The following is a 57,671-nucleotide window of genomic DNA, read 5'->3' on the forward strand; positions in this document are numbered from 1 at the left end:
GCGTTATTACAAAGTTACGAGTTGCAGTACAACTGTTTGCATCTGTTACCGTTACGGTATAAGTTCCTGCAGAAAGTCCAGTTGCAGTAGCAGCTGTTCCTCCAGAAGGCGACCAAGAATAAGTATAGCTAGGAGTTCCTCCAGAAGGTGAAACTGTAGCCGTACCGTTAGAACCACCATTACAAGATACGTTTGTTTGAGAACCAGTTGCTACAGAAATAGCAGTTGGTTGTGTGATTGTAAAGTTACGAGTTGCAGTACAACTGTTAGCATCAGTAACTGTTACAGTATAAGTTCCTGCAGAAAGTCCAGTTGCAGTAGCAGCTGTTCCTCCAGAAGGCGACCAAGAATAAGTATATCCGCCAGCTCCGCCAGAAGGAGTAACTGAAGCCGAACCATTCGAACCACCATTACAAGATACGTTTGTTTGAGAACCAGTTGCTACAGAAATAGCCGTTGGTTGCGTTATTACAAAGTTACGAGTTGCAGTACAACTGTTTGCATCAGTAACTGTTACGGTATAAGTTCCTGCAGAAAGTCCAGTTGCAGTAGCAGCTGTTCCTCCAGAAGGCGACCAAGAATAAGTATAGCTAGGAGTTCCTCCAGAAGGTGAAACTGTAGCCGTACCGTTAGAACCACCATTACAAGAAACATTAGTTTGCGCAGCAGTTGCCGTACTGATAGACGTTGGTTGTGTGATTGTAAAGTTACGAGTTGCAGTACAACTGTTTGCATCAGTAACGGTTACAGTATAAGTTCCTACAGAAAGTCCAGTTGCTGTAGCAGCTGTTCCTCCAGAAGGTGACCAAGAGTAAGTATATCCGCCAGCTCCGCCAGAAGGAGTAACTGAAGCCGAACCATTCGAACCACCATTACAAGAAACATTGGTTTGTGCAGCAGTTGCCGTACTGATAGACGTTGGTTGTGTAATTGTAAAGTTACGAGTTGTAATACAACTGTTAGCATCAGTAACTGTTACAGTATAAGTTCCTGCAGAAAGTCCAGTTGCTGTTGCAGCCGTTCCTCCAGAAGGTGACCAAGAATAAGTATAACCAGGAGTTCCTCCAGAAGGAGTTACCGAAGCGGAACCATTCGAACCACCATTACAAGATACGTTTGTTTGAGAACCAGTTGCTACAGAAATAGACGTTGGTTGCGTTATTACAAAGTTACGAGTTGCAGTACAACTGTTAGCATCAGTAACTGTTACCGTATAAGTTCCTACAGAAAGTCCAGTTGCTGTAGCAGCCGTTCCTCCAGAAGGTGACCAAGAGTAAGTATATCCGCCAGCTCCGCCAGAAGGAGTAACTGAAGCCGAACCATTCGAACCACCATTACAAGAAACATTGGTTTGTGCAGCAGTTGCCGTACTGATAGACGTTGGTTGTGTAATTGTAAAGTTACGAGTTGTAATACAACTGTTAGCATCAGTAACTGTTACAGTATAAGTTCCTGCAGAAAGTCCAGTTGCTGTTGCAGCCGTTCCTCCAGAAGGTGACCAAGAATAAGTATAACCAGGAGTTCCTCCAGAAGGAGTTACCGAAGCGGAACCATTCGAACCACCATTACAAGATACGTTTGTTTGAGAACCAGTTGCTACAGAAATAGACGTTGGTTGCGTTATTACAAAGTTACGAGTTGCAGTACAACTGTTAGCATCAGTAACTGTTACCGTATAAGTTCCTACAGAAAGTCCAGTTGCTGTAGCAGCCGTTCCTCCAGAAGGTGACCAAGAGTAAGTATATCCGCCAGCTCCGCCAGAAGGAGTAACTGAAGCCGAACCATTCGAACCACCATTACAAGAAACATTGGTTTGTGCAGCAGTTGCCGTACTGATAGACGTTGGTTGTGTAATTGTAAAGTTACGAGTTGTAATACAACTGTTAGCATCAGTAACTGTTACAGTATAAGTTCCTGCAGAAAGTCCAGTTGCTGTTGCAGCCGTTCCTCCAGAAGGTGACCAAGAATAAGTATAACCAGGAGTTCCTCCAGAAGGAGTCACCGAAGCGGAACCATTCGAACCACCATTACAAGATACGTTTGTTTGAGAACCAGTTGCTACAGAAATAGCCGTTGGTTGTGTAATAGTAAAATTAGAAGTTGAAATTTGACTAACTGCATCAGTTATTGTACAAACATAGGCGCCAGCACTTAAGCCTGTGGCCGTTGCTCCTGTTCCGCCACTTGGAGACCAAGAATAAGTATAAGGAGCTGTTCCTCCTGTAGGACTTGCTGTTGCTGATCCGTTTGAGCCTCCAAAACAAGAAACATTAATTTGAGGTTTAGCTGGATTAAATGTATATGATCTTCCGCTTCCAGGCCAAGTAGTATTATTGTCATTTGCGGTAACTATACTACTAGTATTAGTATTAACACTAACACTTATAAAATCTGTTGTCCCGTTCGTTAATATTCCTACAGAAAAACCGCCGTTTAAATTATTTCCTGCTCCGTAAACAAATTTTATGATATTTGATGTCTCATACAGCCAAATTTGAAATTTCTTGTCTGCTGTACCTGTATTGCCTAAGTATGAAAGGTTATATTCAACAACTAACTTTCTTGAACCAACAGCCCCAGTAAGGCGATATTGAACATTTCCGTTTGCATCAGTATAATTATCATCCCAGTAAGGAAGTAGGTAAGGCCCGGTTAGATTGCTAAATAGATTGTTATAATCTGTAGCAGCAGCTCCGCCTAGTCTCATGATTCCATTCGATGTAACAGAAAAATTGGTGTAGTTAACTCCATTGTACATAAAGTTAAAGCCAATGTTGGTATTTGCTGAACTATCGTCATCAAAAAAAGTACCTAATAGATTTGTAAAAGCTCCTGTTTCTAAAACTTCACCTGTTGTCGTTGAATAAGAGTAACTGTTTACTTGTCCTTGGGTATTTAATGAAAAGACAAAAAGTAACCACATTAAAGTTAAAGTAAGATTTTTTTTCATAGTTTTTTTTTTAGATTTTTTTTGAAAATGACGTTTTATAATAAGCGACATTTTTGTAATTATTTTATAGTTAATTTAATGATTAACAAGATGTTAAAATATCTATTTTTATCGTTACGGCTTAGTCGTAAGCTTTGTTAATTTTTTATAGAGGCGTAAAGTTGTGTGTTTGTTTAAGTTCTTAGTTAGTCAATATACTTTTGATCCTGCTTTTTGTAATTAGTGGTTAAAAATGTATGACTTGTGTAATGAACTATTAAATCGATAATTATATTCTTCTCTATATCGGGAAATATTTTGTTCCCATTATTTCGTCCATAATTTCAGTTTTTAGTTTTAATTAATTTTTATTACAAAAATATATATTCATTGGTTGGTCTGGCTAATTAATGTCATAAAGTAGATTTTTTATGTCATGAAAATTAATTAAAGAAAAACTTATTACGACTAAGTACATGTGGTTTTTTGAGTACTAATATGTTTGTTTTAAAATAATCAAATCACAATCTTATTTTAAAAAAATGAATCAGAATTAGAAATCTTCAGTTTTTTATAAGAACTTTGCATACTTTTTTCGGTAATATCCGAAGGATTAAAGTTTTAAAAATGAAGAAGAAGATTGAAATTTTAGCTCCGGCAAAAGATTTAATTCAAGGAATTGCTGCCATTAATTCTGGTGCAGATGCCGTTTATATTGGTGCGCCTCTATATGGTGCAAGATCAAATGCTACTAATTCTATTGAAGATGTAGCCGAATTGGTAAAATATGCACATTTATTTAACGCACAGGTTTTTGTCGTTATCAATACGATTTTGTATGATAATGAATTAGAATCGTGTCGTCAAATGATTTGGAAATTGTATCACATTGGTGTGGATGCCTTGATTATTCAAGACATGGCCATCATGGAAATGGAATTGCCTCCAATCGTTTTACACGCGAGTACGCAAGCTAACAATCGTGATGCTGATAAAATTAAATTCTTAGCAGATGCTGGAATGAAACGTGTGGTTTTAGCTCGTGAATTAAACTTACACCAAATTAAAGAAATCAGCGAAGCTTCAGATGTTGAATTAGAATTCTTCGTAACGGGTGCTTTATGTGTTTCGTTCAGTGGAAACTGTTATATGAGTGTGGCAAATGGAGAGCGTTCGGCAAATCGTGGTTCTTGTGCACAAAACTGTCGTTTACCTTACAACTTAATTGATGGAAATGGTGAAACGTTAATCAAAAATAGTCACTTACTTTCGATAAAAGATTTCGATGTTTCAAACCAAATTCCAAATTTAGTAGAAGCTGGAATTGTTTCATTCAAAATTGAAGGCCGTTTAAAAGATATCGTTTACGTAAAAAATAACGTGTCGTATTTACGTCAGAAATTAGATGCTTTCTTAGCTGAAAATCCTGAAAAATACAAAAAAGCTTCTTCTGGAACTTGTACATTTTTGTTTGATTCTTCTTTAGATAGAAGTTTTAATCGTGGTTACACGGATTATTTCGTAAACGAAAGACATCAAGCCATCGGTTCTTGGGAAAGTCCAAAATCGAAAGGTCAATATATTGGAAAACTAATCAAAACGGTTGGAAATTCGTATCATATTGAAAATGGAGAATTACTAAATAATGGTGATGGACTTTGTTTTATTAATTCTGAAAATGAAGCAGAAGGAATTTACGTGAACAAGGCGGAGAACGGAATTGTCTATCCAAATGTGTTGAAAGAAATTGCAGACGGAACTTTTATTTACAGAAATAACGATGCGGCTTTCATTAAAATTGTAGAAAGAGAAGATAGTGCGGTTCGAAAAATTAGTACGACTTTATTACTTAAAGAAAGTGAAAATGGTTTCGAATTAATCGCTACAGATGAAGATGGAAACGTAAGTTCTGTAAATTTAATTCATCCAAAAGAACAAACAAAAAATAACGAATCTATTGAAGAAAACTTCAAAGTAAACTTAGCAAAAACAGGTTTTACACCTTATACGGCTGACGAAATTACAATTGAGTTTTCTCAAAATTGGTTTTTACCTATTTCTAAAATTAACGAAATGCGCAGAACGGTTTTCGAACAATTATCAGAAATTCGTTTACAAAATTATGTTCGTAAAGAACACCAAATGGTGAAAACATCGCATCCTTATCCAGAAACAAAACTGGATTTCATGTACAATGTAGCCAACAAAACAGCTCGTAAATTTTACGAACGTCATGGTGTAACCGAAATTGAAAAAGCTTTCGAATTACAATGGGATCCAGGAAAATCTCGTGTAATGACTACCAAATATTGTATCAAATACGAATTGGAACGTTGCCCAAAATACCATCGTGAAAACATGGACAAAAAACTCAAAGAACCTTTAGTACTAAAACAAGGTGAATTGGAGTACAAACTAAAATTCAATTGTAAACCTTGTGAAATGGAAATTTGGGAAAAAGATGCCGAATTTGAAATTGAAGAAGATCATATTCATTAAATATAAAAACCGATGCTTTGCTAAAAAGACATCGGTTTTTTATTACTAAATTCTGTCAATCTGAACTTGTTTCAGATTCTACGTTTCCGAGATTTATTGTCTTTTGAGATTCTGAAATAAATTCAGAATGACAAATGTCTTTATTTTTAAAATGTAGGGTTTTATTTCTTAATCTAGGTTAAGTGTTTTTCTTTTGATAGCATTGTAAATTTGTATCATAATAATCACTAAATTTATATATGATGAAAAATACAGTTTTACACAAAGCCAATACAAGAGGTCATGCCAATCACGGTTGGTTAAATGCCTACCATAGTTTTAGTTTCGCAAGTTGGTACAATCCAGAAAGAGTACAATTTGGAACGTTACGCGTTTTAAATGATGATACGGTTGCAGCTGGAATGGGTTTCGGAACGCATCCACACGACAATATGGAAATTATCACGATTCCTTTAGAAGGTGATTTGGCGCATAAAGACAGTATGGGAAATGAATCTACTATCAAAACTGGAGATGTGCAAGTAATGAGCGCTGGAACAGGAATTCAACACAGTGAGTTCAACCCAAATGCTGATTTACAAACCAAACTATTCCAAATTTGGTTATTCCCAAAAACTAGAAATGTGGAACCTCGTTACCAACAAATTACTTTAGACGTAACGGAACAAAAAAATAACTTCGAACAAATTTTATCTCCAAATGCTGAGGATGCTGGAGTTTGGATTCACCAAGATGCGTGGTTTCATTTAGCAGATTTCGAAAAAGATTTTTCTAAAACCTACGAATTAAAAAAAGAAGGAAACGGAATGTATGTTTTTGTAATTTCTGGAACAATTACCGTTGACGGACAAGAATTAGAAACGCGTGATGGTTTAGGAATTACCGATTTTAAAACCTTAGAGTTTAAAGCGACTTCCGATGCGAAATTTTTGCTAATGGAAATTCCAATGGAACATTAATTTGTTATGATGAACGAAGAAGTACAACTAAAAAGCAATGATAAAAATGGAGCTTTTTTCATTGAAATAGACGGAAAACAAGAAGCATTAATGACATTCGTTTTTGCTGGCGATGATAAAATAATTATTGATCATACGGAAGTCAATTCAGGTAATAACGGAAAAGGTTTTGGTAAAAAAATGGTTGCAAAAGCTGTTGAATTTGCCAGAGAAAAAGGAATTAAAATCATTCCACTTTGTCCGTTTGCGAAAAGTGTTTTTGATAAAACGCCAGAGTTTAAAGATGTTTTATAAACATGGAAAATCTTTTAGAAAATAACATAACTGGAAAAATTGGTACGCAGAAATATTTGTGTACCATTTCTTGGCGTAACGGAACTTTTGTAATGGATGAACCCGAAAGTATTGAAGGAAAAGATTTAGGTCCAGATCCATATTCTACACTTTTGTCATCATTAGCAGGTTGTACTTTGTCTACGTTACGAATGTATATCGATAGAAAAGGTTGGGATATTCCGGAAATAAACATTTCACTGAATTTAGCTCAAGAAAATAATCCCGAATTAACTACAACGATATCAAGAATCATTACTTTTTCAAACACAATTGAAGAAGATATAAAAAACAGGTTATTAGTAATTGCCGAAAAATGTCCTGTTTCTAAAATTCTAAAAAACAACATTTTAATCAACACAACTATATAGTCATGGATCCGAAGAACATTAAAAAAGAATATACAAATGGCGAAGTAACCATTGTATGGCAATCTGGAAAGTGTACACATTCTGGAAATTGTGTAAAAAATAATCCTGATGTGTTTAAACCAAAAGAACAACCTTGGATTACGCCAGAAAATTCAACTACTGATAAAATTATTGAAACTGTGAAAAAGTGTCCATCTGGCGCTTTGTCATTTTATTTAAACGATAAATAATGGTTCAATTCACAACAATTGTAAACGCTTCTTTGGAAAAAGTATGGCGACATTTAATTTTAAAAATTGAAAAGCCAGAAAACTTTGTTCCAGGTGTGAGCGATGTGATTATTTTAGAGAAAAAGGAAGACTTCGTAACCAGAAAAATGACAATCACTACAGCTGAAAATGCTACAAATTTGGTAGAGAAAATTACTTTTGTGCCTTATAAAGTAAGATTTTTGTTGTTAGAGCATCCGAAATTTGAAGGTTATGTAGATAATGATATTAAGTCCATTTCAGAAAATGAAACAGAAATAACTTTCTCTATAAATTGGAAAGATAAATCGACACAATTAGAATTTGACAATCAAGAAATGGTGAAAAACGCCGTATTGAAAACGAAAACTTTTATAGAAAATAACTAATGAGAAAAATCATTGCTTTTGCGGGTTCTTCAAGTAAGACATCCATAAACAAACAATTGGTAACTTATGCTGCCAACCAATTTGAAAATGCTTCTGTGGAAGTGTTAGATTTAAACGATTATGAAATGCCTGTTTATTCTGTAGACAAAGAAAAAGAAAACGGAATTCATAAATTAGCAACCGATTTCTATGCGAAAATTGGAAGCGCCGATTTACTTGTTGTTTCATTTGCAGAACACAACGGAAATTTTTCTGCAGCTTTCAAAAATGTATTAGATTGGACGTCAAGAATCAATGCAAAAACGTTTCAGGAAAAAGAAATGTTATTATTAGCTACTTCTCCTGGTGCTCGTGGTGGAAGTTCGGTGTTAGATATTGCCGCCAAACGATTTCCATTTCAAGGCGGCATTGTAAAAGGCAGTTTTTCTTTGCCAAGTTTCAACGATAATTTTGATGCCGAAAAAGGAATAACAAACGAAGACTTGAAAAAGCAATTATTAGAAATTATAAAAGCGATTTAGTTTTTTAATTATAAAAGAAAAGGGAAGTTCTGATGTAGAAACTTCCCTTTTTTTATTTTACTTTTTCAAACTAACATTCTCAAATGTCGAAACATCAATAATTTCTTCATTATCCAAATCGAAAGAAATTTTCACATTGTCACCAACAGCCGTAATTGGCAATTGATTAGAAATTTGTGAAGAACCTACAAAAATATTTGGATAATCTTTCACCGTAAAGTAATAAAAACTATTTCCGTTTTTCACATCATTCTGAATTCTTACAATAACGGATTCAACAACTTTTTTTGCAGATTTACTATCTGCATTTATTTTATTTCCAGAAGAATTTAATACGGTTTTATATGCTGTTAAGGCTTCGCGCATGGTGTTTCCTGTTCCAACAATCGTGTAATCTGAAATGGAAACCATCGCGTACATTTTCACCAAACCACCATTGTCTTTTAAGGTCATTACATATGTTGGAATGTTGTTAATATTGTATGGAATTGGTAAGGAAGCCACAAATCCTTTTTCCTGAACTTTTCCTTGTGCAGAACTTTGTGCCGCATATTCTGTTGCACCACTTTGCTTGTAAAAAGTAGTTTCTTTCGTTCTCGTATCTACCAAAACAAATCCAACAGCCGATTCGTCTTTTCCTACAGATGTAATCCCAGTATACCAATACGATTTATTGTTTTCGCCATACACTAAAGTCAAATCTTCTGTAATTTGAAGTTTGTTTTCGTTAGAAAAATTCCAATATCCTTTTACATATTCACCCCAATCGTTCAATTGATTTTTAATAAATGAAATCGGTTGAATTCTATCTACCCAAGTTGGCGTATTTTTAATGTTATATTCTTTTATTTCGCCACTTTGTGCATTTACAACCACAACTCCAGTAGCATCATTACCTGAAAAACCAATTTGTTTTTTGTATTTAGTAACTACCCAATATGGCGTTCCAGCATCGTCAATTTCAAAAGAAAAATCGGTTAAACCAACGGTGTTAAATCCATTAAAATATAAATATCTATGTAAATTACTTCCAAAATACGCTTCTCTTTGGTATTTTAAAAATATAGGTTTTCCATTCACTTCTTGAACCAATTTCACATCTCGTTCATTAGTGGCAGAAACCATTACATAACCTGTTGTTCCTTGTTTGTTATTCAACCATTTAAAAAATCCAGAATGTTCTAAAGGCGCAATCCAATATAATTTTCCGTTGACTTTCTGAATAAAAAACTCACCTAATTGTGCCTGACTTCCCAATGCTGGTTGCGAACCTAATATTTTTTCACCTAATAAATACGCTAAATTTTCATCCACAACTCTAATTTCATTCATTGAAATCGGCGCAATATGATTAGTTAATTTATCACCATTAGCTACTTTTCCAATTAAATTTTTATAATCTTGATTTCTAAAAATAGGATGCGAAGTGAAAAACGGCAATACAAATGCATATAAAATAGCAATTCCAATTAATAAAGCTGGAAGTTTCCAAAATACTTGAACGGGTTTGTAACTTTTCCCATCTGAACTAATCGTAAATTTAGAAAAAGAGAAAAATAATAAAGCGGCAATAATTAGTAGTAAAACGGTTATGCCCGAAAAACCATAACTTATTACAGGTAACGAAACATAGAAAAAGAATACTGTTACAAGAATAACAAGTAGAATGGGTACTAATTTTTTCATTTAAATTTAGTTTAGATTTTGAAATATTAGTCATTAATTTGACAAGATTGTTACAAAATAAGTACTTTTGTTTTTCAAAAAGTCGAAACAATAATCTTGAAACAAAATACTATGAAAGCATACGTTTTTCCTGGACAAGGCGCTCAATTTACCGGAATGGGTAAAGATTTATATGAAAATTCAGCATTAGCTAAAGAACTATTCGAAAAAGCTAATGAGATTTTAGGTTTCCGAATTACAGATATTATGTTTGAAGGAACTGCAGAAGAATTAAAAGAAACAAAAGTAACACAACCAGCGGTTTTTTTACATTCTGTAATTTTAGCTAAAACTTTAGAAAACTTTAAACCAGAAATGGTAGCTGGACATTCTTTAGGAGAATTTTCCGCTTTAGTAGCAAATGGCGCTTTATCTTTCGAAGATGCTTTATTGTTGGTTTCTAAAAGAGCTTTAGCGATGCAAAAAGCGTGTGAAATTACACCTTCAACAATGGCTGCCGTTTTAAATTTAGACGATAAAATTGTGGAAGACATTTGTGCTTCTATTGATGGAGTAGTAGTAGCTGCGAATTACAACTGTCCTGGACAATTAGTAATTTCTGGAGAATACAAAGCGGTGGAATTAGCTTGTGAAAAAATGAAAGAAGCTGGTGCAAAACGTGCTTTAATTTTACCAGTTGGTGGTGCTTTCCACTCACCAATGATGGAACCCGCTCGTGAAGAATTAGCAGCTGCTATTGAAGCTACAACTTTCTCACAACCAATTTGCCCAGTATATCAAAATGTAACGGCAAGTGCAGTTTCTGATGCAAATGAAATTAAGAAAAACTTAATTATCCAATTAACCGCTCCAGTAAGATGGACACAATCTGTAAATCAAATGATTGCGGATGGTGCGACAAGTTTTACAGAAGTTGGACCAGGAAAAGTATTGGTCGGATTGGTAAATAAAATTAATAAAGAAGTCGAAACGATTTCGGCATAAGAATACAATTTCACAAAAAAGGTTGTCTAAAAAGTAATTATTAAGAATCTGAACTTGTTTCAGATTCTTAATAATATTGAAAACTAATTGTTTTTAGATTCTGAAATAAATTCAGAATGACAAGTTTTCAGGCTTTTTCGACTACCTTTTTTTGCTATCTTTGGTAAAAGAATTCCAAAATATATGAATTTAAACTTACGAACGGTAAACGTTACTCGATATATTACGCCACTTCGCGAAGGTGGTTCTTTACCAGCTTTAGCGGAAGCAGATGACGATTTTAAATATGTTTTGAAATTTCGTGGCGCTGGTCATGGAGTGAAAGCCTTAATTTCCGAATTTTTAGGCGGTCAAATTGCCAGATATTTAGGATTGCCCATTCCAGAATTGGTATTAGCAAATCTAGATGAAGCTTTCGGAAGAACAGAAGGCGATGAAGAAATTCAGGATTTATTAAAATTTAGTCAAGGTTTAAATTTAGGCTTGCATTATTTATCGGGTTCCATAACCTATGATGCTGCGGTTAATGATTGTGAACCTTTGCTGGCTTCTAAAATAGTTTGGTTTGATGCTTTTATTACGAATGTAGACAGAACGTTTAAAAACACCAATTTATTAATTTGGAAGAAAGAATTATGGCTAATTGATAACGGTGCTTCCTTCTATTTTCATCATTCTTGGACGAATTGGGAAAAAAGTGCGGTTACTCCATTTTCCTTAATAAAAGATCACGTTTTATTACCAAAAGCTAGTCATTTACAAGAAGCACATCAAGAATTTACGGCAAAATTAAACAATACGATTTTAAGAGAAATTGTCAACCAAATTCCAGAAGATTGGTTACTTTGGGAAGATGGTGCCATTACTCCAAATGAAATTAAAGAAGTTTATTTTCAGTTTTTATCGATTCGATTAGCGAACTCAGAATTATTTTTAAAAGAAGCGCAAGATGCACGAAAAACACTTATATGATTATGCTGTACTTCGTGTCGTACCAAAGGTTGAGCGCGAAGAATTTGTCAATGTGGGTTTGATGCTTTTATGCAAGCGTCAGAAATATTTGCGAATTGAATATCAAATTCCAACAGAAAAAATAATGGCTTTTTGTTCCGAATTTGATATCGAACAAGTACAAATAAATGTTGAGGCTTTCGTAAAAATTTGCAAAGGAAAATCGGATGGCGGACCTATTGGTCAATTTCCAATTGAAGAACGTTTCAGATGGTTAACGGCTGTAAAAAGTTCAAGTATTCAAACGTCTCGACCACATTCTGGATTTAGTTCCGATTTGGATGCGACCTTTGAAAAATTATATGCAGAATTAGTTTTATAAATTTATAGTGAAAATGGAACACTTTTTTAAAAATATCGAAGCTGCTAAAGTCATTTCTCCTGAAATTGAGTATTCAAAATATGTAGCCTTAGATTTATCAATTACAAATACAGAATTACAAAATCATAAATTAGAAACCGCTCAAGATTACGAAGTTTTTATTCAAAATCAATTGGATAAAAAGGATGGGAAAATCATGTTTGGTGGCTATATAGAAAATCGAAATTTATATAAAAGAAGTTCAGTTTTTAAAAATTCGAACACAGAAGAAAGAAACATTCATATTGGTTTAGATTTGTGGATTAACGAACAAGCGCCAATTTTCGCAGCTTTAGAAGGAAAAATTCATAGTTTTCAAAACAATATAGCTTTAGGCGATTATGGTCCGACTATAATTTTAGAACATCAAATAGCTGATGTTAAATTCCATACGTTATACGGTCATTTGAGTGAAGCAAGTTTAGAAGGCAAAAAAGTAGGTGATTTAGTTCAAAAAGGACAACAAATTGCAACATTAGGTTTGCCGCCAATTAACGGCGATTATGCATCACATTTACACTTTCAAATTATTATCGATATAGAAGGAAAATTTGGCGATTATCCTGGAGTTTGTAGTGAAAATAAACTTCCGTTTTATAAAGAAAATTGTCCTGATCCAAATTGGCTGTTGAAAATAAAATAAATAAACTAAATAATTTTAAAGATGAAAAAAATACTATTTTCAGTTTTAGTAGTAGCAACTTTAATTTCTTGCAAAGAAGAAACACGTGCAAAAGTAAAAGACGCAAGTAAAGCAGTTGGCGCAGAAGTAAAAACTGCGGCTCAAAAAACAAAAGCCAAAGTGGGTAAATATATCGACACAGCAAAAGTGAAACAAAAAGCAAATAAAATTATCGTAAAAGGTGCTGAAGCGATTGAAAAAGGTGCGAAAAAAGTAAAAGAATCAGCAGATAAGAAATAGTTTAAAAAAAGAAATCTCGTCAAGATAACAAGACGAGATTTCAAACTAAAAAAAACAACAACAATTATAATAAATTAAAAAGTATACGTTATTTTTCCTTTTATAAAAAAGGGGGTTCCAGGTGTAAAGTGTATTTCTTCAACGGATTGGGTTTCGTTTTGCAATTGTGATTCGGTTGCAAATTGCGTTTCATTCCATTTGGTGTTGAAAAGGTTTTCGATGATTATTCCGTAATTTATTTTTTTGTATTGGTAATTCATGTTAAAATCGGAAATACAATATCCTTTGGCTACAATTGTATTGTCTTCATTTGCTGGTCGCGATTTCAAATATCTGTAATTTAAGCTTGACGAAAATCCTTTGTAATTCGTAACGCTAATTCCACCTGTTGAAGTTAAATCTGGTGCTAATGGAATGTAATTTTGTCCTTTAGGTTCTTCCGTACTTCTGGCATAGGTGTAATTAATATCAGAATTCAAATTAATGAATTTTGAAAGTTGGTATCTAAATCCAAAATCAATTCCCATTCTTCTTGTTTTTCCGCTTGGTTCAACAATTCCAGCATCGCCAACATAAACAAATTCTTGTTCTAGTTGTAAAAACCACAACGCACTATTAATAATTAGGTTGTCCATAGGTTTAAAAATGGTTCCTAAATCTGCTCCAGCTGAGGTTGGCAACGTTTTCTTGTCTGTTTGTGAAACAATAACTCTGGTGTCGTTCGAGTGAAAGCCTAAACCAGATTTTAAAAAATACTGCACTTTATTGTTTGGAGCATATATGAAATTTAATTTTGGCGAAATTTTCACTTTTTCTTCATTGTCAATTTGAAATGTTTGCGCTAATTTATCTAAGTACGAAAACTGAAAATAATCGAATCTAACCGCTGGATTAATAGTGAAATTACCCAATTCAATATCCGTATTAATATAACTGAAATAATTTTTCTGGTTAATGTTTCCCAACTTTAATTGGTTGATTGTTATAGTTCTGTTTTTCGTATTTGATAATTCTGAATCTTTGGTTTCATCTGTTCTTAATCCGAATCCAACTTGATAACTGCTCTTAGAATTATTTATTTTTTTATTGAATTCACCATTGAAACCATAAATAGTTCGGTTTTCTTTTTGTTTGATTTGATCACCATCAATTGGGTTTTCTAAGAAAAATGTAAAATTCGAATACAACTCAAATTGGTAGTTGTTATAATAGGTATTTCCTTTAAAAAAAAAGTTTTCAGAAATTGGTTTATAATATTCAAAATTCAAATTACTTCTTGAGGTTTTTCCACCTTCGGTATCATCTACAGCCCCAAATCTTGAAATAATTCCAGCATCAACAAGTCGTTGCGGAATTTGTCCAGATGCCGTCCATTCACTTGTAAATTGTGAACCTGTAATAGAGAATTTACTATTATCTTCTAAAATATTCGTAAATTTTCCAAACAAATTCAATCTTCTAAAATTCTGACTTGAAACATAAGGTCCATCAAAAGTGATGTATTCACTCGCAATAAAAGCGCTTTGTTTATTGTTTTTTGGTAATAAATTAAACATGCCAAGCGTTCTGATTGTGTTGAATTTACCAACTTCTAAACTGATGGAATTGTTATCTATTTTTTCTTTGGTTTTGAAAACTACGTAACCTGCTGTGGCAAAATCGCCTTTGTTCGCATAATAACTTCCTTTGCCAAAATCAATTTTATCTAAGGTTTCTGGAATTACAAAATGCAAATCGGCATAACCTTGTCCGTGAGCGTGAGAAACCATGTTGACTGGCATTCCGTCTACAGAAAGTGCAATATCAGTTCCGTGGTCAATATCAAATCCACGTAAAAATATTTGCTCTGCTTTTCCGCCACCAGCATGTTGTCCTATGAATAAACCTGGTACTTTTCGTAATATTTCTTGCGAAGAATTTACAGGTGAATTTTGCAAATCCAACTTCATAATTTGAGAAATGGCATTATTTTTTTTCGAAATAACTATTTCTTCAATATTAAAAGAAGAACTGGTTAAAACGATAGTTTTTTCTGAACCATTTACCAATTGCGTTTTCTTCTTAAAACCTAAAGCAGTAATAGTTAATACGTCATTATCAGATGTTTTATCTAAAATAAATTGACCGTTTTCGTTAGTATGTGCGTGCGATTTTGTGGTTTCGTTATATAAGTATGCATTTTCAATTGTGTTTCCCAATGTATCCTTAACAACGCCTTCTTTCTGCTGTGAAAAAACGATGGTGCTCAATAATAAAACGTAGATTTGAAATAGTTTTTTCATTATAGTTTTTCTATTTTTTCTTTCATATTTGGACCTAATTCATAAATGCTTGATAATAAATCTTCCTTAATTGGTTTAATTTTATCAGTCATTTTATTGGCTTTGTAAATTTCGGCCAAATGGTAATTTATTTCTGGTTCAAAGGATTTGTTTACGATATGTTTTTCGCAAATATCTAACGCTTTTTTGGTATTTCCTAAGTTATAATTCGCCCAAGCCAGTAAATCATACGATTCTGGTGTTGGTCGGTTTTTAATTTCTTGGTAGGCAATTTCTAATGCTTTTACGGCATCTTTCTTATTATCAGCAAATAAGATGGCGTTGTATTTGTTATACATTACACCATAATTTCTCTGCTGTAATGCGGCAAAATACTCTTGAATATATTTGTTTTTTTCTTGTTCGTTTTTGTTGAATTCTGCTAGTTCTGCTTTAAATAATTTAAAATCTGGTGAATTGTGTTTTTTAGCAATGATGTCGATAATTCGGCTGGCTTCTTTCGTGTTTTTCTCGTGTGAAAAGGCAATCCAAGCAATTCCTTTTAAAGCGTAATAATTGTTTTCGTCTTCTTTAAGTGTTTTTAAATAAAATGTATAGCTGTCGGAAATTCTTCCAGCATGACCATACATATCTCCTAAATTAGAATAAGACCAAATTTTTAAATGTTTATTTTCATTTAATTCTGCTTTTTTGGTTGCTTTTTCCATCAAAGTAATCGCAGTTGGTAAATCACCAATGTGATCGTTCCATTTTGCCATTCTGATTAAATAATCGAAATCTTCTGTGTTGTAAAATTTGGATAAGTTTTTCTTCGCTTCAGCATAATTTCCTAATTCCATATTTACATCAAAAAGAAGTTTTTGAGTTTCTTTAAAGCCTTCACCAATTTTTAAAGCTTTGTTTGCTAAAATTAATGCTTCTTTAAAACGATGTTGTGTGATGTAATTTTTTGCCAATGAACGAATTGGTCCAACTTCAGTATATTTTAAATCGGAATTAACTTTTACTAATAATTCTTCTGCTTTGTATAGATGATTGACTTCAAAAGTAGTTTCAAATAAGGAAGTGTAATATCCTGCAAGTTGACTTAAATAACTTGTTTGATTAGGAGCTGTATCATATTTTTTCTGCCAAAAATCAATTTCTGTTTTGGCTAGTTGTATGTTTTTATTTTCAGATATTTTTAAGTAAGAATCATAATCTGATGCATTCGTTACTTTAGTTTTTTCGTTTGTACAACTAGATATGCTAATTGTAAAAACTATAATTTTTAGAAGATTAGATATTTTCATTGTTGTGGTTTTTAGTTTAGTTTTTTGAAAAAATAGCGTGCACAATATTACTTATGCACGCTTTTAAATATTTTACCAAGCAGTTGCTAAGTATGGGAATGAAGTTAAAAATGCTTTGTCGTTCGCACCAACGTGATCTGAAGTCAAACCTGGATTTGATCCGCCAGTTGGTCCGCCAAAAATTAATAATAATTCCGTATCAATAACATCATCTGCTAAAGCTCTTCCTGTTAGTACATTAGTTCCATCAAAAAATGTTGTTGTTCCAGTTTTAGATACGCCTAATACGTCAGTAGCTAGTAAAGTTGTTAATTGAGTTGCAGTTTGTCCTAAAGCGTTAGTAGTATAACCAGAATTCAAAGCTAATAATCTCGATTGAAATACCGATTGATAATTGGCTCCCATAGCTGATGGAGTAGTCGTGTTGAAAGCATCTTTTGGAGCACCTGAAGCAATAAAAACTGTGTTAATTGCAGGACGAGCCATTTGATCTTTTTGTACGTAAGTTCCTGAGAAATCTGTTTGTTCTTCGGCAATTACGGTGTCATCATTATTACAACTTACAAATGTAGTAGCTGTAAGAATTGATAAAGTCAGAAATTTTATAGCATTTATTTTCATTTTATTTCGATTTAAAAATTAATTATTGTTTTTCTTTTGTTTCAGCCCAAACGTTAATTGAACTACTTGATCCTAACATTGATTTTGGAACTTCAATAACAGTTGATAATACATTAGTTCCTGCGAAAGTATCTGTTCCTGGGTTGTTAAATCCTGAAGCTGTTCCTGCAATTACTAATTTGTATTGATTTAAATCAAAGAAGAAAGGATCATCTCTTGGTCCAGCGAAAAATTTCATTCCACCAGAAGTTGAAGTCATTGCTGCGCTTCCGTATTGAGAAATTTCTACAGAACCTGCTGCATTTGAAGTTTTAATTGTGCTGCTTGTGCCTGTTGTTCCTGGAGCAATTGGTCCGAAAAAGTGCATTTTATTTCCTCTTCTAATTGCTTGAATTACTAAGTCTTCTACATTATCTCCATTGTTGTCAATGTTGATTTCTGTTAAAACGTTTTCTTTAAATGTTGCTGCACCTGTTGTTCCTGGTGTAAGTAATCCTTGCGTATTTACTACAAATACTAAGTTGTTGGTGTCTGCACCTTGAAACGCATATACATCTGTAATGTCGTTTCCTGTGTTTGAAACACCTGGCGAATCAATGTGATCTGCCGCTACTAATAATAAACCTGTTATCGCTACTAACGAAAGGCTTATGTACAATTTTGATTTTTTCATTTTGTTTAAGTTTAATGATTATATATACACTTACGGAAAAAGTTTGTTCTTGGATTTAAAAAATGTGAATTATTTTTTGAAGTATTGTTTTTAAAGGCTTTATGATGTTTTTTTTAACTTGATGAAATAAAACAATCCCAACTATTTGCATAATTGGGATTGTTTTTTGGATTGAAATATGCAATTATTTTTGATTGTTAATTTCGTATTTTCTTTCCACTTGTTTTTCCGTATTTAATTTGTTTGGTCCAATTGGGAAACGAACATCAACATGTTTAGATTCTAATTTTCCGTTATTATCTAATACATCTGCTCTGTTTGCAACTAAATTCCATGAAAAAGATACGTTTGATTTTCCTTTGCCTAATTCTTTTACTTTAAATCCGTTTGTTGTTTTTTCCGTTACAAATACGCCATTGCAATCTCCTTCTAATTGAATAAAAACTTTCATGGGGTGTTTTTCATCAATATAAATGTGTTTGCTTAATAACTTGTCTATAGAAATATAGGCTTCACCATTTACTAATTTTCCAGTTCCAAAATCTTCAAATAATATTTCTGGCGTTTCTGTTGCGTGTAAAATTCTGTTATTTCCTTCGTCATCTTTCACCATAGTTGATACAGATCCGCCACCTAAAACTTTATAAGAAGTTCCATTATTTTTTGCTCCAACAAAAACAAAATCTGTTGTAGAAGTATTGGCGTCAAAATAACCTCCATAAGTTACATCTCTTCTTGCCGTAGTTGTACCAGTAAAATAATCAACATCTTTACCTGCAATTCTGGCAAAAGGACCATTGCTTGTAGTTAAATTGTCATCTTGATCGTATTCAAAATATCCTGTAGTATAATCTACTCCTGCACCTTTACCAACGCCTCTGGCAAAAATACCTGTTGTTCCTTGTCCAGATGTTCCAATTGATTCACCTGGTAATTCTGTAAATGTGGTTCTTCCACCTACGCCAAGCACACCCATTACCGTTGAAGTTGCATTTGCTGCTGGATTAGCACTAATACCAATTACTCCTCTTCCTCCGTTTGCATCTAAATTTCCTCCGTCAATTACGAATTGAGTACCTGTAGCATTTAAAGCACGTATTGTTCTTGCTGAATTAGAACTATTTACAAATAATCCAATTTGTGCGGCTCCAGCATTTATAGTTGTTAGTGTATTAGTTTGTGACGTTCCTGCTCCAACAATTACTTGGCCGTCATTTTCTACTGTCATTCTTAATGCGGAATTAGTTCTGATTTGTAAATTCTGATTGTCAGAAGTTCCTAAGTATTGTGTACCTGGAGAAGTTCCTGCATTTCCTGTCAAACTCCAGTTTTGTCCTGCAGTAGATTTTAAAGCCGTCCATTCTGTACCCGACCAATAATAAAAACCAGGAGTAACACCAGTAATTCCAATTCCGGAAGTAGCAGTATTGTATACTAAAATTCCTGTTGCAATTGGTGCTGGGCCAACAGGCGCCGCAAGTAAAGTTGTTGTTAAAGCTACTCTTGGTATAAGTAAACCTCTGTTGTTACTTTCAATTTGTAATTCAACACCATTTTGAATAACAGTTGTGCCGATTCCAACTTGCGCACTCATAAAATTCATGGTTATTAGGGTGATTGTAAATAGTAAATTTTTCATATCGCTTTTTATTTTTAAGATTTCATTTTACTCATGTACGAGAAAAAGAATTACTTGGATTTAAAATCTTTTATTTTTTTCGGATACTTAAAAATTATTATATTTATCAAGGTTAAACAGAATACAAAATTTGTTAATATTTAAAACTGGAGTTTATTTAGAATAATTTTATATAGATTTGTAAAAACATAAAATATAATCTAATGAGTCAAGAAGAAGTTTTAAGTCTTATTGAAAAGAAAGATGGCAAAGCCTACACTTATTTATACAATATGTATTCAAAAAGTTTGTTTGCTGTTATTTCTAATTTAATAAAAAATAGAGAAGAAGCAGAAGACGTTTTACAAGATGTATTTGTGAAAATTTGGTCGAATATTGATTCTTATAATACAGATAAAGGAAGATTGTATACTTGGATGTTAAACATCACACGAAACACAACCATAGATAAAATGCGGTCTAAGGGATATAATAAATCTTTGAAAAACCAAGAGTTAGATAATTTCGTAGGTATAATAGATAACGAGAATAAGTTTATGAATAAAATTGATATAATTGGTGTAAGTGAGTTTATTAAAAAACTAAAACCAAAATGTATTCAAATTATAGATTTGTTATTTTTTAAAGGATACACTCAGGCGGAAACTTCGGAGGAACTGGAAATGCCATTAGGTACTGTAAAAACTTTAAATAGAACTTGTATCAACGATTTAAGAACTTATTTACAAGTATAGTTATGAAAAATAAAGAATTAATAGAGTCTGGTAATTTAGAGTTGTATGTATTCGGATTATTGTCTGAATCAGAAACGGCTGAAATTGCTAAAATTGCTGCTCAAGATGTTGCTGTTCAAAACGAAATTATTTCTATAGAGAAATCTGTTATTGCTTTGTCGTCTAGTTTTGCGCCAACATTATCTGCTGAAAATTATAATAAAATTAAGCAGAAATTAGATATTGATACGAAAGTTGTTCCGTTGAAACCAAAATCAAATTTAAGTCAATATGTTGGTTGGACAGCTGCTGCAGTTTTCTTATTGAGTTGTGGCTATTTATTTAATTTACAACAAAATAACGTAAGCGAAATTGACAATTTGTTAAACGAAAAAAACACGTTAGAGCAAACAGTTTCAGCAAAGGAAAAATTAAACAATCAAATTAATACTTCCTATTCAGTGCTAAAAGATGAAAATAATGTGGTTGTAAAATTAGCGGGTCAAGCTATTTCTCCAACTTCATCTGCAAAAGTGTATTGGAACAATAAAACGAATAAAGTTTTTATTGACGCATCTAGTTTGCCAACACCGCCAGACGGAATGGTATACCAAGTTTGGTCACTAAAATTAGCACCTACATTAACGCCAACAAGTATTGGTTTAATTGACAATGCGGAAGATAAAATGAAATATTTAATTGAAGTTGATGGAACAGTTGGAGCGGAAGCTTTCGGGATTACTTTAGAGCCAGCAGGCGGAAGTAAAACACCAACAATGGAACAATTATATACTTTAGGAAAAGTTTAAATTTTTTGGCACGCAATTTGAATATCGATTTATAAGTTCAAAAAATAATAACTTATTAAATCACAACCAAAATGAAAAAAGCAATTTTAGGTTTTGCATTCGTTGCTGCAGTTTTAGTTTCTTGCGAGGACAAAAACAAAAAAGAATTAGAAAACAAAGTAGACTCTTTGGAAGTTAAAACGGAAGAAGTGATTGACACGGCTGCCGCAAAATTAGACAAAGCTGTTGATTCTACTCAAGCAAAAGCTGGAGAAGCTCTTGAGAAAGGTGCTGAGAAGTTAGATGAAGCTGCAGAAAAATTGAAAGAAGCTTCTAAAAAGTAATTCTTTGAAAGGAATCCCAATGAAAGTTGGGATTTTTTTGTTCGTGTAAATTAGCTTTTTTACTTTTTGCCTTTATAATTAATCACGAAAACGCCAATAATTATTAAAATTACCGCAATAATAAAATCTTTTGTAACTACCTCGTTGTTTAAATACCAACCTAAGAAAACAGCAATAACTGTATTTACATATGTTAAGATAGAAACCTGAATTGGAGTAACTTTCTGCAAAGCATATTGGTAACTAAACATTGCAACTACAGAACCAAAAACGGCCAAATAGATTACAGCTGCAATACTTTTTATCGACCAAGTTTCAATTTCAGAATTAGGATAAAGTATAAGTGATATCACAATTTGAATGGCAGCAGCTAGTATAAATTGATAAAATAAATTGAGCATCAAATTATTGGGTTGACTGCTAATTTTTTTAGAATAAATAGTACCAAAACCCCAACTCAATATGGCAATACTTAAAAATAAAACACCGGTTTTATAATTTGGATTTAAAATATCGCCCAAGCCATCTTTAAAAATAAAAAGCACACCTGAAAAACCTAATAAAACACCTAGAATACCTTTCCATGTTGGTTTTTGGAGTTGAAATCCAATACTTAATAAAAAGATGACTACTGGATTTACAGCGCTAATGATAGAGGTTAATCCGGAAGGTAAAGTTTGTTCGGCCACTGTGGTAAAACCATTAGCAAAAACTAACATTAAAACAGACAAAATAAGTTGTTGTTTTAAAGATTTCCAACCAATCCATTTGAATTCTTTTTGAAAAAGAAGGATGATAAAAATAATAGAAGCGGCTATAAAATTCCTAATAGTTGTAGAATACCATGGTGGAATAGTTTCAACTGCAATTGAAATACCTAAAAAGGTGGTTCCCCAAACTAATCCCACAATAATCATGGAAAGTATTAGTTTGACATCTAAATTTTTAGGCATTTTTTATTTTTTTAAGTATTTTTTTTGAAAACTGAAAACTGAGACTGAGAACTAATTCCTAATCTTCTGTTCCCATTTCCAAGCACTAGCTAAACTTTCGTCTAAACTTAAAGCGGCTTTCCAACCTAAAACGTTGTTGGCTTTGTCGGTGTTCGCGTAAGCTTCAGTAATGTCGCCTTCACGTCTTCCCACAATTTTATAATTTAATTTTTGTCCAGAAACTTTTTCAAAAGAGTTAATTACTTCTAAAACCGAACTTCCTGTTCCTGTTCCTAAATTGAAAGTTTCAACTTTGTTGATATTTTTTTTATTCAATAAACGTTGCATAGCAATTACATGTGCTTTTGCTAAATCAACCACGTGAATATAATCACGAATCGCAGTTCCATCTGGTGTTGGATAATCATCTCCGTAAACAGAAAGTTCTTTTCGTAAACCAAAAGCAGTTTGCGTAATAAACGGTACTAAATTTTGAGGAACTCCCAACGGTAATTCGCCAATTTCAGCCGATTCATGTGCGCCAATTGGATTGAAATATCGTAAAAGTATGGAATTCATATTCGTTACTTTTGCTACATCAGTAATGATTTCTTCACCAATTTGTTTCGTATTTCCGTAAGGCGACATAGCTGGTTGTACAGAAGCGTTTTCTGTAATCGGCATCACTTCGGCTTGACCGTAAACTGTACAAGATGAACTAAAAATAAAATTAGCCTTTTCTAATTTAGTGATTTCTTGCAATACATAGACCAACGCGTTAATGTTGTTTTCGTAATATAATAACGGATTTTCAACACTTTCCCCAACTGCTTTACTTGCTGCGAAATGAATCACACCAGAAATATCCGAATGTGTTGCAAAGAAACTTTGAACAGCAGCTTTATTTCGTAAATCAATGTTTTCGAAAATTGGTTTTTTGCCAGTAATGCGCTCAATTCCATCTAAAACTTCAAGGGAAGAATTTGATAAATTATCTATGGCAATTACTTCAAATCCTTCATTTTGTAATTCTACTACGGTATGCGAACCAATAAAACCTAAACCTCCTGTTACTAGTATTTTCATTATTTTTTTATAATTGTTTTATTTATAATTGAATCAGTTGTTTTGATTTTCATATTATAAATTCCTGTTTCCAATTTACTTAGGTCGATATTTTGAGAAGAATTTAATTTAGAAACTTTCATAATTTCTTTTCCATCTATTGAAAATAAACTTATATCAAATTCATTTTCTAAACCTTCAATTTTAATGTAATTTGTAAATGGATTTGGATATATTTTTAAGTTATCCATTTCAAATGTTTCATTTTCTAAAACGCCAGTGAAGTCAATTTTTTTAATATATGCAGCGTCGTTTACACCTCCGCTTGAAAAGCCAGTATCTTTTCCACTATGTTGTAATTCAATTGTTAATATATTACCAACATAGGAAGATAAATCAAAACTTCTTAATTGAAAAGGATCAGAATTAACTGTAGTTGCAGTATAACTTGAGCCAACTTGATTACCATTTACTAATACTCTAAACCAAGATGAATTTGTTCCTAATCTTGCTAATTTTAAATTAATGTTTAATATTAATGAAGTAAAATTAGTTGCATTGACAATCATTTTGTTTGAAAAAATAAAATTACTATTGTCTATCCATGCTTGACTTTCAGTTGGTGAAGTTCCTCCAACCCATAAATCACTACCATGTTTTTGTAACATGGCAATACTTGTTGGTGAATTAAATATGACATAGGAACTGCTATTTCTGTAATTAGGAGAAATGTAGCTATTTAAAGTTGAATTTTGATTGTATACAACGAAAGGTAAGGTATTTATTGTTTCGGGATTTATAGAAGGTGTTAATTCAATAAAATTACTGTCTTCTGTATTGCATTTTTTTCTTAGATATATTTTATACGCTTTTGCTGCAGTTAGATTTGTAATTGTATAAGGTAAGCTAATACTTGTCCATTGTCTGTCGGCTAAAGAACTGTTGTAAGGAATAATTGCAAAATCAAAATTAGAATTTGCATCTGTGTAATCTAAAGTTAATGAATTTTGAGTTGGAGTTACATTAATTTCATTTTTTGTTAAATAGCAAACTCCTGATTTTAATTCAATATTGTCTATATAGCCAACACGAATATCAGTTGCTCCAGAATACAAACTTAAATGCTCAATGTTAAAAGTAATTGTTCTTCCGTTGAATTGACTTAAATCTATTGTTATTTTTCTGAAATCAGTGTCGTTAACATTTACTGCATTATAAGTATATGGTAATACAAATCCATCAACTAAAATCCTCATAGAGGTGTCTAATTTCTGTTTTAAATCAAAAGTAAGAATAGGGTTGGCAGGATTGTTTGTTAAATTTATTTTTAAAGAAATTCGGCTAATAAATTCTGTGTTATTTACCCAAACATTATTTGAATCCCACGGAGTTGTTGATCCAGTGCTTCCCATAAATTTAAGTCCATTGCTATTGTTGTTTCCAATGTTAGGTTGAACTATTGCGTTTGCTAAATATCCAGAACTTAAAAGATAATCTCTTGAAAAATCTCCTTCAAAAGTTATTGTATGAGGTACAGAAATTGTTTGTTGCAAAGTTGTGAAATTTGAAACACTATATATTAATCCTGGTGGATTTGTGCAATTAGTTGAAGCTTTTATGTAATATTTCTGAGCAGCTAATAAATTTGTTAAATTTGTAGTAGCTTGAGTTGTGAAAGTGTAATTTATTGGTTCTGGAGTGTTTTCAGGATAAATAATGTAATTATATCCTGTAATATTGGCATTGTTACTAAAGTTAAGTGTTGCTGAATTTTCTGTTATATTACTTATATTTCCACCAGGAGCCATACATTGTTGTAAGTTACCAAAAAACTCCGTTTCTGGATAAGAATTTTCATAAACTGTAGATGTAGCTGAGCTAGTTCCCCACATTTGAACCATTGTTCTTTTTGGTGGATTTGCAAAATCTTCTGATCCTTGAAATCCAGTAGAGCCACTTGATGTTAATCCAGGACTTGTTTCTTCAACTTCTATTAATATATTACTTAATCCATCATAATAAAATGGTGTGTTAAAAATAATATTAATGTTATAGGAAGTGTCTAATGTTAAAACACCACTAAAAACCTCAGTAAAAGTACTAGTGTCAACAAAATTATCCCCATTTGAAAACGCTTGTTTATTTGTTAATCCAATTTTTACTTTCCAATTGTTAGAATTAGCCATACTTTGAGTACCAAATGCCTTAAAGTATCTTATTGAATTTATAGTTCCGGTAAATTTTAATTGATCTGGATAATATATTGTTTGCGATTTAGAAAATTCAGATTGAGCACTAATTGGAGGTAAGGTATAACTACCTCCGCCAACACTTATAGATGCTATATTTTGAGTTTGTGAAAAAACAGAATAAGTAAAAAGAATTAATACTAATCCAAGTGACTTTTTAAACATAATTTAAGATGTTTTCGGTAATAAATTTAATTTGTTCGTCGTCTAATTCCGTATGCATTGGCAACGCAATTACTTCTTTACACAATTGATTGGTTACTGGAAAATCTTCTTCTTTGTAACGAACATCCGCATAGGCTTTCTGACTATGTAATGGAATTGGGTAATAAATCGCACATGGAATTCCTTTTTCTTGTAAATGTGCTAATAAAGCATCACGTTTTCCATTCGTAATTCTGATTACATATTGATGAAATACGTGACAATCACAATTTTCACAAATGGTTGGCGCCACAATGTTTGGATTTACACCTAATGCTAAAGTATATTTTCTTGCCGCATCTTGTCGAGCTCTGTTATAGCTATCTAAATGTGGTAATTTTGCTTTTAAAACGCCAGCTTGAATACTGTCTAAACGTGAATTTACTCCAACTACATCATGATGATATCTTTCGTACATTCCGTGATTTACAATTCCTCTAATAATATGAGCTAAATCGTCATCATTCGTATAAATAGCTCCACCATCACCATAACAACCTAAGTTTTTAGATGGAAAAAATGAAGTTGCTGCAACATGTCCAATAGTCCCAACTTTCTTTTTAACGCCGTCTTTATTCGTATAATCTGCACCAATGGCTTGAGCGTTATCTTCAATTACATATAAATTATGTTCATTGGCAATTTCCATAATCGCATCCATATTCGCCGCACGACCAAATAAATGTACTGGAACAATCGCTTTTGTTTTTGGAGTAATCGCTTTTCTAATTCCGTCTAAAGAAATGTTCATATTATTCATATCAACATCCACTAAAACGGGTGTCAATTGCAATAAAGCAATTACTTCAACTGTTGCTGCGAATGTGAAATCGGCAGTAATCACTTCATCTCCTGGCTGTAAACCTAATCCCATCATCGCAATTTGAAGCGCATCCGTTCCGTTAGCACAAGGAATAACATGTTTGGCACCTAAATAAGTTTCTAAATCAGCTTGAAACTGGTGAACTAAAGGTCCATTTATATAAGTATTGTTTTCTAAAACGTCTTGAATAGAAGCATTAACTTCTTCTTTTATTTTTTCGTATTGACTTTTTAAGTCAACCATTTGTAATTTTTTCATATCTCAAATTTTCTGTTCGCAAAATTACTAATTATCATTCGAAGATTGCTTTTTTCTTTGTAAAAAATAAATTATCAAACAAGCTAATAAAGAACTTAAAAAAGATCTAAATAAAATTTTTAAAATAGATTCGTTTTCAAACAAAAAATAACTTGAAATTATAGAATATACTGTAAATCCTATAAAGAAAAATAAAAGTTTTTTATGAAATGGTTTCATTAAGTCATTATTTAATTAAACATTTGTATTTTTATTATGTAAAAATAAAATATGTACCAAATATATAATTTAAATATTCTTTTAGCTACTCAAATTTTGAAACTTTTGGCTCTTTTTAGTCCGAAAATGAAATTATTTGTAGAAGGTAGAAAATCGGTTTTTTCAACTTTAAAAGATAAAATTCATCCAGAAGATAAAGTCTTTTGGTTTCACGCTGCATCTTTAGGTGAATACGAACAAGGTTTGCCTGTGATTGAAAAAGTAAAAGAACAATTTCCACATCATAAAATTGTAGTTACCTTTTTTTCGCCTTCAGGTTATGAGGTTCGAAAAAATAATGCAATTGCTGATGCTACAGTATATTTACCTTTAGATTCAAAAGCCAATGCGAAGCAATTTTTAGATGTAGTTCATCCAGAAAAAGTATTTTTTATCAAGTACGAATTTTGGCCTAATTATTTGTGCGAATTAAAACAAAGAAATATTTCTACTTATTTAATTTCAGGAATTTTCCGAGAAAAACAAGTCTTTTTTAAATGGTATGGCGGATTTTACAAAAAAGCTTTGCGAACTTTCGATTACTTTTTTGTACAGAATGAAAAATCGAAAATTTTATTGCAATCTATTGGTTTTACGAATGTAAAAGTTTCTGGCGATACGCGTTTTGATAGAGTAGTGGCGATTTTAGAAAAAGACAATACTTTAGATTTTATCGAACAATTTAAAAATAACCAAACCACAATTGTAATAGGAAGCAGCTGGCCGAAGGATGAAGAGTTATTGGTGAATTTCATTAATCAATCGGCGGATAATGTGAAGTTTATTATTGCGCCGCATAATATCAAATCGGAACAAATTCAGAATTTGCAACAATCCATTACAAAAAAAGCAATTTTATTTTCGGAATATAATGAACGGACAAGTCGCGACTTGTCCTTACGTGAATACAACGTATTCATTATCGACACCATCGGAATTTTAACCAAAATCTACAGTTATGCTGATATTGCTTATGTTGGTGGAGGTTATGGAAATCCAGGCGTACATAATATTTTAGAACCCGCGACTTTCGGAATTTCAATAGTAATTGGTCCAAATTATTCGCATTTTGCAGAAGCTACTGCTTTGGTTGGTTTAGAAGGTTGTATTTCTGTAAAAAACCAATCGGAATTAAATGAAGCGTTCGATTTATTACTTCAAAATGAAGACGAACGTTACGAAAAAGGTCATATTTGTAGCACTTTTGTTCAAATGAATAAAGGCGCGACAAATAGTATTTTAAAATCGGTTTTATGATGAGGTTTCTAGTTTTATTATGTGTTTTTAGTATGCAATTTTCTTTTTCACAAGAAAGTAAAATTGTTATTGATAATAAATTAAAAGGAAAAGAATTAGCTAAAAAAATGAATCGAGTTCGCGATAGTTTGCTTTTAAAATATGATTCAATTGCTAATGATTCTTCAATAAAAGAAGCTTTCGATTTAGATAAAACTAATGTAAATCTTGGGTCTTATTTTTTCAGAATAAATAAGAAATATTCTTATGGGAATTATATCTATTTGAAAGGTATTTTACAATCATTAGGTTATGATTTTCTTCATACTAGTATTGATGAAAAAATCAAAGATGATTTGTTGTATGTTTTTTATAAAGGAAATCTGCTAGATAATCAAGAAAGAATCATTTTTGAAAAAAAACTTCTCAATAAATTGAAGTTGGAAAAAGTATCAAAACTTGAAAACTTTAAGACTTATAATGTTTCAATTATAAATTCTTTATTAATTAAATCTTTCGAAAGAGATTATAAAAATGTTTTTGATCAGCAAGAAAATCGCTTGTATTTTTCAGGCAAAATCAAACAATTTATAAATGCTTTAAATGGTTTCTTTCCAAGCAAGATATTTTTAGTTGAAAACAGTGATGATGAAAATTTGTATGATATCAATGTTGAGGTTTCTTCTGTGGAAAAATGTTTGGAAGAAATGAAATTTTTAGGTTTTGTGATTGAAGAAAATAACGAGATGTTAAATCATACTTATTTCAAACTAAAATCAAAATGATAACTTTTCAAAATTTACAAAAAAGTCAAATTGATTCCATCGTTTCTATGATGCAGGATTTTTATGCCATTGATAATTATCCTATTCATATTGAGGAATCGAAACAACTTTTCGAAACCTTTATTGCAAATCCTAATTTAGGAAAAGCATGGCTGATTTATAAAGGTGAAGAAGTAATTGGTTATGTTATTCTAACATTTATTTTTAGCTTCGAATACAAAGGAATATTGGCTTTTTTAGACGAATTATATATTAAAAAGGAATATCAAGGAAAAGGATTCGGAAAGCTAGCAGTTCAGTTTATTCAACAAGAAAGTTCACAATTAAATGTTAAAATGCTCTACTTGGAAGTAGAACAACATAATGAAAATGCACAAAAATTGTATCTTGCCCACGATTTTGAAGTTCATAATCGAAAAATATTAAAATATAAATTATAATTGCTCATCTAATAACAATAAATATTTACACATGAAATTTTTAAAATTATTTTTACTACTATTTATCGTTCAAGTCAATGCCCAACAAGGCGGAATGTGGATTCCATCTTTATTAAAAGGGATGAATGAAAACGAAATGAAAGCTTTAGGTTCCAAACTTACAGCAGAACAAATTTATTCGATTAATACATCGTCATTAAAAGATGCTGTTCCTCAATTTGATGGTGGTTGTACAGCGGAAATGATTTCTTCAAAAGGATTGTTATTGACTAATCACCACTGTGGTTATGATAATATTCAAAGTCACTCAACGGTAGAACACGATTATTTAGCTAACGGGTTTTGGGCTTATAAAATGGAAGAAGAATTACCAAACCCAGGTGTGGTAGTGACTTTTATTGTAAGTATTAATGATGTTACAACTGCAATTTTAGCAGGAACAGAAGCGTTAACTGAAGCAGATAAACAAAAGAAAATTCAACAAAACATTGCGGAAATTTCTAAAACGTTTAAAAAAGAAGCTTGGCAAGATATTTTAGTACGTTCTTTTTACGATGGAAATCAGTATTTATTATTCGTAACTGAAAACTTTAAAGACATTCGTTTGGTTGGAGCGCCACCAAGTTCAATTGGAAAATTTGGTTCAGATACAGACAACTGGGTTTGGCCTCGTCACACAGGAGATTTTTCTTTGTTTAGAGTTTATGCGGATAAAAACAACCGTCCTGCTGAATATTCGAAAGATAATGTGCCTTATACGCCTAAACACTTTTTCACAGTTTCTGCAAAAGGAATTAAGGAAAATGATTTTACAATGGTTTTAGGTTATCCTGGAAGAACTACAGAATATTTACCTTCTTATGCTGTAGAACAAATGGTCAACGATTTAAATCCTGCTCGAATTGAAGTGCGTGATGCGGCTTTGAAAGTACAAGATGGTTTCATGAGAAAAGATCAAGCGATTAAAATTCAATACGCTTCAAAATATGCTGGTGTAGCTAATTATTGGAAAAAATGGATTGGAGAACGCAAAGGTTTAATAAAAGCGAATGCAGTAGGAGCAAAGCAAAAATTCGAAAAAGATCTAACGACTAAAATTACCAATGCTGGAAAACAAGTAGAGTATGGAAATTTATTATCCGATTTTGCTAAAAACTATGCTGAAATTAAAGAATATGCTATTGCAAGAGATTATTATACAGAAGTGGTTTTAAGAAATACAGAAATTTTATCTTTTGGGTACAGGTTGTTTCAATTGGAGCAAGTTTATAATTCAAAAGGAGAACAAGCTTTCAATGATAGAAAAAAGAATTTAATGGAGAGTTTTGAACCTTTGTATAAAGATTTCAATGCGCAAGTAGATGAAAAAGTGTTCGAAAAACTAATTGATATTTACAGTAAAAAATCGCCACAACAATTTTTACCAAGCAATTTAAAAGGAATCAATGCGACTCAAGTTGCTACTGATATTTTTAAATCTTCAAAACTAACGTCGTATAATGGATTAAAAGAATTGTTATCTGGCGATACAAAAACAGTTTTAGAAAAATTAAATCAAGATAAAGGTTTTGCTTTTGTGAAAACAATTGCAGAAGCTTATAATAAAAATGTAGCACCAAAATATGATGAAATCAACTTAAAAAATATTGCTACACAACGTACGTATATGAAAGCGATTTTAGAATTAAGTCCGAAATCAGCTAGAATTTTCCCTGATGCGAATTCTACTTTACGTGTTACTTACGGAAAAGTGAAAGGTTACAAACCAAGTGATGCAGTAGTTTATACGCCGTTTACTTATTTAGATGGTGTAATGGAAAAATACGTTCCTGGTGATTATGAGTTTGATGTTCCACAAAAGTTAATTGATCTATACAATGCGAAAGATTATGGTAAATATGCTGAAAACGGTAAGATGCCAGTAGCTTTCATTGCGACGAATCATACTACTGGTGGAAACTCTGGAAGTCCGGCTTTAGATGCTAACGGAAATCTGATAGGTTTAAACTTTGATAGAGTGTGGGAAGGCACGATGAGTGATGTGTATTATTCTCCAGATATTTGTAGGAATATTATGGTTGATTCACGCTATATTTTATTTATCATTGATAAATTTGCTGGTGCAAAAAACTTAATTGATGAAATGAAAATCATTTATAATCAGCCAAATACGCCTAAAAAAGCAAAAAAATAAAGTTTGGCACGGTAGTTGTAAATTGCAATCCGGACAACAAAGAAAAAATAATTTAAAAAAAAGTCAAAAAAGTATTTGTCATTTAAATTTTTTTATATCTTTGCTCCATAAATAATTAACCTTTATAATAAAATTAAGATGAAAAAAGTTGTTTTAAGCATTGCATTCGTTGCTGCAGTATTAGTTTCTTGTAACAAAAAAGCTGATGAGGCTGTAAACGCTGATTCTACTGCTGCTGTAGTTGATTCTGCTGCTGCTGTAGTTGATTCTGCTGCTGCTGTTGTTGATTCTGCTGCTACTGTAGTTGATTCTGCTGCTGCTAAAGTTGAAGAAGTTAAAGAAGAAGTTAAAAAATAATATTTGACCTTCTTTTCGAAAAGAAATCAATCCCGATGTAAATCGGGATTTTTTTTGCTCTAAACTCAACGAAAGAAAGCGCAAACTTGTCATTTCTTTGATCGGTTTGAAATAAAAGTTTTGTGAATCTTTGCGAGACTTTGTGTGTCTTTGTGAAACAACTCTCAGTTATCCAAAAACATCTTCTGCTGGCGGAAAAATATCTTCAGATTTAGAGAAATCTAAATATTCGGCTTTAGCGCCATACTTTAAAATTTCGGTTATTCCTTTTTCTAACATTAATTGTGTAGAGTATTTTCGGCTAACGGCTAATTCCTTGTCATTTAAAAGGATTTTAAAGTAAAATTTCCCTGCTGGTGAGCGAAAACGCATAAAAAACAATTTGTCAATGGATTTCTTAAGTAATTCAATTTCATCTTCGCATTCAAAACGCAATTCAAAAGCGTTGCTAATAAAAATAGTTTTTCCTCTACGAGTATTTAATTCGTATTTGTAATGTCCGCTAAGTTTTTTGCTAATTACAAAAGTTGCCATTTGTTGTGATTGTATTTTGATGCAATATAGTATTTTAATTGCGAAATTTTGAGAAGAAGATCTCGTACATATATAAACAAAAAAAGCTCCAAACAAAGTTTGAAGCTTTTAGTACTCAAGGCGGGACTTGAACCCGCACGGGCATTACTACCCACTGGATTTTAAGTCCAGCGTGTCTACCAATTCCACCACTCAAGCAACTTATTGGTAATATATTTAAAATTTTGATGTACTTTCCTTAGAAAGTATTAGTACTCAAGGCGGGACTTGAACCCGCACGAGCATTACTGCTCACTGGATTTTAAGTCCAGCGTGTCTACCAATTCCACCACTCAAGCAAAATTTTATTTATAGAGCGAAAAACGGGGCTCGAACCCGCGACCTCGACCTTGGCAAGGTCGCGCTCTACCAGCTGAGCTATTTTCGCGTTTCTTTATTTGTATGAACATTTGCAATAGTTTCTTATTGCGAGTGCAAATATAGAATATATTTTTATTATCACAAGTGCTTTTTTTAAAAAAAAATATAATCTTTTTTTAACCTTTTCTTTAATCTTTTGAAATTGAAAATGTTATCACAAATTATTTTTTGCTAATCATTCTTTTAATTTCATTTAATTTCATCAAAGCTTCCACTGGAGTCAAAGTATTGATGTCAATATTCATAATTTCTTGCTTAATATCTTCCAATAAAGGATCATCTAAATTGAAAAAACTCAATTGCATCTCATCTTTTTCGGCCTTAATTCCGTTTAAAGCTTCTCCAGAATGGTCTTTTTCTAACTTTTTTAATATTTTTTCTGCTTTTTGAATTACCAATTGTGGCATTCCAGCCATTTTCGCTACGTGAATACCAAAACTATGCTCACTTCCGCCTTTGACTAATTTTCTAATGAATAAAACGGTGTCTTTTAATTCTTTTACCGAAACATTAAAATTCTGAACTCTATTAAAAATAGCTTCCATTTCATTTAATTCATGGTAATGTGTCGCGAAAAGCGTTTTGGCTTTACTCGGATGCTCGTGTAAATATTCGGCAATAGCCCAAGCGATTGAAATTCCGTCGTAGGTTGAGGTTCCTCTTCCAATTTCATCTAACAACACTAAACTTCTATCAGAAATATTATTCAAAATCGAAGCTGTTTCGTTCATTTCTACCATAAATGTCGATTCACCCATAGAAATGTTATCACTAGCACCAACTCGAGTGAAAATTTTATCTACAACGCCCATTCTTACATTTTCAGCAGGAACAAAACTTCCCATTTGCGCTAATAATACAATTAAAGCCGTTTGTCGCAAAATCGCCGATTTACCAGACATGTTTGGACCAGTAATCATAATTAATTGTTGGGTTTCTCTATCTAAAAAAACATCGTTAGAAATATATGGAGTTCCAACTGGTAATTGTTTTTCAATAACTGGGTGTCGGCCTTCTTTTATCTCTAAATCGAAAGTGTCATCAATTTCGGGTTGTACATATTTATTTTCGATGGCCATTTGTGCAAAACTTTGCAAGCAATCGATTTGTGCTATTAAATTGGCATTTAATTGAACCGGTTTGATATAAGTTGCCATCCAGTTTACCAATTGTTCGTACAACATGCTTTCTAGTTGCGAAATTTTATCTTCTGCTCCTAAAATTTTCGATTCGTATTCTTTTAATTCTTCTGTAATATATCTTTCCGCGTTGACTAAAGTCTGCTTTCTAATCCATTCCGTTGGAACTTTGTCTTTATGTGTGTTTCGAATTTCAATATAATATCCGAAAACATTATTGAATGATATTTTCAACGATGGAATCCCTGTGTTTTCACTTTCACGTTTTTCCATTTCCGCCAGAAATCCTTTTCCAGTAGAAGAAATAGTTCTTAAATCATCCAATTCTGCATTCACGCCAACTGCAATTGCATTTCCTTTGTTTATTGCGACTGGAGCATCCGGATTTAAGGTCGAACCAATTTTTTCTCGTAACAATTCGCAAGCATGTAAACTATCACCAATGGTTTTTAGAGCTTCGTTTTTAGATTGTAAAGCCAATGTTTTAATTGGAATAATCGCATCTAAAGAATCTTTTAAATGAATGACTTCTCTTGGAGAAACTTTCCCAGTCGCGACTTTCGAAATCAAACGTTCCAAATCGGAGATTTGTTTAATTTGATATTGAATTTGGTTTAATTCTTCCGAATTTTCCTTTAAATAAGCCACCACTTCATGACGACCTTTAATTTTATTGATATCTTTCAAAGGCAAAGCCAACCAACGTTTCAATAAACGCGAACCCATTGGTGAAAGCGTTTTGTCAATCACATCGATTAAAGTCACCGCATTCGGATTGTAGCTGTGATATAATTCTAAGTTACGAATCGTGAATCGGTCCATCCAAACATAAGCATCTTCTGCAATACGTTGAATGTTGGTAATGTGTTGAATTTTATTATGTTGTGTTTCTGATAAATAATATAAAATCGCACCAGAAGAAATTACCGCTTCATTGAAATCATCAATTCCATAACCTTTTAACGAATTAGTTTGAAAATGTTTGGTTAGACTTTCAAAAGCATAATCTTCTTTGTAAATCCAATCTTCCAAATAGAAAACATGAAAATCTTCTCCAAAATGCTGTTTGAAATCGGCTTTTTGTTGTTTCGAAACCAAAACTTCACTTGGTCTGAAATTTTGCAACAACTTATCAATATATTCTTCGTTTCCTTCGGCGGTTAAAAATTCACCAGTTGAAACATCTAAAAACGTAATTCCGTTGGTTTTTTTACCTAAAAATACAGCCGCTAAAAAGTTATTCGATTTCGATTGTAAAATGTCATCGTTAAAAGAAACTCCAGGAGTCACTAATTCGGTAACACCGCGTTTGACAATAGTTTTTGTCATTTTCGGATCTTCTAATTGATCGCAAATGGCTACTCGAAGTCCAGCTTTGACTAATTTTGGTAAATACGTATTGATAGAATGATGTGGAAATCCTGCCAAAGCAGTTTCGCTTTCACTTCCATTACCACGTTTGGTTAAAGTAATGCCTAAAATTCTGGAAGCACGAATGGCATCTTCCCCGAAAGTTTCGTAAAAATCTCCTACTCGAAACAATAAACACGCATCAGGATATTTCGCCTTAATGGTATTATATTGCTGCATTAACGGCGATACTTTTGGAGTCGATTCTTTGATTTCGGATGCTGATTTTTTAGCCACAATGTAAAATTTTAGTGCTGGCGAAGTTAGTAATTTCAAAATTCAATACCAATTACAATGTCAAAATTCAATTTTAAGTTAAAAAAGTTGGGAACACAGATTGGAGAAATTTTAAAAATTATAGAAATTTCTTAAATCTTCGTTTTAAAATATTTACATATTTATCTTACTTTTGCAGCATGAGAAAATTAGCCAACGCAGAATTAAATCGTATAAGTAAAGAAGAATTTGCAGATGCAAAAAAAACACCTATTATTATTGTGTTAGACGATATTAGAAGTTTGCATAATATAGGTTCTGTTTTTAGAACTTCAGATGCGTTTTTGATTGAAAAAATCTATTTATGTGGTATTACGGCTGTTCCGCCAAATAAGGAAATTCATAAAACAGCTTTAGGAGCAACGGAAACCGTGACTTGGGAATACGCGAAAGAAGTTTTAGAAGTTGTAGAAAAATTGAAAGCGGAAAACGTAAAAATTTATTCAATCGAACAAACGGAAAATGCCATTATGTTAGATGATTTTCAACCAGAACCAGAAACTAAATATGCTTTAATTTTTGGTAACGAAGTCAAAGGTGTTTCTCAAGAAGCGATTAATTTATCGGATGGTGTGATTGAAATTCCACAATTAGGCAGCAAACATTCCTTGAATATTTCTGTGAGTGCTGGAATTGTTATTTGGGATTTGTTTCAGAAATTGAAATAGGTACACAGATTTTACAGATTTTTTTGTCATGCTGAACTTGATTCAGCATCTAATCTGATTTTTAGAAACTGAAATAAGTTCAGTTTGACAATTCAAGTACTAATTTTCTATTTTCTTGTGAATCTCATTCAATATAAAAACATAATCTTGTTGTTTTTTAACGAAATCTAAATCGGAAATATCAATAATTAATACGTTTAAATCGGTTTGAGATTTGATATAATCTAAATAACCACGATTGATTTTTTCTAAATATTCTGCCGGAATTTCTTGTTCGTAGGTTCTGCCACGTTTTTTGATATTCGCTAATAAACGCTCGGTGTTTTGATACAAATACACGTATAAATCAGGTTTCGGCATGTCTTTGTACATGATGTCAAACATGGTTTTGTATAAACGAAATTCATCTTCTTGTAACGTAACTTTTGCGAAAATGATCGATTTAAAAATATGATAATCGGCTACTACAAAATCTTTAAATAAATCAAATTGCGCCAAATCATCCGATAATTGTTGGTAGCGATCTGCTAAAAAAGACATTTCTAAAGGAAACGCATATCGACTTTGGTCTTTATAAAATTTAGGTAAAAACGGATTATCTGCAAAACGTTCTAAAACGGTTTTAGCATTACAATCTTCAGCTATTTTTGTTGCTAAAGTGGTTTTTCCAGCGCCAATATTTCCTTCAATGGCGATATAATTCAGTTGTTGGAAATCTAAATTTTCTATCGGGTTTTTTAAGTGTCCGATTTCTGTAATTTCAGAAGTGTCTTCACAAGAAATAATTAGTTCAGAAACAGATTTGTTTAATTTTGGATGATTCCATTTTGGAGCCACATCTCGTAAAGGAAACAAAACAAATTTTCTGTTGTGTAAATGAATATGTGGAATAGTTAGATTTTCCGTTTCAATACTTTCATCGTTAAAAGAAATAATATCAATATCAATTTTTCTCGATTCGTAATTTTCAGAATGGCTTCTAATTCGACCTAATTCTTTTTCTAATTTTAAAATCTGACTCAATATTTTTGGCGCGGATTTGTGCGTATGAATCGTAACTACACAATTATAAAAAGCTTCACCTTCAAAACCCCAAGCAGGTGTTTCATATACTTTTGAAACCTGAATTATGGTAGCAATAGTATGGTGAATAGCATCAATACAGGTTATCAAATTTTCCAATTTGTGCCCCATGTTTGTGCCTAAAGAAAGTGTAATTGTATTTTGTGTCTTCATCTGCCAACAAATTAACAAACAATTTTAGACTTATACTTTACAAAAAATATTTTTTTATGAACATGTAACAAATTCGTTCAAAAGGCTACTTATCAGTATATAAAATGATAATTATGAATTTTTTTAAGAGTGTATTTGCTACTGTTGTAGGAATATTTTTATTTATGTTGCTTAGTTTTTTCTTATTGATTGGACTTGGAGCATTATTAGGAAGTGGAGAGGATAAAGTAAAATTGAAAGATAATTCGGTTATTCAGCTAGATTTAGCGAAAATTAATTTCGATTATGCAGGGAAATATGAATCGGATAGTCCGTTCAGTTCTTTAATGATGTCGAAAGATAAAGTAGGTTTTATTGAAGTTTTAAAAGCGATTGATGCCGCAAAAACAGATGATAAAATTAAAGGAATTACGATAGTTAACAACCAATCTGGTTTAGGATTAGCACAAAGTAAAGAATTAAGAGACAAATTAGAAGATTTTAAAAAATCGAAAAAGTTTGTTTATGCGTATGCGAATATTTTTTCTCAAAAAGAATATTATATCAGTTCTATTGCAGATAAAGTATATTTAAATCCAGCTGGAGAAGTTGATTTTAAAGGTTTAGGAACAGAAATGTTATTCTTTAAAAATTTCCAAGATCAAACGGGTTTAAAGATGGAAATTATCCGTCACGGAAAATTTAAAAGTGCGGTGGAACCTTATTTAGCGCAAGAAATTAGTCCAGAAAATAGAGAACAAGTTACGGTTTTATTACAATCAGTATGGAAAACCATAGTAACAGATATTGCTAAAAACAGAAATATTTCTGTAGCACAATTAAATACAATTGCTGATGGTTTATTAGCAAGAACTCCGCAAATGGCTTTACAACAAAAATTGGTGGATAAAGTGGCTTATGAAGATGAATTCAATGACATGTTGAAATCAAAATTAAAAGTTGAAAAAGACGAAGATGTTGAGTCAATTTCTATTACTGATTATGTAAATAATGCTTCAGAAAAATCAGAGGATTACACAAAAGATGATATCATTGCTGTGATTTATGCACAAGGTCAAATTAATGGTGGTGAAGGTGATGTAGATTATATTGGTGAAGGTTCTATTAATCGTTCACTAAAAGAAGCGAGAGAAGATGAAGATGTGAAAGCTATCGTACTTCGTGTAGATAGTCCAGGTGGAAGTGCTTTGGTTTCTGAATTAATTTGGAGAGAAATTGAATTGACTAAAAAAGTAAAACCAGTTGTCGTTTCAATGGGTAATTTAGCCGCTTCTGGTGGTTATTATATAGCTTGTAATGCGAATACCATTTTTGCTGAACCAACAACTATTACAGGTTCAATTGGTGTGTTCGGAATGTTGCCTAATGCGCACGGATTTGCTACTAAATATGGAGTAAATGCAGAACAAGTTCAAACGCATAAAAACGCCATTGGTTATAGTGTTTTCGAACCTATTTCTGAAGAATACAAAACACTAGCTTTGGAAGGTGTGGATCAAATTTATAAAACATTTGTGAATAGAGTAGCAGTAGGAAGAAAAATGACTTTCGACCAAGTTGACGCGATTGCACAAGGTAGAGTTTGGACAGGTTCTGACGCAATTAAAAATGGTTTAGTTGATAAATTAGGAAATTTAGACGCTGCCATTACTCATGCTGCAGGTTTAGGAAAAACAAAAAGCTACAGAACTGAAAATTACCCAGAATACAAGAAAAATTTCAATGAGTTTTTAGAAGGATTAGCAGGTGCGAGTATCTACAAATCTAAAGAAACAATGATGAAAGAAGAATTAGGGGAAGAAAATTATAATTTGCTTAAAAAATTAAAAGTAATGCAAAATAGAAAAGGAGTGCAAATGCTTATGCCTTTCGATTTGAGTTTGTAATACAAATAAAAAAGACGCCATTCTTACAAGTTTGGCGTTTTTTTTAACAATAATTTAGTTAAAATTTATACTTTGGTATTAACTTTGTAGTCTATTAAAAAAATCTTCAAAAAATCAGTCTTATGTTGAAAAAAGTTTTAAAATGGTCGGGAATTTCAGTGCTTTTACTTGTAATTGTTTTAGCTGCTGTGCCTTTTTTGTTTAAAGATAAAATTAAAGCAAAGATTTTAACAACGATTAATGAAAGTGTAAACGCTAAGGTTGCATTAGAAGATGTAAGTTTAAATTTATTTAAAAGTTTTCCGAAAGCGAATGTAACACTTGACAAAATGAGTGTAATTAACAACGCGCCTTTTGCTGGTGATACGTTAGTATATTCCGATAAAATCAACTTAAAAATGAGTATGATGGAATTGTTCAACGGTGAAGATGAGCCGATGAAGATTGAATCTATCAGTACAGAAAATACAAAATTAAATATCCTTTTCAATAAAGATGGAATTGGTAATTATGATATCGCTTTAAAGAAAGACGAAAAAGAATCTGCAAAAGAAGAAAAGCCATTCGCGTTAAGCATTCAGAATTATGAAGTGGAAAATTTAAGATTCACTTATAAAGATGAAGCTTCTAAAATGAAAATGGTTTTAGACAGTATCAACCATGAAGGAACTGGTAATTTTGAACAAGATGTTTTAGATCTAGATACCAAAACAACGGCCAATTTAACTTTCGATATGGATAAAAGTAATTTTATGCGTAACGTAAAAATTTCATTAGATGCTGTTTTAGGAATCGATTTAAAAAACAGTAAATACACGTTCAAAGAAAATAAAGCGTTAATCAATCAATTGCCTTTAAATTTCAATGGATTTATTCAAATGGTGGAAAAAGGCCAAGTGTACGATCTGTCTTTCAATACACCATCATCAGATTTTAAAAACTTTTTAGGTTTAATTCCTGCTGCATATGCTGGAAGTTTAGCAGATGTAGAAACGACAGGAAAATTTGAAGTAAAAGGAAAAGTAAAAGGTGATTTAACAGATACAACAGTTCCAACTTTTAATATTGAAATGTTGTCTAATAACGCATCTTTCAAATATAAAGACTTACCGAAATCGGTAAAAAACATTTCAATTGACACGCATATCGTAAACGAAACGGGTTTAATGAACGATACTTTCGTAGATTTAGATAAGTTATCTTTCGCTATTGACCAAGATGTTTTTAATGCGAGTGCTCATATTAAAAACCTGACTGAAAACCCAAATATTGATGCCGCTTTAAAAGGTGTAATTAATTTGGCGAATGTTTCAAAAGCGTATCCAGTTAAATTAGAAAAACCATTAAATGGAATTTTAAGAGCAGATGTAAAAGCAGCTTTCGATATGAAATCGGTAGAAACGAGTCAATATCAAAACATTAAAAATTCAGGAAATATTAATTTAACAGGTTTCAATTATGCTGGTCCAGAAATGGCAAAACCAGTAAGTGTAGCCGTTGCCGATGTGTCATTTAATTCAACCAAAATTAACTTGAATAAATTGCAAGCTAAAACTGGTAAATCGGATATTAATGTTTCTGGAAGTTTAGAAAATTTCTACGGATTTTTGTTTAAAAATCAAATCTTAAAAGGAAATTTCAACTTAAATTCTTCTCTTTTTGCGGTTTCCGATTTTATGGCGCCAACTACAACAACGAATGATGAAGGGAAGAAAACAACAGAACAAGTAAAAATTCCAAGTTTCTTAGATTGTACTTTAAATGCGAAAGCAACAACAGTTATTTACGACAATTTAAATCTTAAAAATGTCGCTGGAACGTTAATCATTCGTGACCAAGCGGTAAATTTGAAAGGTTTAACTATGGATGTTTTTGGCGGAAAAATTGGTTTAAATGGTTTGGTTTCAACAAAAAATAAGGTTCCAACTTTCGATATGGATTTAGGATTGTCTTCTGTAGATATTAGTCAAACTTTTTCGATGTTAAATACATTGAAAACAATCACTCCAATTGCAGATGTTATTAGCGGTAAAATGAATTCTACAATTAAGTTGAATGGGAATTTAACACAAGCTATGATGCCGGATATCAAAAGTATTTCTGGGGATTTATTAGGAACTATTTTGCAAGGTTCATTAAATAAAAGTAAATCGACTTTATTAACAGAGTTAAGCAGTAAAGCTACGTTTTTAGATTTGAAAGATATAAATTTAAAAGATGTGAAAGCAGCCTTGTCATTTGATAAAGGTAAGGTTTCTGTAAAACCATTTACTTTAAAACATAAAGATATTTCGGTTCAAATTGCAGGTTCTCATGGTTTTGATCAGAATATGAATTACGACTTAAAATTTGATGTTCCAGCTAAATATTTAGGTAAAGATGTGAATAATTTAATTGCAAAATTAACACCAGCTGATGCAAAAAAACTGGAAAATATTCCTGTAAATGCGTTAATGAATGGTAGTTTCAAATCGCCAAAAATCACAACTGATTTACAAAGTGCAACCAAAAACTTAGCATCACAATTAGTGAAAATGCAAAAAGACAAATTAGTACAACAAGGTACTGGAGCCTTGTCAAATATTTTAGGAGGAAAAAAACCAACAGACTCTACAAAAACTACAACCACACCAAAAGAACAAGTTGGTGGCGCTATTAAAGATGGTTTAAAAGGGTTGTTTGGTAAGAAGAAAAAGGAATAAAATAATTCAACAAATAACAAAAAATGCCAAGTTCTCACTTGGCATTTTTTTATGCATTAAACCTGTCAGGTTTGTTTATCCTAAAAACGGATAGCTATAATGTTCTGGTGTAACGAAAGTTTCTTTAATTGTTCTTGGAGAAACCCAACGTAATAAGTTTTGTGCAGAACCAGCTTTGTCATTTGTTCCTGAAGCTCTTGCTCCTCCAAATGGTTGCATTCCTACAACAGCACCAGTCGGTTTGTCGTTGATATAGAAGTTTCCAGCAGCGTTTTGTAAAGCTACAGTTGCTTCTTCAATAGCGTAACGACATGTACTTAAAACGGCACCAGTTAAAGCGTATTCAGAAGTTTGATCCACTAAAGTTAATGTTTCAGCCCATTTCGCATCTTCATATACATAAATTGTAATTACTGGTCCGAAAAGTTCTGTTTCCATTGTAGCATATTTCGGGTTTGTAGTTACGATAACTGTTGGCTCAATAAAATATCCTTTAGATTTATCGTAATTTCCACCAATAATAATTTCTGCATCAGCATCTTTTTTAGCTTGGTCAATAAAACTAGCTAATTTATTAAATGAACCTTCGTGAATAACCGCAGTAATAAAGTTTGAAAAATCTTCTGGCGAACCCATTTTCATAGAATTCACATCTGTAATCAATTGCTCTTTAACTGCTGGCCACATAGATTGTGGAATATAAGCTCTTGAAGCGGCAGAACATTTCTGACCTTGGAATTCAAAAGCACCACGCGTAATTGCTGTAGTTACTTGTTTTACATTTGCCGATGGATGTGCGATAATGAAATCTTTTCCACCAGTTTCTCCAACGATTCTTGGGTATGTTTTGTAATTGTGAATGTTTTCTCCGATTTTTTTCCAAATTTCTTTGAAGATAAATGTTGAGCCAGTATAGTGAATTCCAGCAAAATCTGGTGAAGCTAAAACCGTATCCGTAATCATAACTGGATCACCAAAAACAACATTAATTACACCATCTGGAACTCCAGCTTCTTTGAAAACATCAATAATAATTTTTGCAGAAAATACTTGACTATCACTTGGTTTCCAAACCACAACGTTACCCATTAATGCCGCGCTCGCAGGTAAATTAGCTGCAATTGCCGTAAAGTTGAAAGGTGTAACCGCGTAAACAAAACCTTCTAAAGGTCTGTATTCTACTCTGTTCCACATGTCTGAGTTGGATGCTGGTTGGTCTGCGTAAATTTGTGTCATGAATTCTACGTTGAAACGTAAGAAGTCAATTAATTCACAAGAAGCATCAATTTCCGCTTGGTGAATTGTTTTTGATTGCGCAATCATAGTTGCAGCATTTATTTTTGCTCTGTACGGTCCAGCGATTAATTCAGCGGCTTTTAAAAAGATAGCTGCACGTTGTTCCCAAGCCATGTTAGCCCATTTTGTTCTGCTTTCTAATGCATTAGCAATGGCTTTTTCTACATGCGATTTTTCAGCTAAATGATACGTTCCAACAACGTGTTGGTGATCATGTGGCGCCGACATATTTTTAGTGTTTCCTGTGAAAATTTCTTCAGAACCAATATATAAAGGCACATCAATTTTCGAATTCCACATCGCTTTGTAAGCTTCTAAAACTCTTGTTTTTTCTGGAGAATTGGGTGCGTAACCCTTAACTGGCTCGTTTACCGCTTTTGGTATATTAAAAAATCCTTTTAACATTATTTAGTTTGTTATTTGTTAGACGTATTTTAGGTGATAAGCAATTTGCTAAAAACCAATACAAAAGTACAAAGGATAAATTGAATTTGGAAATAAATTATTGGCGACTAAAGTTTGGATTTAGTTTAATTTATCGCAAAAGGAACATTCAATTTAAAAGTTGGAATTTGAACTTCAAAGGTTTCAGAAGTGGTGAAGTTTAGCATCGTATAATAACCATTCATTGCACCAATGGTAGAATGTAACATGCAGCCAGAAGAATACACATATTTGTCGCCAGGAATAATGATTGGCGTTTGACCAACCACACCTTCGCCATCGACCATTTCAGTAAAATTTAATGAATCGAAAATTTCCCAATGACGCGCTTGTAGTTGTACAATATCAGAACTTAAATTTTCAATAGTTATTTCATACGAAAAAGCATAAAGAATGGAGTGATCTTTATAATAATTGCCTTCGAAATGTGTTGCGACCGAAATTTTTATACCGCTGGTGATTTGAGTAACCATATTGTGTTTTTAGTTAAATCAAAGTTACTGAAAAATAAATATAACTAAATGTTAATTTTTTATCTCCGTGCTATTAGCTCTTCCTATACCAATAATTCTATCGTAACGTTCTGCGCCACCTTTATAATATACTAGAACTATATAGTCGTTTTCGGTTTGATAGAAATTTCCATCTACTGCATTTTGTTCGTCAATTTTACCGTTTTTATCGACTAAAGTATATTGGTAATTTACAAATCCTTGTTTTAATAATATTGGTTTTTCGAATGTTTTTGTGTTGGAATTGTATTCCATTTTAAATTCATCGGAAAGTTGATAATTGTTAAACATTCCAGTTACATAAACCGATTTTTCTAGCGGATTTACATCGGAAAGTAAACTAAAATAAATCCATGAATAATCAGCTTCAATGGCATTTTGAGTCGTATTTAAATTGTTGACAAAAAAGTTTCCGTTAATATCTGGAAAATAGGTGTAAATTTTATTTTTACGAGCTTCGTTAGTATATAAATACGAATTGTAAATATCGCCAGTTGTTACTTTAAAAACAGAATTAGAAGCGCCACGAATATTTTTATTTTCGAAATTTAAAAACTCATTTCCGGCCCAAAACTGTGTTTCTTTATTGTATCGGTAAATCATTTGAGTACCAATAGTATATTGCGGTTTAATGTTATGAATGGCATTGTTAAATTTACCATTTTGAAAAATAGAAACTTTAATGTTTTCCTTTGGGTTTTGTAACGGTTTGTCTTTATAATCGATAAAAAACTCAATATTTTGTTTCTGATTGATGGTTTCCATATCACGAGAACGTCTGATGGTTATGCCTACAGTCGTATTATCTTCGTAAATAATAAATTTTTTGGAGAAAACAATTTCTTGGTCTTCATCGTATATTTTTACCATGTAGTTTCCACTTTTAATAATCTGATTGAACTTATTTGGAAAACTTAAAGTGTAATGCGAATAAATCTGTAAACAATTTAATGAGTTCTGATAATTTTGAATTCGCTGATTGTCTAAGCCGTTTAAATACTCGTTTTTAAGTAATTGACTTGGTGTCCAATCGTAATTATATTGTTCTATCGTATAATAATAATCGGCTTCGTTACCATATAAATCGTCAAATTGCAAATCGAAATTTTCACCTAATCTGAAAAAAGGAATGGTGTTATTTACATTTTGTGAAAACGTAATCGTTTTAATGTTGTAGGGTGGAACGACTTCTTTTTCTTGAGAAAAAGCAATTGTAGTAAGTAATAATGTAAAGATTTGGAATAACTGCTTCATAAATTATAGTTTCAATTTATAAAGATATAAAAACTATGCCAAAAATTACTATTTATAAACTACAGGAATAATTTCTCCTTTGGCTAAACAATATTTTTCTACTAAATCAGCTGGAATCGTATTGGTATAATCTACTTCTTCTACACGGAAACCGATGCTTCTCAGTTTATCAAAATAATCTCTTCCATACACACGAACGTGATCATATTGTCCGAAAATTTTAGCTCGTTCTTTCTGATCTGTAATAGAATCATCTGAAAAAGTAACGTCTCTTTTTAAATCTTGTGGAATTTGGAAAATCCCCATTCCGCCAGGTTTCATAACTCTGTATAATTCTTGCATCGCTTTTGTATCATCTGGAATGTGTTCTAAAACGTGGTTACACAAAATCATATCGTATGAATTATCCTGAAAAGGTAAATTACAAATATCTGCTTTTACATCTGCTAAAGGCGACAATAAATCTGTTGTTGTGTACTCTAAATTCGCTTGTTTTTTAAAACGTTTGTAAAACTCTTGTTCCGGAGCAAAATGCAAGACTTTTATTTTTTCTGTTGAAGTAAAAAAGTTCGTTTTTTCTTGAAGATACAACCATAATAAACGGTGTCTTTCTAAAGATAAAGTGCTTGGTGATAGTACGTTGTTTCTTTGTGTTCCATATCCGTAAGGTAAAAACATTCGGAAACTATTTCCATCTATTGGATCCGTGAATTTATTTCCTTTTAATAAAAAAGCAATAATTGGTCGTGCCACAATACTCAATCTAATTAATATAGGACGTGGGATTGTATTTAGTATAAATTTGAAAATTTTCTTCATAGTATTTTGTTACACAGAGTTTCGCAGAGAAATCGCAGAGATTCGCGAAATTTTGTTTTTATGTGTTTATAAATCGTTTTATATTATTCTTTAAAATTTTAGAATGAAAATTAATTAAAAGCCCTAACGGAAATTTACCTAATTTTAAATATGTCAAAACTTGAGCTGTATGAACATCTGTAAATGCTTCGACTGTCTTTAATTCAATTACAATTTTATTATTTATTAGTAAGTCAATTCTATAGCCGTGATCTAATTCAATATCTTTATAAAGAATTGGTAAAGAAACTTCTTTTTTTACAAAAAGCCCAGCTTTTTCAAGCTCAAATATTAAACATTTTTGATAAGCTGATTCTAACAAGCCAGGTCCAAGAATTTTGTGAACCTCTATTGCGCAACCTATTATTTTATAAGATAAGTCATTTAAATCTTCACTTAACTCAGTCATATTTATTTCTTTGTGTATCTCTGTGGAACTTTGTGTATCTCTGTGGAATTATAAAACCAAAGGTTTCTCTCTCAATCCATCTTCTTCGTTACTCACAATTCCTAACGCTTCATAAATATAAGCGAAAGTTGAAAGTAATTCTGGTTTTCCGTTTACGATAGCTACATCGTGTTCAAAGTGAGCTGATGGTTTGTTGTCGGCAGTTGTAATCGTCCAGCCATCTTTATGTTGAATGATATTTTTGGTCCCTAAATTAATCATAGGTTCAATAGCAATTACCATTCCGTTGACTAATTTTTTTCCTCTTCCGCGTTTTCCGTAATTCGCAACTTCTGGATCTTCGTGCATTTTTCTTCCTAAACCATGACCACATAATTCACGAACAACGCCATAACCATGACCTTCGCAAAACGTTTGAATCGCATATCCAATATCTTCCACACGATTACCCACTTTAGTTTCTCTAATTCCAACGTATAAAGATTCTTTCGTAATTTGAAGTAATTTTTTAGTGGCTTCTGCTACTTCACCTACTTCAAAAGTATAGGCGTGATCTCCGTAAAAACCATTTTTCAAAGTTCCGCAATCTACAGAGATGATATCACCATCTTGTAAAGGCGTGTTATTAGGAATACCATGAACTACTTGCGTGTTCGGACTCATACATAATGAATTAGGAAAGCCATACATGCCTAAAAAAGCAGGTTCAGCACCATGATCACGAATGAATTCTTCTGCTAATTTATCTAAATATAAAGTCGTAACTCCTGGTTTAATTTCCTTCGCAATCATTCCTAAAGTTTTAGAAACGATTAAGGCACTTTCGCGCATTAATTCTATTTCTTCTGCGGTTTTTATTATAATCATCTTCTTGAAATTGAGATTGCAAAAATACAATATTCTTTTAATAATTTTTATCTTTATGAAGAAGTATGAGTTTTGTCATATTTTAGGTGTAATTTGGCTAGTAATTTTGCATAAAAATCAGGTATGAGTAAATATGTTACTGCAGCAGAAGCTGTACAAGTAGTGAAGTCGGGCGATAGAGTATATGTCCAAGCAGCGGCTGCAACGCCAACGGTTTTAACCAAAGCTTTAGCGGAAAGAGCCAATGAATTAAGAGATGTAGAAATTTGTCATTTACATACAGAAGGAGATGCGCCGTATGCCAATCCAGAATTGGCGGCCAGTTTTCACGTGAATTCTTTTTTTATTGGTGCGAATGTACGCCACACGTTAAAAGCTGGAAATGGTTCTTATACACCCGTTTTTTTAAGCGAATTGCCTTTGTTGTTTCGAAAAAAAGTAGTGTTGTTGGATGTGGTTTTTATTCATGTTTCGCCGCCTGATAGTCATGGCTATTGTTCATTAGGCGTTTCTGTTGAAGCGAGTATTGCTGCGATAGAAAATGCTAAAATTGTAATCGCACAGGTCAATAAAAATATGCCAAGAACTTTTGGTGATGGTATTTTACACGTTTCAGAAATTAATTATTTGGTGGAAGTCGATGTGCCTATTTTTGCTCATGAAGTAACTACGTTTTCAGCGGAAGAAGAAAAAATCGGCGAATATGTAGCTTCTTTAATTGAGAATAAAAGTACGTTGCAAATGGGAATTGGCTCGATTCCAAATGCAGCTTTAAGTAAGTTGAAAAATCATAAAGATTTAGGTTTACATACCGAAATGTTTTCCGACGGAGTAATTGATTTAATTGAGAATGACGTAATTAATTGCAATTATAAAGGCACGTTAAGAGGTAGAGCTTTAGCTACTTTTTTAATTGGTTCGAAAAGATTATACGATTTTGTAAATGATAATCCGTTTATTGAGATGAAAGAATCTTCTTTAGTAAACGACACCGCAATTATTAGAAAAAACCCCAAAATGATTGCGATAAATTCTGCTATTGAAGTCGATGTTACCGGACAAGTTTGTGCCGATTCAATTGGTGGAAAAATGTATTCTGGAGTGGGCGGACAAATGGATTTTATTCGTGGTGCTTCCTTGAGTGAAGGTGGAAAAGCAATTATTGCCTTGCCATCTATTACAAATAGAGGGGAAAGCAGAATTGTTCCGTATTTAAAACAAGGTGCTGGCGTAGTTACTACACGTTCTCACGTTCAATATATTATTACAGAATACGGAATTGCCAATTTATATGGAAAAACACTAAAACAACGTGTGAAAGAAATGGTAAAAATTGCCCATCCTAATCATCAAGAAGCAGTGGAAAAAGCTTATTTTGATATGGTAATTAATTCCTAAAAAAAATCTCCTAATTGAGTTGGGAGATTTTTTTTAATTTGGATTAGCAATAGTTTTGTATAAATCGGCATTGGAAATATAAAACCTGTTTTCTATCAAAATTTTTGACAATTGCGCTAAAACCAAGTTGTTTTCTCGAGTATTGATTAAGAATAAAGAACTTTCTCCCATTTCAAAAAGACGTTCTTCGGAATTTAATAAGGTTGAATTATCCTGAACTAAATCGGAAATAATATCTTCTTGTTTTTTTAACGATACGATTTCTGCTTTTTGAGATTCGATTTTGTTGTTTAACTGTTCTTTTTCGAAACTTACGGCAAATTGTTCCGCTTCAATTTTTTGTTTGGTTAATTTTAAACTTCCTCTTTCTTTTCTTAAAAATAAAGGAAAAGCAAAGTTGACTCCGAATTTATAATCTTGAAATCGAAATTCCTGAAATTGATTTGGCGTTGATAAATAATTGTAACCTAAATCTATTTTCGGAAGTAACATATTTGCTTTTAGTTTTCTGTCGACTTCCAACATATTGATTTTATAATTTATCGAATTAATTTTCGGATGATTGTCTGCTGAAAAGTTGACTAAATTCAATTCATTCGTTTTTAAATACTCTTGAATGTTTTTAAACAATTCAATTTCTGGAAACATTTGTTCTTCTAATTCAATAGGAATAGAATTATTCGTCCATAAAAAATTCGACAATTCTAAACGCGCTTTGGTTAATTTTAGCAAAGCATCTTCTTTGTTTAGCATTCGGTTTTTAACGGTAATTCCAGCTTCAATACTATCAATTGCGGCTTTATCACCTTCTTTAATTAAGGTTTTAATTCCTTTTAATCTTATTTCTGCATTTTGTAAATACGTATCATACAATTTGAATTCATCGTAATTTTTTTTCCAATTAAAATAAGCCATAGAAGCGTGATGCAAAACCTGAATCGCTTGTAAATTTCTCTCTGCAGCACTCAAATTGATGTTGATTTTTGCTTTTCGTAAATCGGCCATTCTTTGGTTGATTAAAAAACCTTGTAAAACCGGAACGGAAATCCCAGCATAACTTAATCCTTCACTTGGCGTTGTGTTTTGCGGATTTAAATAATAGCCTTCCGTATTTTCAAAACCACCTTTGACTTCAATTCCGTACCAAGTTGGGATTTTAAATCCACCATTAAATAGCGAATAATATTTTTTATCTTTAAATTCTTTGTTGCTAAAATCAGCTTCTAATTTGGGGTCAAATGCACCACGAGCCATTAATAAATTAGCTTGTGCTTGCGAAATTTCTAAATCGGCAATCTTCACTAACGGATGAAATTTTTTCACCATTCCTAAATATTCATTAAACGACATTTCATTGCTAGTTTGTTGCGCGTTAACTGCATTTAGGAACAAAAAAAGTATAAAAAAATAAGTTTTCATTTGTGTGTTATTTTTCTGAAACATCTTTGTTTTTTTCTTTTGCAGATTGGTAATAATTCGGAGGGAAACCGTTTAAAGTTCGCCAAATTTCATACCATATTGGTACATTGTCTAACAGCGCCATAGTTTGAGCACCAGAACCAATACTTAATTGTTTGGGCCATTTTTGTTCTGCATTATCAGGAGCAATTAATACACGATATTTTCCATTGTCTGAAATAAAATTTTCTACAGCTACAATTTTTCCTCCAAAGGTTCCGTAAGATAAGTCCGGCCAACCAGAAAATACAATTGTAGGCCAACCGTCAAACCAAACACGTACTTTTTCTCCTTTTTGAATCAAAGGAAAATCATTTGGAGAAATATACGTTTCTACGGCAATGTCATATTCAGCTGGCATAATACTTACGATTGGTGTTCCTTCTTTAATATTTTCACCTAAACCCGATTTTAAGGCACGGTTTACATATCCATTTTGTGGTGCTTTTATGTAATACATACCGTTTCGAATTTTGTAATTATTGTATTGATTTTCCAGTTTATTAACTTGTGCTTTTGTGTCGTATTTACTGCTTTGAGCCGTATATTGATCACTTTGAGCTTTAGAGTATTTTTCAGAATATTCGGCATTGATTCTGCTGATTTCTACACGTGCATTTATCAATTCATTTTCACTACTTAATAATTTATTTTCCTGTGTAATAATTTTAGCTTCAATTTCTTGTAATTTCAAACGCTTTTCTTCCACATCTGTCAGCGGTTTTAAACCTTCTTTATTCAATTGAACCGAACGTTTAAATTGGGTGTTGGCAATTTTGATTTGTGTTTTTATCGCTTCTAAATCCATACTGTCACTTTTGATTTTCAAAACAGCTTGTCGGATTTTATTTTTAGCTTGTTGCGATTTTAAATTTCTTTCACTGTTAATAGCACCCATTTGGGAATCTAAAGCACCTACTTTTCCTTCGTATGAAGCTACGGCATCTTCTTTTGCGTTCATTTGGTTTTTAGTGTTTTCGACTAAATTCGGATCTAAATAATCTTCTTTTATTTCCGAAATAAATAAAATCGTATCGCCAGCTTTCACATAATCACCTTCGTTTACATACCATTTTTCAATTCGACCAGAAATTAAAGATTGAATGGTTTGTGGTCGCTGATTTGGTTTTAATGTCGTCACCGCACCAGATCCAGAGATGTTTTGTGTCCATGGAAGAAATAAAAATAAAGCAGCAAATACTACAAAACCTATTAGAATTTTGTTTAAAATTTTATAATGCTTTTCTTTATTTAATAATTGAATCGAACTAAATTTCTCTAGTTTTTTGTTGTCAATTCTGTTGTTATTTGAAACATTTAACATAATTATTTATTTAAAATGTTACTGATTTTACCTTTTTGCATCGTAATCACTCGATTGCTTTTAGCACTAAATTGTTTGTTGTTAGAAGTTACGACTACAGTCCATTTTTGATTCGGATCCATTAAAAAAGCTATAATTTCTTGCGAGGTGGCAACATCCATTTTATCTGTAGGATTTTCTAAAAATAGAATTCGTGGTTTATGTAACACACATCTTGCTAACAATATTTTTTGAATATTTGAAGACGAAAGTTGTTTGCCATCAGGAAAAATAGGTGTTTTTAATCCGTTTGGTAAGGTTTTGATAAAACTAGTTAATTTCAAATTATCTAATGCCCATTTGATATCTTCATTTGAGATGTTTGGATTATTGAAGGTTAAGTTTTCAAAAATAGTACCTTCGAACAAAGTTTCTCCTTGTAAAATACAACCAAAATGAGTTCGATACTGATTAATATCCATTTTATTAAAGGTGTCATCGTTAATGATGAAATGCCCTTGAGTCGGTTGTATTAATCCAGATAAAACTCGAATTAAAGTTGTTTTTCCCGAACCATTATCGCCTTCAATGACAATTTTTTCGCTTTGATTTATTTTTAAATTGATATTTTCTAATGCATTTGTGGTATCATCTTCAAATTTGAAATTTACGTTTTCTAATTCTAATGTAAGATTTATGTAGCAATCTGTTTGGCTCACTTCTGATTCTGATTCAATTTCTAAATCGGTAACTTCTCCAATTTTTTCTACAGAAGTTAAAACATCGTAAAACGTTTCTAATCCTAAAATTATTTTTTCGACTGAATTAATTACTAATAAAATGATAATTTCTGCAGCTACGAATTGTCCTATATTCATTTGCTGATTTAAAACTAAGAAACCACCAATTAATAATAAACTAGCTGTGATAATTACTTTAAATCCTATTAACTGAGAAAATTGTCTTTTAATAATTTTGAAATGTTGTTCCCTATAAGTGATGTAATCTGCTACTAGTTTGTTGTTTTTTTCTAAAGCAAAATCTAAGTGATTTGGGTTTTTAAAGCTAAAATTATTTCGAGATAATTCTTGCAACCAACCAGCCACTTTATACTTGAATTTGGATTCTTTTAAACTGGTTTTTAAACCTGATTCATAAGAGAATTTGAATATGATATAAAGTAATAGCGTTAATAAGATTCCGAAAATAATAAAGAATGGATGATATAAGGATAGTAAAATAATTCCAAATAAAATTTGAAGTAAAGCGGCTGAAAAATCGGTTAATAATTTTGAAGTTCCTTTTTGGATGGATAAAGTATCAAAAAATCGATTTGCAATTTCTGGTGAATGTTTATTATAGGTTGATGAAAATTTTAATTTTGGAATGCGATACGTAAATTCAAACGCCGAACGAATAAATATTTTTTGTTGTAAATTTTCTGTAATTCGCAATTGCATTAAGGAAAGAAAGCCAACAAAAGCCACGCCAATAACTACTAAAATTACTAAAATTATCCAAGAAACACTTGCTCGTCCAGCTTGAATAAAGTTAATAATTGCTTGAATACCAAGTGGAAGCGACAAACTAATGATTCCTGCAAAAATAGCATAAGAAATAATTTGAATGATGTCTTTTCGGTCTAATCGTAATAAATTGTAATATCTTTTTAGTGGTGACATAATTATTTTTTTAAAAGATTTTCTACTAAGTGAATGTAAAAGGAAGTTGGATTTATTTTATCATTACAGTTGGTAATCGTTTTTAAATGATTTTTCAGAAAATGTTGATGTAAGGAACCTTCAATTATTGAGGAAACTAAACTTTTAGCATAAGGATAATCGGGATTTACTTCTTCGACCATTTTTTCTATTCGATAATTCACTTGTTTATATATTAAGAAAAATCCTTCTTTGTTTTCTTCGTCAACATGTTTGTTATAGAGTGTTTTTGTGAATTCTTCAATAATAATTTTATTTAGAATAGCCTCGTTTATGTGCTCTGTTGCATTATCATCTTGAATAGTTTCCGTTACAATACTTATAGCTTTTTTTAGTTTTTCTAATTTGTTTTCAATGTTTGCTGTAGAAAAAACCATACGATATTCCATCCAAGCCCAATACCATGAAGATAAATATACTAAAAGTTTGTGTTTGTTTTCGAAATATCTGTAAATAGAACTTTCGTTTGAACCAATTTTTTCGCCTAACTTTTTAAAAGTAAATTCTTCGAAACCAATTTCATCAATTAATAAAATACTATTTTGAATTATTCTTTTACCTAAAGTTGAGGTTTCTGGGTCTTTAACATATGTTTTTGGGTTAACTTGAATTTTAATATTTGTAATTAGATTTTCCATATGTGATAATTTGTATCGCAAATATAATAGTAATACTATCAATAATTAATAGTTTAACTTTTATTTAATATTTGTTCATAAAAAAAGCCATCAATTACGATGGCTTTTTATAAATTTTTATAAAGATTTATTCTTTCTTTAATTCTAATTTTTCGGCAAAATAATCGCAGAAATCGGTCATTGCTCCAGCCATTTTTTCATCGCCTGTAGCGCGTTGGAACGTGTCGGTCATCGCGACTAATGTTTGGTGAAAAAAGATTTTCATTTCATCAACTGGCATGTCTTTTGTCCATAAATCGATACGAAGCGTTTCTTTTGCTTTTGCATCCCAAATGGATAATAAAACTGTTTTTGCTTCTTCATTATTTACACCACCATCTTGTGCAGACCAAGTTAATTTTTCAGGCACATTATTTTGATCTAATTCGATATTTACTTTAATTTCAGATGTTTTGCTCATTGTTATAAATATGATACTCCTCTGGAGTAAGTTTTGGGTTAATGTTTGTTTTTTTGTGAACTAATTACTCTTTACTACTTCTTAGGTTTATATCCCGATTTATTGAAAATTACTGTTGGTTCTGTTTTTAAAAGTTGTTCTAAAGTGACATCGTTATTTTCCATGTAGCTTTTTACAATTTGCCAACCCAACCATTGTCCAACTCTACCTGGTGATTCTCTGTCAATATCTAAATAGAATTTTGTAAACGGTCCGTCTTCAATAAAACGTTGGTAATTTTTGATATTATTGTCGTATAATAATTTTTCGTTGACTAGATAACTCCACATTTGAGATTCGTTTTCTATACAGAATTTTTCTTGCATTTCTGTGTAGCCAATTTTCTGATAATTTGGTGTTTCTGGAATTAGTAAGTCTTTTAAATAATGCAATTTTCCGAAATAAATCATTTCACTAATTAGTGTTTTGTCTTGTGAAGGCACAATTTTTCTAAAGGCAAAATTCGTTACTAAATCGGGTAACATTTGATGTGTTTCTAAATTTGCTTTTTGATATTCTGCAAAAGGTTCATAAAATTTATGATTTTTTCCTAAATAGGTATCTAAAGAAATTAAGATTAAATCTTTCGTGTAAAAAGCTTTTTTGTCAATTAAAACTTCATTAACTAAAGTAATTACTCTAGGATTTTTTTCTTCAGGAAAATAATGTTTGATGCGAGAAACCATCATTTCTAAACCTTCTTCAAATTTCTTATTATCTGGAAATTGTTTTTCAACTTCTGTATTTAATTCTTTAAAAATGGGGTCGCTTATTTTCGCATACCAAATAGAATCAGGGAATTGTGTAGGAAATAAAAACGGATATTGGTTTTTTAAATCGGGCAACGTTTTTGGTGTAGCAGCTGCATATAATTTGTCAAAACGTTCTATATTTAAATCTACTGATTTTTTGACGTCTACCATTTCAACCGCATCATTTTTTTTGCATTGAAGAAAGAAGCATCCTGAAATTAGTAAAAAGATTAATTTTTTCATCGTGTGAAATTTACTATTTTTATCAAAAATTATTGAACTGCAAATATATAATTATATAGCTAAATTATTTATTAAAATTATGTCAAATAAAACAACGTTAAATTTAGATGGAATTCACGGTCATATTGTCAATTGGTTGAAAACCTATGCTGAGAATTCTAGCGTAAAAGGTTTTGTAATTGGAATTTCTGGTGGAATTGATAGTGCGTTAACTTCAACATTATGTGCGCAAACAGGTTTTCCAGTTTTATGTGTGGAAATGCCAATTCATCAAGCGGAAAGTCATGTGAATCGTGCTAACGAACATATTGACCAATTGAAAAAACGTTTTCCGAATGTTTTTAATGATCGAGTAGATTTAACGCCAAGTTTTGAAACGTTTAAAAATAGCGTGCCAACTTGTGAAAATGAAAAAGCATTAAATTTGACTTTAGCGAACACTAGAGCGCGTTTACGAATGACAACTTTATATTATTTAGCAGGAATTCACGGTTTTTTAGTGGCAGGAACAGGTAATAAAGTAGAAGATTTTGGCGTTGGATTTTATACGAAATACGGTGATGGTGGAGTAGATGTGAGTCCGATTGCCGATTTAATGAAAAGTGAAGTTAGACAACTTGCGAAATTTGTTGGTGTCCCAGAAAGCATTCTTGTTGCTAAGCCAACTGATGGTTTATTTGGTGATGATAGAAGTGATGAAGACCAGCTTGGCGCGAGTTATGACGAGTTAGAATGGGCTATGTTAGAAATGGAGAAGGGAAAAATTCAAGAAAATTTTGAAGGAAGAAAAGCTGAAGTTTTCAGAATTTATAAGAGGTTAAACAGCATCAATCAGCATAAAATGCAGCCCATTCCAGTCTGTGAAATTCCGAAAGAATTTATAATCAGATAAATACCACGTTTTTTGATTTTTTTTTGTTAATTTTGTGTAATAAAATTATTGCTAACATTTAAAAACAGAATGGTATGATCGCACTTTGTTTAGCAGATAATTCTCCAGTTGTTCACTTGGGAATTCAAACGTATTTTAAGAATAGTACTACAATAAAAATTGCAGAAGTAGTTTCGAGTTTTGATGAATTACAATCAACAATCTCTTCTTCTTCAATTGATTGTGTTGTTTTAGATGCCGAATTAAATGGTTTAAATAGTATTTTGAAAATTAAGAAATTATTACAGGAAAATCCAAAATTAAATGTAATTTTTTTCACCAATGTTTCAGATACTTTGTATGCGCCGCCAGCAATAAAGTCTGGTGTAAAAGGATATGTTTCAAAAAGCATTGAATTAAGTGAGCTAGAAAACGCGATCATTAACGTAAATAATGGGGAATTAGTTTTCAGTTCTGAAGTTAAAAAGGCTATTGAAATTTTAAATAAAAC

52 protein-coding genes and 3 tRNA genes (1 of these 55 running past the window's edge) are annotated in these 57,671 nt (G+C 31.9%); 26 read left to right on the forward strand and 29 right to left on the reverse strand.

The annotated features are described in order from the left end of the window. The coding region (locus UEQ13_RS05170) for a beta strand repeat-containing protein (protein WP_407934648.1) at nt 1-2,950 on the reverse strand (2,950 nt) is incomplete at its 3' end. Between the two features lie 606 nt (nt 2,951-3,556). On the opposite strand from UEQ13_RS05170, the gene UEQ13_RS05175 reads away from it, so the two are divergent. From UEQ13_RS05175 to UEQ13_RS05205, 7 genes are all read left to right on the forward strand, one after another. After that, nucleotides 3,557-5,428 carry a peptidase U32 family protein gene (locus UEQ13_RS05175; RefSeq protein ID WP_329805307.1) on the forward strand — a complete coding sequence of 624 codons (1,872 nt, stop codon included), beginning with the start codon at nt 3,557-3,559 and terminating at the stop codon, nt 5,426-5,428. Between the two features lie 242 nt (nt 5,429-5,670). After that, nucleotides 5,671-6,387, forward strand: coding sequence for a pirin family protein (locus UEQ13_RS05180; RefSeq protein WP_329805308.1), 717 nt, complete (start codon nt 5,671-5,673; stop codon nt 6,385-6,387). Between the two features lie 9 nt (nt 6,388-6,396). Continuing rightward, nucleotides 6,397-6,681, forward strand: a complete 285-nt coding sequence (locus UEQ13_RS05185) for a GNAT family N-acetyltransferase (protein WP_329805549.1) — start codon at nt 6,397-6,399, stop codon at nt 6,679-6,681. 2 nt (nt 6,682-6,683) lie between these two features. Then, the gene (locus UEQ13_RS05190; RefSeq protein ID WP_329805309.1) at nt 6,684-7,091 is read left to right on the forward strand and encodes an OsmC family protein; all 408 of its coding nucleotides are present in this window, start codon (nt 6,684-6,686) and stop codon (nt 7,089-7,091) included. Between the two features lie 2 nt (nt 7,092-7,093). After that, complete coding sequence (locus UEQ13_RS05195) at nt 7,094-7,321, forward strand: (4Fe-4S)-binding protein (protein ID WP_329805310.1); 228 nt, start codon at nt 7,094-7,096, stop codon at nt 7,319-7,321. Next, entirely contained in the window at nt 7,321-7,728 is a 408-nt protein-coding gene (locus tag UEQ13_RS05200) for an AtaL-like protein (RefSeq protein WP_329805311.1), read from the forward strand. The genes UEQ13_RS05195 and UEQ13_RS05200 overlap by 1 nt, the downstream gene beginning before the upstream one ends. Continuing rightward, complete coding sequence (locus UEQ13_RS05205; protein WP_329805312.1) at nt 7,728-8,249, forward strand: NADPH-dependent FMN reductase; 522 nt, start codon at nt 7,728-7,730, stop codon at nt 8,247-8,249. Before UEQ13_RS05200 ends, UEQ13_RS05205 begins: the two co-directional genes overlap by 1 nt. 57 nt (nt 8,250-8,306) lie before the next feature. Here UEQ13_RS05205 and UEQ13_RS05210 read toward each other — a convergent pair whose 3' ends face one another. Next, entirely contained in the window at nt 8,307-9,935 is a 1,629-nt protein-coding gene (locus UEQ13_RS05210; protein WP_329805313.1) for a hypothetical protein, read from the reverse strand. 111 nt (nt 9,936-10,046) lie between these two features. Here UEQ13_RS05210 and fabD point away from each other — a divergent pair, with 111 nt between their 5' ends. From fabD to UEQ13_RS05235, 5 genes are all read left to right on the forward strand, one after another. Continuing rightward, a complete protein-coding gene (gene fabD, locus UEQ13_RS05215) occupies nt 10,047-10,919 on the forward strand; it encodes an ACP S-malonyltransferase (RefSeq protein WP_329805314.1) in 873 nt (290 codons plus the stop codon). A 183-nt stretch (nt 10,920-11,102) separates the two neighbouring features. After that, a complete protein-coding gene (locus UEQ13_RS05220; RefSeq protein WP_329805315.1) occupies nt 11,103-11,891 on the forward strand; it encodes a HipA family kinase in 789 nt (262 codons plus the stop codon). Next, a complete protein-coding gene (locus tag UEQ13_RS05225; protein ID WP_329805316.1) occupies nt 11,869-12,252 on the forward strand; it encodes a DUF3037 domain-containing protein in 384 nt (127 codons plus the stop codon). Before UEQ13_RS05220 ends, UEQ13_RS05225 begins: the two co-directional genes overlap by 23 nt. Before the next feature lie 13 nt (nt 12,253-12,265). Continuing rightward, nucleotides 12,266-12,934, forward strand: coding sequence for a peptidoglycan DD-metalloendopeptidase family protein (locus UEQ13_RS05230; RefSeq protein WP_329805317.1), 669 nt, complete (start codon nt 12,266-12,268; stop codon nt 12,932-12,934). 21 nt (nt 12,935-12,955) lie between these two features. Then, on the forward strand, nt 12,956-13,213 hold the full coding sequence (locus UEQ13_RS05235) for a hypothetical protein (protein ID WP_329805318.1): 258 nt from the start codon (nt 12,956-12,958) through the stop codon (nt 13,211-13,213). Nucleotides 13,214-13,287: 74 nt separating this feature from the next. Here UEQ13_RS05235 and UEQ13_RS05240 read toward each other — a convergent pair whose 3' ends face one another. The 5 genes from UEQ13_RS05240 to UEQ13_RS05260 all read right to left on the reverse strand — a co-directional run bounded on the left by UEQ13_RS05240 (nt 13,288) and on the right by UEQ13_RS05260 (nt 19,720). Next, the gene (locus UEQ13_RS05240) at nt 13,288-15,495 is read right to left on the reverse strand and encodes a TonB-dependent receptor (protein ID WP_329805319.1); all 2,208 of its coding nucleotides are present in this window, start codon (nt 15,493-15,495) and stop codon (nt 13,288-13,290) included. After that, nucleotides 15,495-16,787, reverse strand: a complete 1,293-nt coding sequence (locus UEQ13_RS05245; RefSeq protein ID WP_329805320.1) for a tetratricopeptide repeat protein — start codon at nt 16,785-16,787, stop codon at nt 15,495-15,497. Before UEQ13_RS05245 ends, UEQ13_RS05240 begins: the two co-directional genes overlap by 1 nt. Before the next feature lie 72 nt (nt 16,788-16,859). Next, nucleotides 16,860-17,408: a DUF4331 family protein gene (locus UEQ13_RS05250; protein WP_329805321.1), complete on the reverse strand. Its 549-nt coding sequence runs from the start codon at nt 17,406-17,408 to the stop codon at nt 16,860-16,862. 22 nt (nt 17,409-17,430) lie between these two features. Then, complete coding sequence (locus UEQ13_RS05255; RefSeq protein ID WP_329805322.1) at nt 17,431-18,081, reverse strand: DUF4331 family protein; 651 nt, start codon at nt 18,079-18,081, stop codon at nt 17,431-17,433. 184 nt (nt 18,082-18,265) lie between these two features. Further along, nucleotides 18,266-19,720: a hypothetical protein gene (locus UEQ13_RS05260; RefSeq protein ID WP_329805323.1), complete on the reverse strand. Its 1,455-nt coding sequence runs from the start codon at nt 19,718-19,720 to the stop codon at nt 18,266-18,268. 203 nt (nt 19,721-19,923) lie between these two features. On the opposite strand from UEQ13_RS05260, the gene UEQ13_RS05265 reads away from it, so the two are divergent. The 3 genes from UEQ13_RS05265 (at nt 19,924) to UEQ13_RS05275 (ending at nt 21,565) form a co-directional block, all read left to right on the forward strand. Continuing rightward, nucleotides 19,924-20,454 (forward strand): RNA polymerase sigma factor, encoded by a 531-nt coding sequence (locus UEQ13_RS05265; RefSeq protein ID WP_329805324.1) that lies wholly within the window; start codon nt 19,924-19,926, stop codon nt 20,452-20,454. A gap of 2 nt (nt 20,455-20,456) precedes the next feature. Then, nucleotides 20,457-21,242, forward strand: a complete 786-nt coding sequence (locus UEQ13_RS05270) for an anti-sigma factor (RefSeq protein WP_329805325.1) — start codon at nt 20,457-20,459, stop codon at nt 21,240-21,242. Between the two features lie 71 nt (nt 21,243-21,313). Further along, entirely contained in the window at nt 21,314-21,565 is a 252-nt protein-coding gene (locus UEQ13_RS05275) for a hypothetical protein (protein ID WP_329805326.1), read from the forward strand. Between the two features lie 59 nt (nt 21,566-21,624). Here UEQ13_RS05275 and UEQ13_RS05280 read toward each other — a convergent pair whose 3' ends face one another. The 4 genes from UEQ13_RS05280 to UEQ13_RS05295 are packed head-to-tail and all read right to left on the reverse strand — an operon-like array spanning nt 21,625 to nt 27,096. Continuing rightward, complete coding sequence (locus UEQ13_RS05280) at nt 21,625-22,518, reverse strand: DMT family transporter (RefSeq protein ID WP_329805327.1); 894 nt, start codon at nt 22,516-22,518, stop codon at nt 21,625-21,627. Nucleotides 22,519-22,569: 51 nt separating this feature from the next. Next, nucleotides 22,570-23,583, reverse strand: a complete 1,014-nt coding sequence (galE, locus tag UEQ13_RS05285) for a UDP-glucose 4-epimerase GalE (RefSeq protein WP_329805328.1) — start codon at nt 23,581-23,583, stop codon at nt 22,570-22,572. Beyond that, nucleotides 23,583-25,976, reverse strand: a complete 2,394-nt coding sequence (locus tag UEQ13_RS05290; protein ID WP_329805329.1) for a T9SS type A sorting domain-containing protein — start codon at nt 25,974-25,976, stop codon at nt 23,583-23,585. Before UEQ13_RS05290 ends, galE begins: the two co-directional genes overlap by 1 nt. Then, on the reverse strand, nt 25,969-27,096 hold the full coding sequence (locus UEQ13_RS05295) for a DegT/DnrJ/EryC1/StrS family aminotransferase (protein WP_329805330.1): 1,128 nt from the start codon (nt 27,094-27,096) through the stop codon (nt 25,969-25,971). The genes UEQ13_RS05290 and UEQ13_RS05295 overlap by 8 nt, the downstream gene beginning before the upstream one ends. A 270-nt stretch (nt 27,097-27,366) precedes the next feature. Between UEQ13_RS05295 and UEQ13_RS05300 the strand changes: the two genes are divergently transcribed. From UEQ13_RS05300 to UEQ13_RS05320, 5 genes are all read left to right on the forward strand, one after another. Then, the gene (locus UEQ13_RS05300; protein WP_329805331.1) at nt 27,367-28,611 is read left to right on the forward strand and encodes a 3-deoxy-D-manno-octulosonic acid transferase; all 1,245 of its coding nucleotides are present in this window, start codon (nt 27,367-27,369) and stop codon (nt 28,609-28,611) included. Beyond that, nucleotides 28,608-29,375, forward strand: coding sequence for a hypothetical protein (locus tag UEQ13_RS05305; protein WP_329805332.1), 768 nt, complete (start codon nt 28,608-28,610; stop codon nt 29,373-29,375). The genes UEQ13_RS05300 and UEQ13_RS05305 overlap by 4 nt, the downstream gene beginning before the upstream one ends. Next, nucleotides 29,372-29,815: a GNAT family N-acetyltransferase gene (locus tag UEQ13_RS05310; RefSeq protein WP_329805333.1), complete on the forward strand. Its 444-nt coding sequence runs from the start codon at nt 29,372-29,374 to the stop codon at nt 29,813-29,815. The genes UEQ13_RS05305 and UEQ13_RS05310 overlap by 4 nt, the downstream gene beginning before the upstream one ends. 31 nt (nt 29,816-29,846) lie before the next feature. Then, nucleotides 29,847-32,009, forward strand: coding sequence for a S46 family peptidase (locus tag UEQ13_RS05315; RefSeq protein ID WP_329805334.1), 2,163 nt, complete (start codon nt 29,847-29,849; stop codon nt 32,007-32,009). A gap of 138 nt (nt 32,010-32,147) precedes the next feature. After that, nucleotides 32,148-32,366 carry a hypothetical protein gene (locus UEQ13_RS05320; RefSeq protein ID WP_329805335.1) on the forward strand — a complete coding sequence of 73 codons (219 nt, stop codon included), beginning with the start codon at nt 32,148-32,150 and terminating at the stop codon, nt 32,364-32,366. Between the two features lie 168 nt (nt 32,367-32,534). Here the strand turns inward: UEQ13_RS05320 and UEQ13_RS05325 are convergent, their stop codons facing one another. The 5 genes from UEQ13_RS05325 to mutS form a co-directional block, all read right to left on the reverse strand. Continuing rightward, a complete protein-coding gene (locus UEQ13_RS05325; RefSeq protein WP_166125692.1) occupies nt 32,535-32,900 on the reverse strand; it encodes a DUF1508 domain-containing protein in 366 nt (121 codons plus the stop codon). A gap of 112 nt (nt 32,901-33,012) precedes the next feature. Beyond that, nucleotides 33,013-33,098: transfer RNA gene (locus tag UEQ13_RS05330), tRNA-Leu, on the reverse strand. A 54-nt stretch (nt 33,099-33,152) separates the two neighbouring features. Further along, nucleotides 33,153-33,238: transfer RNA gene (locus UEQ13_RS05335), tRNA-Leu, on the reverse strand. A 16-nt stretch (nt 33,239-33,254) separates the two neighbouring features. Continuing rightward, nucleotides 33,255-33,327: transfer RNA gene (locus tag UEQ13_RS05340), tRNA-Gly, on the reverse strand. Nucleotides 33,328-33,481: 154 nt separating this feature from the next. Next, on the reverse strand, nt 33,482-36,049 hold the full coding sequence (gene mutS / locus UEQ13_RS05345) for a DNA mismatch repair protein MutS (RefSeq protein WP_329805550.1): 2,568 nt from the start codon (nt 36,047-36,049) through the stop codon (nt 33,482-33,484). Nucleotides 36,050-36,285: 236 nt separating this feature from the next. Here mutS and UEQ13_RS05350 point away from each other — a divergent pair, with 236 nt between their 5' ends. Continuing rightward, complete coding sequence (locus UEQ13_RS05350; RefSeq protein WP_329805336.1) at nt 36,286-36,813, forward strand: RNA methyltransferase; 528 nt, start codon at nt 36,286-36,288, stop codon at nt 36,811-36,813. A gap of 99 nt (nt 36,814-36,912) precedes the next feature. Here the strand turns inward: UEQ13_RS05350 and folK are convergent, their stop codons facing one another. After that, nucleotides 36,913-38,049, reverse strand: coding sequence for a 2-amino-4-hydroxy-6-hydroxymethyldihydropteridine diphosphokinase (folK, locus tag UEQ13_RS05355; protein ID WP_329805337.1), 1,137 nt, complete (start codon nt 38,047-38,049; stop codon nt 36,913-36,915). 113 nt (nt 38,050-38,162) lie between these two features. Here folK and sppA point away from each other — a divergent pair, with 113 nt between their 5' ends. Together sppA and UEQ13_RS05365 are read left to right on the forward strand one after the other, a co-directional pair. After that, entirely contained in the window at nt 38,163-39,935 is a 1,773-nt protein-coding gene (gene sppA, locus UEQ13_RS05360) for a signal peptide peptidase SppA (protein WP_329805338.1), read from the forward strand. Nucleotides 39,936-40,057: 122 nt separating this feature from the next. Then, nucleotides 40,058-42,637 carry an AsmA-like C-terminal region-containing protein gene (locus tag UEQ13_RS05365; protein ID WP_329805339.1) on the forward strand — a complete coding sequence of 860 codons (2,580 nt, stop codon included), beginning with the start codon at nt 40,058-40,060 and terminating at the stop codon, nt 42,635-42,637. A 75-nt stretch (nt 42,638-42,712) separates the two neighbouring features. Here the strand turns inward: UEQ13_RS05365 and pruA are convergent, their stop codons facing one another. The 6 genes from pruA to map form a co-directional block, all read right to left on the reverse strand. Beyond that, the gene (pruA, locus tag UEQ13_RS05370; RefSeq protein WP_329805340.1) at nt 42,713-44,338 is read right to left on the reverse strand and encodes an L-glutamate gamma-semialdehyde dehydrogenase; all 1,626 of its coding nucleotides are present in this window, start codon (nt 44,336-44,338) and stop codon (nt 42,713-42,715) included. Between the two features lie 125 nt (nt 44,339-44,463). Next, nucleotides 44,464-44,850, reverse strand: coding sequence for a Co2+/Mg2+ efflux protein ApaG (apaG, locus tag UEQ13_RS05375; RefSeq protein ID WP_329805341.1), 387 nt, complete (start codon nt 44,848-44,850; stop codon nt 44,464-44,466). 51 nt (nt 44,851-44,901) lie between these two features. Further along, nucleotides 44,902-46,143, reverse strand: a complete 1,242-nt coding sequence (locus UEQ13_RS05380; RefSeq protein ID WP_329805342.1) for a type IX secretion system plug protein — start codon at nt 46,141-46,143, stop codon at nt 44,902-44,904. Nucleotides 46,144-46,191: 48 nt separating this feature from the next. Next, nucleotides 46,192-46,962, reverse strand: coding sequence for a methyltransferase domain-containing protein (locus UEQ13_RS05385; protein ID WP_329805343.1), 771 nt, complete (start codon nt 46,960-46,962; stop codon nt 46,192-46,194). Nucleotides 46,963-47,020: 58 nt separating this feature from the next. Next, entirely contained in the window at nt 47,021-47,410 is a 390-nt protein-coding gene (locus UEQ13_RS05390) for a GxxExxY protein (protein WP_329805344.1), read from the reverse strand. Between the two features lie 48 nt (nt 47,411-47,458). After that, nucleotides 47,459-48,277, reverse strand: coding sequence for a type I methionyl aminopeptidase (gene map, locus UEQ13_RS05395; RefSeq protein WP_329805345.1), 819 nt, complete (start codon nt 48,275-48,277; stop codon nt 47,459-47,461). Between the two features lie 123 nt (nt 48,278-48,400). Here map and UEQ13_RS05400 point away from each other — a divergent pair, with 123 nt between their 5' ends. Beyond that, the gene (locus UEQ13_RS05400) at nt 48,401-49,675 is read left to right on the forward strand and encodes an acetyl-CoA hydrolase/transferase family protein (RefSeq protein WP_329805346.1); all 1,275 of its coding nucleotides are present in this window, start codon (nt 48,401-48,403) and stop codon (nt 49,673-49,675) included. 33 nt (nt 49,676-49,708) lie between these two features. Here the strand turns inward: UEQ13_RS05400 and UEQ13_RS05405 are convergent, their stop codons facing one another. From UEQ13_RS05405 to gldB, 6 genes are all read right to left on the reverse strand, one after another. Further along, complete coding sequence (locus UEQ13_RS05405) at nt 49,709-51,094, reverse strand: TolC family protein (protein WP_329805347.1); 1,386 nt, start codon at nt 51,092-51,094, stop codon at nt 49,709-49,711. 7 nt (nt 51,095-51,101) lie between these two features. Then, nucleotides 51,102-52,457 (reverse strand): HlyD family secretion protein, encoded by a 1,356-nt coding sequence (locus UEQ13_RS05410; protein ID WP_329805348.1) that lies wholly within the window; start codon nt 52,455-52,457, stop codon nt 51,102-51,104. Nucleotides 52,458-52,459: 2 nt separating this feature from the next. Beyond that, nucleotides 52,460-54,118: a peptidase domain-containing ABC transporter gene (locus tag UEQ13_RS05415; protein ID WP_329805349.1), complete on the reverse strand. Its 1,659-nt coding sequence runs from the start codon at nt 54,116-54,118 to the stop codon at nt 52,460-52,462. Between the two features lie 2 nt (nt 54,119-54,120). After that, nucleotides 54,121-54,795 carry a TetR/AcrR family transcriptional regulator gene (locus UEQ13_RS05420; RefSeq protein WP_329805350.1) on the reverse strand — a complete coding sequence of 225 codons (675 nt, stop codon included), beginning with the start codon at nt 54,793-54,795 and terminating at the stop codon, nt 54,121-54,123. Nucleotides 54,796-54,922: 127 nt separating this feature from the next. Continuing rightward, nucleotides 54,923-55,255, reverse strand: coding sequence for a gliding motility protein GldC (gene gldC / locus UEQ13_RS05425; RefSeq protein WP_166125714.1), 333 nt, complete (start codon nt 55,253-55,255; stop codon nt 54,923-54,925). Between the two features lie 74 nt (nt 55,256-55,329). Further along, on the reverse strand, nt 55,330-56,289 hold the full coding sequence (gene gldB, locus UEQ13_RS05430; RefSeq protein WP_329805351.1) for a gliding motility lipoprotein GldB: 960 nt from the start codon (nt 56,287-56,289) through the stop codon (nt 55,330-55,332). 79 nt (nt 56,290-56,368) lie between these two features. On the opposite strand from gldB, the gene nadE reads away from it, so the two are divergent. Both nadE and UEQ13_RS05440 read left to right on the forward strand, forming a co-directional pair. Beyond that, nucleotides 56,369-57,181, forward strand: a complete 813-nt coding sequence (nadE, locus tag UEQ13_RS05435) for an NAD(+) synthase (RefSeq protein WP_329805352.1) — start codon at nt 56,369-56,371, stop codon at nt 57,179-57,181. Nucleotides 57,182-57,255: 74 nt separating this feature from the next. Further along, nucleotides 57,256-57,671, forward strand: partial view of a response regulator transcription factor gene (locus UEQ13_RS05440; protein WP_329805353.1) — the 5' portion only. Its footprint extends 214 nt past the window's final position; 416 of the gene's 630 nt are visible here — the first part of the coding sequence; it begins with the start codon at nt 57,256-57,258; its stop codon lies off the right edge, out of view.

It is taken from the genome of Flavobacterium facile (assembly GCF_036321945.1).
GTDB classification, from domain to species: domain Bacteria; phylum Bacteroidota; class Bacteroidia; order Flavobacteriales; family Flavobacteriaceae; genus Flavobacterium; species Flavobacterium facile.

Bases quoted from the DNA above. Each gene is read 5' to 3' on its own strand.
- UEQ13_RS05175 (WP_329805307.1), top strand. From the start codon at position 3,557: ATGAAGAAGAAGATTGAAATTTTAGCTCCGGCAAAAGATTTAATTCAA.
- UEQ13_RS05180 (WP_329805308.1), top strand. From the start codon at position 5,671: ATGAAAAATACAGTTTTACACAAAGCCAATACAAGAGGTCATGCCAAT.
- UEQ13_RS05185 (WP_329805549.1), top strand. From the start codon at position 6,397: ATGAACGAAGAAGTACAACTAAAAAGCAATGATAAAAATGGAGCTTTT.
- UEQ13_RS05190 (WP_329805309.1), top strand. From the start codon at position 6,684: ATGGAAAATCTTTTAGAAAATAACATAACTGGAAAAATTGGTACGCAG.
- UEQ13_RS05195 (WP_329805310.1), top strand. From the start codon at position 7,094: ATGGATCCGAAGAACATTAAAAAAGAATATACAAATGGCGAAGTAACC.
- UEQ13_RS05200 (WP_329805311.1), top strand. From the start codon at position 7,321: ATGGTTCAATTCACAACAATTGTAAACGCTTCTTTGGAAAAAGTATGG.
- UEQ13_RS05205 (WP_329805312.1), top strand. From the start codon at position 7,728: ATGAGAAAAATCATTGCTTTTGCGGGTTCTTCAAGTAAGACATCCATA.
- UEQ13_RS05210 (WP_329805313.1), bottom strand. From the start codon at position 9,935: ATGAAAAAATTAGTACCCATTCTACTTGTTATTCTTGTAACAGTATTC.
- fabD (WP_329805314.1), top strand. From the start codon at position 10,047: ATGAAAGCATACGTTTTTCCTGGACAAGGCGCTCAATTTACCGGAATG.
- UEQ13_RS05220 (WP_329805315.1), top strand. From the start codon at position 11,103: ATGAATTTAAACTTACGAACGGTAAACGTTACTCGATATATTACGCCA.
- UEQ13_RS05225 (WP_329805316.1), top strand. From the start codon at position 11,869: ATGCACGAAAAACACTTATATGATTATGCTGTACTTCGTGTCGTACCA.
- UEQ13_RS05230 (WP_329805317.1), top strand. From the start codon at position 12,266: ATGGAACACTTTTTTAAAAATATCGAAGCTGCTAAAGTCATTTCTCCT.
- UEQ13_RS05235 (WP_329805318.1), top strand. From the start codon at position 12,956: ATGAAAAAAATACTATTTTCAGTTTTAGTAGTAGCAACTTTAATTTCT.
- UEQ13_RS05240 (WP_329805319.1), bottom strand. From the start codon at position 15,495: ATGAAAAAACTATTTCAAATCTACGTTTTATTATTGAGCACCATCGTT.
- UEQ13_RS05245 (WP_329805320.1), bottom strand. From the start codon at position 16,787: ATGAAAATATCTAATCTTCTAAAAATTATAGTTTTTACAATTAGCATA.
- UEQ13_RS05250 (WP_329805321.1), bottom strand. From the start codon at position 17,408: ATGAAAATAAATGCTATAAAATTTCTGACTTTATCAATTCTTACAGCT.
- UEQ13_RS05255 (WP_329805322.1), bottom strand. From the start codon at position 18,081: ATGAAAAAATCAAAATTGTACATAAGCCTTTCGTTAGTAGCGATAACA.
- UEQ13_RS05260 (WP_329805323.1), bottom strand. From the start codon at position 19,720: ATGAAAAATTTACTATTTACAATCACCCTAATAACCATGAATTTTATG.
- UEQ13_RS05265 (WP_329805324.1), top strand. From the start codon at position 19,924: ATGAGTCAAGAAGAAGTTTTAAGTCTTATTGAAAAGAAAGATGGCAAA.
- UEQ13_RS05270 (WP_329805325.1), top strand. From the start codon at position 20,457: ATGAAAAATAAAGAATTAATAGAGTCTGGTAATTTAGAGTTGTATGTA.
- UEQ13_RS05275 (WP_329805326.1), top strand. From the start codon at position 21,314: ATGAAAAAAGCAATTTTAGGTTTTGCATTCGTTGCTGCAGTTTTAGTT.
- UEQ13_RS05280 (WP_329805327.1), bottom strand. From the start codon at position 22,518: ATGCCTAAAAATTTAGATGTCAAACTAATACTTTCCATGATTATTGTG.
- galE (WP_329805328.1), bottom strand. From the start codon at position 23,583: ATGAAAATACTAGTAACAGGAGGTTTAGGTTTTATTGGTTCGCATACC.
- UEQ13_RS05290 (WP_329805329.1), bottom strand. From the start codon at position 25,976: ATGTTTAAAAAGTCACTTGGATTAGTATTAATTCTTTTTACTTATTCT.
- UEQ13_RS05295 (WP_329805330.1), bottom strand. From the start codon at position 27,096: ATGAAAAAATTACAAATGGTTGACTTAAAAAGTCAATACGAAAAAATA.
- UEQ13_RS05300 (WP_329805331.1), top strand. From the start codon at position 27,367: ATGTACCAAATATATAATTTAAATATTCTTTTAGCTACTCAAATTTTG.
- UEQ13_RS05305 (WP_329805332.1), top strand. From the start codon at position 28,608: ATGATGAGGTTTCTAGTTTTATTATGTGTTTTTAGTATGCAATTTTCT.
- UEQ13_RS05310 (WP_329805333.1), top strand. From the start codon at position 29,372: ATGATAACTTTTCAAAATTTACAAAAAAGTCAAATTGATTCCATCGTT.
- UEQ13_RS05315 (WP_329805334.1), top strand. From the start codon at position 29,847: ATGAAATTTTTAAAATTATTTTTACTACTATTTATCGTTCAAGTCAAT.
- UEQ13_RS05320 (WP_329805335.1), top strand. From the start codon at position 32,148: ATGAAAAAAGTTGTTTTAAGCATTGCATTCGTTGCTGCAGTATTAGTT.
- UEQ13_RS05325 (WP_166125692.1), bottom strand. From the start codon at position 32,900: ATGGCAACTTTTGTAATTAGCAAAAAACTTAGCGGACATTACAAATAC.
- mutS (WP_329805550.1), bottom strand. From the start codon at position 36,049: ATGCAGCAATATAATACCATTAAGGCGAAATATCCTGATGCGTGTTTA.
- UEQ13_RS05350 (WP_329805336.1), top strand. From the start codon at position 36,286: ATGAGAAAATTAGCCAACGCAGAATTAAATCGTATAAGTAAAGAAGAA.
- folK (WP_329805337.1), bottom strand. From the start codon at position 38,049: ATGAAGACACAAAATACAATTACACTTTCTTTAGGCACAAACATGGGG.
- sppA (WP_329805338.1), top strand. From the start codon at position 38,163: ATGAATTTTTTTAAGAGTGTATTTGCTACTGTTGTAGGAATATTTTTA.
- UEQ13_RS05365 (WP_329805339.1), top strand. From the start codon at position 40,058: ATGTTGAAAAAAGTTTTAAAATGGTCGGGAATTTCAGTGCTTTTACTT.
- pruA (WP_329805340.1), bottom strand. From the start codon at position 44,338: ATGTTAAAAGGATTTTTTAATATACCAAAAGCGGTAAACGAGCCAGTT.
- apaG (WP_329805341.1), bottom strand. From the start codon at position 44,850: ATGGTTACTCAAATCACCAGCGGTATAAAAATTTCGGTCGCAACACAT.
- UEQ13_RS05380 (WP_329805342.1), bottom strand. From the start codon at position 46,143: ATGAAGCAGTTATTCCAAATCTTTACATTATTACTTACTACAATTGCT.
- UEQ13_RS05385 (WP_329805343.1), bottom strand. From the start codon at position 46,962: ATGAAGAAAATTTTCAAATTTATACTAAATACAATCCCACGTCCTATA.
- UEQ13_RS05390 (WP_329805344.1), bottom strand. From the start codon at position 47,410: ATGACTGAGTTAAGTGAAGATTTAAATGACTTATCTTATAAAATAATA.
- map (WP_329805345.1), bottom strand. From the start codon at position 48,277: ATGATTATAATAAAAACCGCAGAAGAAATAGAATTAATGCGCGAAAGT.
- UEQ13_RS05400 (WP_329805346.1), top strand. From the start codon at position 48,401: ATGAGTAAATATGTTACTGCAGCAGAAGCTGTACAAGTAGTGAAGTCG.
- UEQ13_RS05405 (WP_329805347.1), bottom strand. From the start codon at position 51,094: ATGAAAACTTATTTTTTTATACTTTTTTTGTTCCTAAATGCAGTTAAC.
- UEQ13_RS05410 (WP_329805348.1), bottom strand. From the start codon at position 52,457: ATGTTAAATGTTTCAAATAACAACAGAATTGACAACAAAAAACTAGAG.
- UEQ13_RS05415 (WP_329805349.1), bottom strand. From the start codon at position 54,118: ATGTCACCACTAAAAAGATATTACAATTTATTACGATTAGACCGAAAA.
- UEQ13_RS05420 (WP_329805350.1), bottom strand. From the start codon at position 54,795: ATGGAAAATCTAATTACAAATATTAAAATTCAAGTTAACCCAAAAACA.
- gldC (WP_166125714.1), bottom strand. From the start codon at position 55,255: ATGAGCAAAACATCTGAAATTAAAGTAAATATCGAATTAGATCAAAAT.
- gldB (WP_329805351.1), bottom strand. From the start codon at position 56,289: ATGAAAAAATTAATCTTTTTACTAATTTCAGGATGCTTCTTTCTTCAA.
- nadE (WP_329805352.1), top strand. From the start codon at position 56,369: ATGTCAAATAAAACAACGTTAAATTTAGATGGAATTCACGGTCATATT.